The organism is Bradyrhizobium sp. CCBAU 65884 (genome assembly GCF_028128835.1).
GTDB lineage: Bacteria > Pseudomonadota > Alphaproteobacteria > Rhizobiales > Xanthobacteraceae > Bradyrhizobium > Bradyrhizobium ottawaense.
On sequence record NZ_LBJU01000100.1, the window covers coordinates 1 to 57,362 of the forward strand.

Annotated in this window: 51 protein-coding genes and 1 pseudogene (1 of these 52 running past the window's edge); 17 read left to right on the plus strand and 35 right to left on the minus strand. The window is 61.6% G+C overall.

The window, feature by feature from the left end; translation table 11 throughout:
* The first annotated feature begins 255 nt into the window (after window positions 1–255).
* Together XI03_RS09615 and XI03_RS09620 are read left to right on the plus strand one after the other, a co-directional pair.
* A complete protein-coding gene (locus XI03_RS09615; protein ID WP_271591969.1) occupies window positions 256–1,629 on the plus strand; it encodes a cation-efflux pump in 1,374 nt (457 codons plus the stop codon).
* Window positions 1,630–1,854: 225 nt separating this feature from the next.
* Window positions 1,855–4,185 (plus strand): PAS domain-containing sensor histidine kinase, encoded by a 2,331-nt coding sequence (locus XI03_RS09620; protein WP_212429479.1) that lies wholly within the window; start codon window positions 1,855–1,857, stop codon window positions 4,183–4,185.
* Between the two features lie 170 nt (window positions 4,186–4,355).
* On the opposite strand, the gene XI03_RS09625 is transcribed toward XI03_RS09620, so the two are convergent.
* Entirely contained in the window at window positions 4,356–5,249 is an 894-nt protein-coding gene (locus XI03_RS09625) for a LysR family transcriptional regulator (RefSeq protein WP_028143020.1), read from the minus strand.
* A 224-nt stretch (window positions 5,250–5,473) separates the two neighbouring features.
* On the opposite strand from XI03_RS09625, the gene XI03_RS09630 reads away from it, so the two are divergent.
* From XI03_RS09630 to XI03_RS09650, 5 genes are read left to right on the plus strand one after another with little or no spacing between them, the layout of a single operon-like run.
* Window positions 5,474–5,950, plus strand: coding sequence for a formate dehydrogenase subunit gamma (locus tag XI03_RS09630; RefSeq protein ID WP_212429478.1), 477 nt, complete (start codon window positions 5,474–5,476; stop codon window positions 5,948–5,950).
* On the plus strand, window positions 5,947–7,503 hold the full coding sequence (locus tag XI03_RS09635; protein WP_271591970.1) for a formate dehydrogenase beta subunit: 1,557 nt from the start codon (window positions 5,947–5,949) through the stop codon (window positions 7,501–7,503). Before XI03_RS09630 ends, XI03_RS09635 begins: the two co-directional genes overlap by 4 nt.
* A gap of 10 nt (window positions 7,504–7,513) precedes the next feature.
* A complete protein-coding gene (gene fdhF, locus XI03_RS09640; RefSeq protein ID WP_271591971.1) occupies window positions 7,514–10,387 on the plus strand; it encodes a formate dehydrogenase subunit alpha in 2,874 nt (957 codons plus the stop codon).
* A 4-nt stretch (window positions 10,388–10,391) separates the two neighbouring features.
* Complete coding sequence (fdhD, locus tag XI03_RS09645; protein WP_271591972.1) at window positions 10,392–11,219, plus strand: formate dehydrogenase accessory sulfurtransferase FdhD; 828 nt, start codon at window positions 10,392–10,394, stop codon at window positions 11,217–11,219.
* Window positions 11,209–11,439 (plus strand): formate dehydrogenase subunit delta, encoded by a 231-nt coding sequence (locus XI03_RS09650; RefSeq protein ID WP_028143015.1) that lies wholly within the window; start codon window positions 11,209–11,211, stop codon window positions 11,437–11,439. The genes fdhD and XI03_RS09650 overlap by 11 nt, the downstream gene beginning before the upstream one ends.
* On the opposite strand, the gene XI03_RS09655 is transcribed toward XI03_RS09650, so the two are convergent.
* A complete protein-coding gene (locus tag XI03_RS09655; RefSeq protein ID WP_271591973.1) occupies window positions 11,399–14,383 on the minus strand; it encodes a bifunctional [glutamine synthetase] adenylyltransferase/[glutamine synthetase]-adenylyl-L-tyrosine phosphorylase in 2,985 nt (994 codons plus the stop codon). The genes XI03_RS09650 and XI03_RS09655 overlap by 41 nt on opposite strands.
* Window positions 14,380–15,840: a sensor histidine kinase gene (locus XI03_RS09660; protein ID WP_028143013.1), complete on the minus strand. Its 1,461-nt coding sequence runs from the start codon at window positions 15,838–15,840 to the stop codon at window positions 14,380–14,382. Before XI03_RS09660 ends, XI03_RS09655 begins: the two co-directional genes overlap by 4 nt.
* A gap of 163 nt (window positions 15,841–16,003) precedes the next feature.
* Here XI03_RS09660 and XI03_RS09665 point away from each other — a divergent pair, with 163 nt between their 5' ends.
* The gene (locus tag XI03_RS09665; RefSeq protein ID WP_271591974.1) at window positions 16,004–17,377 is read left to right on the plus strand and encodes a tyrosine-type recombinase/integrase; all 1,374 of its coding nucleotides are present in this window, start codon (window positions 16,004–16,006) and stop codon (window positions 17,375–17,377) included.
* A 67-nt stretch (window positions 17,378–17,444) separates the two neighbouring features.
* On the opposite strand, the pseudogene XI03_RS09670 reads toward XI03_RS09665, so the two are convergent.
* Together XI03_RS09670 and XI03_RS09675 are read right to left on the minus strand one after the other, a co-directional pair.
* Window positions 17,445–17,689: pseudogene (locus tag XI03_RS09670) on the minus strand (Ku protein); the annotation flags it as partial.
* 566 nt (window positions 17,690–18,255) lie between these two features.
* A complete protein-coding gene (locus tag XI03_RS09675) occupies window positions 18,256–19,221 on the minus strand; it encodes a DUF2971 domain-containing protein (RefSeq protein ID WP_271591975.1) in 966 nt (321 codons plus the stop codon).
* Window positions 19,222–20,214: 993 nt separating this feature from the next.
* Between XI03_RS09675 and XI03_RS09680 the strand changes: the two genes are divergently transcribed.
* Window positions 20,215–21,030, plus strand: coding sequence for an AraC family transcriptional regulator (locus XI03_RS09680; RefSeq protein WP_271592023.1), 816 nt, complete (start codon window positions 20,215–20,217; stop codon window positions 21,028–21,030).
* 23 nt (window positions 21,031–21,053) lie between these two features.
* Here the strand turns inward: XI03_RS09680 and XI03_RS09685 are convergent, their stop codons facing one another.
* From XI03_RS09685 to XI03_RS09740, 12 genes are all read right to left on the minus strand, one after another.
* Window positions 21,054–21,773, minus strand: a complete 720-nt coding sequence (locus tag XI03_RS09685) for an ABC transporter ATP-binding protein (RefSeq protein WP_271591976.1) — start codon at window positions 21,771–21,773, stop codon at window positions 21,054–21,056.
* Window positions 21,766–22,491 (minus strand): ABC transporter ATP-binding protein, encoded by a 726-nt coding sequence (locus XI03_RS09690; RefSeq protein ID WP_212401836.1) that lies wholly within the window; start codon window positions 22,489–22,491, stop codon window positions 21,766–21,768. Before XI03_RS09690 ends, XI03_RS09685 begins: the two co-directional genes overlap by 8 nt.
* A complete protein-coding gene (locus XI03_RS09695; RefSeq protein ID WP_271591977.1) occupies window positions 22,488–23,519 on the minus strand; it encodes a branched-chain amino acid ABC transporter permease in 1,032 nt (343 codons plus the stop codon). Before XI03_RS09695 ends, XI03_RS09690 begins: the two co-directional genes overlap by 4 nt.
* A complete protein-coding gene (locus XI03_RS09700) occupies window positions 23,503–24,372 on the minus strand; it encodes a branched-chain amino acid ABC transporter permease (RefSeq protein ID WP_212401835.1) in 870 nt (289 codons plus the stop codon). Before XI03_RS09700 ends, XI03_RS09695 begins: the two co-directional genes overlap by 17 nt.
* The gene (locus tag XI03_RS09705; RefSeq protein WP_271591978.1) at window positions 24,373–25,605 is read right to left on the minus strand and encodes an ABC transporter substrate-binding protein; all 1,233 of its coding nucleotides are present in this window, start codon (window positions 25,603–25,605) and stop codon (window positions 24,373–24,375) included.
* Window positions 25,606–25,643: 38 nt separating this feature from the next.
* Window positions 25,644–26,192: a flavin reductase family protein gene (locus tag XI03_RS09710; RefSeq protein WP_271591979.1), complete on the minus strand. Its 549-nt coding sequence runs from the start codon at window positions 26,190–26,192 to the stop codon at window positions 25,644–25,646.
* A gap of 56 nt (window positions 26,193–26,248) precedes the next feature.
* Window positions 26,249–26,599, minus strand: coding sequence for a VOC family protein (locus XI03_RS09715; protein ID WP_271591980.1), 351 nt, complete (start codon window positions 26,597–26,599; stop codon window positions 26,249–26,251).
* Window positions 26,596–28,494, minus strand: coding sequence for an AMP-dependent synthetase/ligase (locus tag XI03_RS09720; protein ID WP_271591981.1), 1,899 nt, complete (start codon window positions 28,492–28,494; stop codon window positions 26,596–26,598). Before XI03_RS09720 ends, XI03_RS09715 begins: the two co-directional genes overlap by 4 nt.
* A gap of 2 nt (window positions 28,495–28,496) precedes the next feature.
* On the minus strand, window positions 28,497–29,276 hold the full coding sequence (locus XI03_RS09725; protein ID WP_271591982.1) for an enoyl-CoA hydratase/isomerase family protein: 780 nt from the start codon (window positions 29,274–29,276) through the stop codon (window positions 28,497–28,499).
* Window positions 29,277–29,286: 10 nt separating this feature from the next.
* Window positions 29,287–30,441: an LLM class flavin-dependent oxidoreductase gene (locus XI03_RS09730; protein ID WP_212401830.1), complete on the minus strand. Its 1,155-nt coding sequence runs from the start codon at window positions 30,439–30,441 to the stop codon at window positions 29,287–29,289.
* 220 nt (window positions 30,442–30,661) lie between these two features.
* The gene (locus XI03_RS09735; RefSeq protein ID WP_212401829.1) at window positions 30,662–31,435 is read right to left on the minus strand and encodes a creatininase family protein; all 774 of its coding nucleotides are present in this window, start codon (window positions 31,433–31,435) and stop codon (window positions 30,662–30,664) included.
* A gap of 7 nt (window positions 31,436–31,442) precedes the next feature.
* A complete protein-coding gene (locus tag XI03_RS09740) occupies window positions 31,443–32,198 on the minus strand; it encodes an enoyl-CoA hydratase/isomerase family protein (RefSeq protein WP_212401828.1) in 756 nt (251 codons plus the stop codon).
* A 390-nt stretch (window positions 32,199–32,588) separates the two neighbouring features.
* Between XI03_RS09740 and XI03_RS09745 the strand changes: the two genes are divergently transcribed.
* The gene (locus XI03_RS09745; RefSeq protein WP_271591983.1) at window positions 32,589–33,143 is read left to right on the plus strand and encodes an Lrp/AsnC family transcriptional regulator; all 555 of its coding nucleotides are present in this window, start codon (window positions 32,589–32,591) and stop codon (window positions 33,141–33,143) included.
* A gap of 538 nt (window positions 33,144–33,681) precedes the next feature.
* Window positions 33,682–34,227 (plus strand): hypothetical protein, encoded by a 546-nt coding sequence (locus XI03_RS09750; RefSeq protein WP_271591984.1) that lies wholly within the window; start codon window positions 33,682–33,684, stop codon window positions 34,225–34,227.
* Window positions 34,228–34,298: 71 nt separating this feature from the next.
* Here the strand turns inward: XI03_RS09750 and XI03_RS09755 are convergent, their stop codons facing one another.
* From XI03_RS09755 to XI03_RS09765, 3 genes are all read right to left on the minus strand, one after another.
* Window positions 34,299–36,986, minus strand: a complete 2,688-nt coding sequence (locus XI03_RS09755; protein ID WP_271591985.1) for an AAA family ATPase — start codon at window positions 36,984–36,986, stop codon at window positions 34,299–34,301.
* Between the two features lie 353 nt (window positions 36,987–37,339).
* A complete protein-coding gene (locus XI03_RS09760; RefSeq protein WP_271591986.1) occupies window positions 37,340–38,749 on the minus strand; it encodes a DUF2130 domain-containing protein in 1,410 nt (469 codons plus the stop codon).
* Between the two features lie 390 nt (window positions 38,750–39,139).
* Complete coding sequence (locus tag XI03_RS09765; protein WP_271591987.1) at window positions 39,140–40,837, minus strand: UvrD-helicase domain-containing protein; 1,698 nt, start codon at window positions 40,835–40,837, stop codon at window positions 39,140–39,142.
* A 538-nt stretch (window positions 40,838–41,375) separates the two neighbouring features.
* Here XI03_RS09765 and XI03_RS09770 point away from each other — a divergent pair.
* Window positions 41,376–41,912, plus strand: coding sequence for a hypothetical protein (locus XI03_RS09770; protein ID WP_271591988.1), 537 nt, complete (start codon window positions 41,376–41,378; stop codon window positions 41,910–41,912).
* Between the two features lie 37 nt (window positions 41,913–41,949).
* Here XI03_RS09770 and XI03_RS09775 read toward each other — a convergent pair whose 3' ends face one another.
* Window positions 41,950–43,329 (minus strand): hypothetical protein, encoded by a 1,380-nt coding sequence (locus XI03_RS09775; RefSeq protein ID WP_271591989.1) that lies wholly within the window; start codon window positions 43,327–43,329, stop codon window positions 41,950–41,952.
* Between the two features lie 57 nt (window positions 43,330–43,386).
* The gene (locus XI03_RS09780; RefSeq protein ID WP_271591990.1) at window positions 43,387–44,589 is read right to left on the minus strand and encodes a toll/interleukin-1 receptor domain-containing protein; all 1,203 of its coding nucleotides are present in this window, start codon (window positions 44,587–44,589) and stop codon (window positions 43,387–43,389) included.
* 431 nt (window positions 44,590–45,020) lie between these two features.
* Between XI03_RS09780 and XI03_RS09785 the strand changes: the two genes are divergently transcribed.
* Together XI03_RS09785 and XI03_RS09790 are read left to right on the plus strand one after the other, a co-directional pair.
* Window positions 45,021–45,461, plus strand: coding sequence for a hypothetical protein (locus XI03_RS09785; RefSeq protein ID WP_271591991.1), 441 nt, complete (start codon window positions 45,021–45,023; stop codon window positions 45,459–45,461).
* A gap of 13 nt (window positions 45,462–45,474) precedes the next feature.
* Complete coding sequence (locus XI03_RS09790) at window positions 45,475–46,530, plus strand: TIR domain-containing protein (protein WP_271591992.1); 1,056 nt, start codon at window positions 45,475–45,477, stop codon at window positions 46,528–46,530.
* Between the two features lie 227 nt (window positions 46,531–46,757).
* On the opposite strand, the gene XI03_RS40490 is transcribed toward XI03_RS09790, so the two are convergent.
* A complete protein-coding gene (locus tag XI03_RS40490) occupies window positions 46,758–46,946 on the minus strand; it encodes a helix-turn-helix domain-containing protein (protein ID WP_442869703.1) in 189 nt (62 codons plus the stop codon).
* Window positions 46,925–47,335 carry a recombinase family protein gene (locus XI03_RS40495; protein ID WP_442869704.1) on the minus strand — a complete coding sequence of 137 codons (411 nt, stop codon included), beginning with the start codon at window positions 47,333–47,335 and terminating at the stop codon, window positions 46,925–46,927. Before XI03_RS40495 ends, XI03_RS40490 begins: the two co-directional genes overlap by 22 nt.
* 170 nt (window positions 47,336–47,505) lie before the next feature.
* On the opposite strand from XI03_RS40495, the gene XI03_RS09805 reads away from it, so the two are divergent.
* Together XI03_RS09805 and XI03_RS09810 are read left to right on the plus strand one after the other, a co-directional pair.
* Window positions 47,506–48,000: a DUF6998 domain-containing protein gene (locus XI03_RS09805; protein ID WP_271591993.1), complete on the plus strand. Its 495-nt coding sequence runs from the start codon at window positions 47,506–47,508 to the stop codon at window positions 47,998–48,000.
* 30 nt (window positions 48,001–48,030) lie between these two features.
* Window positions 48,031–48,822 (plus strand): hypothetical protein, encoded by a 792-nt coding sequence (locus XI03_RS09810; protein WP_271591994.1) that lies wholly within the window; start codon window positions 48,031–48,033, stop codon window positions 48,820–48,822.
* Between the two features lie 56 nt (window positions 48,823–48,878).
* On the opposite strand, the gene XI03_RS09815 is transcribed toward XI03_RS09810, so the two are convergent.
* The 7 genes from XI03_RS09815 to XI03_RS09850 all read right to left on the minus strand — a co-directional run bounded on the left by XI03_RS09815 (window position 48,879) and on the right by XI03_RS09850 (window position 53,609).
* Window positions 48,879–49,856 (minus strand): hypothetical protein, encoded by a 978-nt coding sequence (locus tag XI03_RS09815; RefSeq protein WP_271591995.1) that lies wholly within the window; start codon window positions 49,854–49,856, stop codon window positions 48,879–48,881.
* 122 nt (window positions 49,857–49,978) lie between these two features.
* A complete protein-coding gene (locus XI03_RS09820) occupies window positions 49,979–50,479 on the minus strand; it encodes a hypothetical protein (protein ID WP_271591996.1) in 501 nt (166 codons plus the stop codon).
* A gap of 5 nt (window positions 50,480–50,484) precedes the next feature.
* Window positions 50,485–51,282, minus strand: a complete 798-nt coding sequence (locus XI03_RS09825) for an HNH endonuclease (RefSeq protein ID WP_271591997.1) — start codon at window positions 51,280–51,282, stop codon at window positions 50,485–50,487.
* Window positions 51,279–51,830 carry a thermonuclease family protein gene (locus XI03_RS09830; protein ID WP_271591998.1) on the minus strand — a complete coding sequence of 184 codons (552 nt, stop codon included), beginning with the start codon at window positions 51,828–51,830 and terminating at the stop codon, window positions 51,279–51,281. The genes XI03_RS09825 and XI03_RS09830 overlap by 4 nt, the downstream gene beginning before the upstream one ends.
* 427 nt (window positions 51,831–52,257) lie before the next feature.
* Window positions 52,258–52,470, minus strand: coding sequence for a hypothetical protein (locus XI03_RS09840; protein ID WP_271591999.1), 213 nt, complete (start codon window positions 52,468–52,470; stop codon window positions 52,258–52,260).
* A 29-nt stretch (window positions 52,471–52,499) separates the two neighbouring features.
* On the minus strand, window positions 52,500–52,844 hold the full coding sequence (locus XI03_RS09845) for a hypothetical protein (RefSeq protein ID WP_271592000.1): 345 nt from the start codon (window positions 52,842–52,844) through the stop codon (window positions 52,500–52,502).
* A gap of 543 nt (window positions 52,845–53,387) precedes the next feature.
* The gene (locus tag XI03_RS09850) at window positions 53,388–53,609 is read right to left on the minus strand and encodes a helix-turn-helix domain-containing protein (protein ID WP_312010565.1); all 222 of its coding nucleotides are present in this window, start codon (window positions 53,607–53,609) and stop codon (window positions 53,388–53,390) included.
* A 68-nt stretch (window positions 53,610–53,677) separates the two neighbouring features.
* Between XI03_RS09850 and XI03_RS09855 the strand changes: the two genes are divergently transcribed.
* A complete protein-coding gene (locus tag XI03_RS09855; protein ID WP_271592001.1) occupies window positions 53,678–54,094 on the plus strand; it encodes a hypothetical protein in 417 nt (138 codons plus the stop codon).
* On the opposite strand, the gene XI03_RS09860 is transcribed toward XI03_RS09855, so the two are convergent.
* The 4 genes in view from XI03_RS09860 to trbF are tightly spaced (at most 5 nt apart) and all read right to left on the minus strand, a layout consistent with a single transcriptional unit that may run on beyond the window.
* Entirely contained in the window at window positions 54,081–54,443 is a 363-nt protein-coding gene (locus tag XI03_RS09860) for a DUF2274 domain-containing protein (RefSeq protein WP_271592002.1), read from the minus strand. The two genes, XI03_RS09855 and XI03_RS09860, sit on opposite strands and share 14 nt — an antisense overlap.
* 5 nt (window positions 54,444–54,448) lie before the next feature.
* Window positions 54,449–55,726 (minus strand): TrbI/VirB10 family protein, encoded by a 1,278-nt coding sequence (locus XI03_RS09865; RefSeq protein WP_271592003.1) that lies wholly within the window; start codon window positions 55,724–55,726, stop codon window positions 54,449–54,451.
* The gene (gene trbG / locus XI03_RS09870) at window positions 55,723–56,748 is read right to left on the minus strand and encodes a P-type conjugative transfer protein TrbG (protein WP_271592004.1); all 1,026 of its coding nucleotides are present in this window, start codon (window positions 56,746–56,748) and stop codon (window positions 55,723–55,725) included. Before trbG ends, XI03_RS09865 begins: the two co-directional genes overlap by 4 nt.
* Window positions 56,745–57,362 carry the 3' portion of a conjugal transfer protein TrbF gene (gene trbF, locus XI03_RS09875; protein WP_271592005.1) on the minus strand. 87 nt of this gene lie beyond the right edge of the window, so only the last 618 of its 705 coding nucleotides appear in the window; its start codon lies off the right edge, out of view; the stop codon is at window positions 56,745–56,747. Before trbF ends, trbG begins: the two co-directional genes overlap by 4 nt.

The window sequence follows — 57,362 nt, forward strand, 5'->3', positions numbered from 1 at the left end:
TGGGCCATTCCTCACGGAACCAGGCCATTCTAATCCGGCGCGCTAATACAAGGGTGGGCAAAGGCGCGCTCTTCGCGCGCCGTGCCCACGATCTGTTTGTGATGGATGGAAGTGGTGGGCACGGCGCTACGCGCCTTTGCCCACCCTACAGGGCTACGAGACTAGGCACGACGCGGATTGCTCCTGCAAATCACTAGCGACTACTCCTGTGGATCATCACTTGATGTCCCGCGCTAGGCTGCTAAATCCCCCGCCATGACCTCCCAGCACAGCAAAACCTCGGTCGCCGCGATCTCCATCTTCGCCAGCGGCGGCATGGCGGCGGCCAAGTTCGCGGTCGGCATCGCGATCGGCTCGCTCGCGCTGATCTCCGAGGCCCTGCACTCCTCGATCGACCTGGTCGCAACCATCATCACCTGGGCTGTGGTGCGGGTGTCCGACAAGCCGGCCGACGAGGAGCACCATTACGGCCACGGCAAGCTGGAGAGCGTCTCGGCGCTCGGTGTGACCGCCCTGCTCTACGTGCTCGCCGGCGGCATCCTGGTCGAGGCCTACAGCCGGCTGCGCGAGGGAACCCCGCCGCCGACCATTTCGGCCGTGCCGTTCGTCGTGCTGGTGATCGACATCGTCGTCAATCTCTGGCGCGCCCGCGCCCTGCACCGCGCCGCGCGCGAGACCAGGAGCCAGGCGCTCGCCGCCGACGCGCTGCATTTCGCCTCCGACGTGATGGGCTCGTTCGCCGTGATCATCGGCCTGATCCTCGCCGCCCTCGGCTTCTGGTGGGGCGACGCGGCCGCTGCCGCCGCGGTTGCCGTGATGATCGCCCTGCTCGGCCTGCGCATGGCCGGCTCGACCGTGCAGACGCTGGTCGACCGCGCCCCGCAGGGTGCGCAGGAGAAGGCCACGGCCGCGATCCGCAGCGTCCCGGGCGTGATCGACGTCGAGCGGCTGCGCGTGCGCATGGTCGGCGCGACCACGTTCATCGACACCATCGCCAAGGTGCCGCGGACCTATCCGATCGACCGCGTCGAGGAGATCAAGCGCAGCGCGCAGGCCGCCGTGGACAAGGTATTCGGCGATGCCGACCTCACCTTCACCGCCGTCCCCGTCGCCCGCGACAACGAGACCGTGCGCGACCGCATCATGGTGATCGCGCATAATTCGGGCCTCGCCGTCCACCACGTCACGGTGCACGATCTCGGCGCCAAGCTGATCGTCAGCATCGACCTCGAGGTCGACGCCGGCATGCAGTTGGAGGCAGCCCATGACGTCGCCAACACGCTGGAGCGGAACATCCAGGAGGAGTTCGGCGCCGACGTCGAGGTCGACGTCCATATCGAGCCGCTGGAGCCGGAACTGCCGTTCGGGGTCGATGCCACGCCGGAACGCGTCCAGGCCATCGCCGCCGCGCTGACTGAATACGCCGCCGGCAGCGAGATCCACGACATCCATAATGTGCGCGTCCGCAACACCGACGCCGGCGAGATCGTCAATTTCCACTGCCGCGCCGCGCCGTCGATGAGCGTGATCAAGGTGCACGAGCACGTCGACGCCATCGAGCGCGCGCTGCGGCGCGCGTTCCCGAGCGTGAAGCGCGTGATCAGCCACGCCGAACCGCCGCGTGCGTGACGGGAGCGCGCAAGGAGTCGCACGTTCTCGTTTCGGACTCCTCGCGCCCGTGCGTTTGCGGACGCGCGCTACGCAAACTGCGCATTGGATAAGAATAATTACGCGTTAACGATTCATTGACTCTCGACACCCCGCGAAAACTGGATTCAAATCGCTGTGATTCGGAAGCGATGTGGGGCTGCCTCCGAACTTCAGTTGCAAGCAGGTTTTTAGGGGGCCGAAGGCATGTCGCGTGCAGACGCCGCGAACGCGTGCGTCCAATCCGATTCGATCAAGGGATTGGCGCAATCGATCGCGAAACCTGCCTATCATCGGCTCTTGATTGCAGAGCCGGCGCTTCGTCGCGCCGTGCCGACGCTCATCATCGCGTTCCTGATCACGATCTGCCTCGGCGCGTTCGTGCAGGTCGTCGATCAGACGCGTCAGAAGCGGCTGGTGATCCGGCACGACATCTCGGCGCTGGCCGACCTGCTCGCCGAACGCATCGACCGCCTCACCTCGGCGCGACAGGAGCGGCTCAAGAACATCGAGAGCCTGCCGGCGCTGTTGCCGGATATGATCCCGTCCTGGGGCACGGCCTCGGGCCGCCACGTCATCGTCACCTCGGCCGGCGTCGATCGCCGTCTCCTCGCCCGCGTCCCGGTCGACAGCGACCCTTCCGGCAACGACCGCCTGCTCGATGCCATCACGACCGCACAATTGCTCGCGGCGCCGACGCGCGACGGCAACGTCTCCGACATGACGCTGCCGAGCGGCAACGCCGCGATGGCGACCTCGCGGCAGATCAAGTCGCTGCCCGGCTTCGTCACCGTGATCCAGGAGCGCAACGAGCCGATCTGGGGCTCGGACGCCGCGCTCTCGGTGACGTTGTCGGCGACGACAGGATTCGTCGTCCTGATCCTGGGCTTCGCCTTCCACTGGCAGTCCACCCGCGCCCGCGAAGGCGACCTCATCAACGACGCCGTGCGCGGCCGGATCGACACCGCCCTCAACCGCGGCCGTTGTGGGCTGTGGGACTGGGACCTGTCGCGCGGCCGGATATTCTGGTCGCAATCGATGTTCTCGATGCTGGGCCTCGACGGCCGCAACGAGCTCCTCACCTTCGGCGAGGTCAACGCGCTGGTGAAGTCCGACGACATCGACCTGTTCGCGATCGCCGACCAGCTCATCTCCGAGAAGATCGACCACATCGACCAGACCTTCCGCATGCAGCATGTCGACGGCCATTGGATCTGGCTCCGCGTCCGCTGCGAGAAGACGCGCGGGGCGACCGATTCCAGCGTGCACCTGATCGGGATCGCCGTCGACATCACCGAGCAGAAGAGCCTCGCCGAGAGGACGGTGGAAGCCGACCTCCGCCTGCGCGACGCGATCGAGACAATTCCGGAGGCCTTCGTGCTGTGGGACGCGAGCGACCGCCTCGTGCTCTGCAACTCGCACTTCCAGCGCCTGCACAAGCTGCCCGACACCGCCGTGATCCCCGGCACCTCCTACGAGACCGTGCTCGAGGTCGGCCGCATGCCGGAGGTGCGCACCCGCCACAACGAGACCGCCGCCCAAGGCCCCGGCGCGCGCACCTTCGAAGCGCAGCTCGACGACGGCAGCTGGCTGCACATCAGCGAGCGCCGCACCAAGGACGGCGGCTACGTCTCGGTCGGCACCGACATCACCCGCATCAAGGAGCACGAGCAGAAGCTGGTCGACAACGATCTGCGCCTGCGCGCCACCGTCATCGACCTGAAGCGCTCGCAGGCCGCGCTGGAGCGCCAGGCGGTCGAGCTTGCCGACCTCGCCGAGAAGTACCAGCGCGAGAAGACCCGCGCCGAGGAAGCCAACCAGACCAAGTCGAAATTCCTCGCCAATATGAGCCATGAGCTGCGCACGCCGCTGAATGCCATCATCGGCTTCTCCGAGATCATGGGCTCCGGCATGTTCGGCGAGCTCGGCAGCGAGAAGTACCAGGAATATTGCCAGGACATCCTGACCAGCGGCCACTATCTGCTCGAGGTCATCAACGACATCCTCGACATGTCCAAGATCGAGGCAGGCCGCATGAAGCTCGACATGGAAGAGCTCGACCTGGCGCAGACGCTGGCGGAATCCTTGCGGGTCGTCACCGGCCGGGCCCAGGACAAGCACCTGACGCTCGACGCCGACATCGCAAAATCCATCTCCGTCGTTGCCGACCGCCGCGCCACCAAGCAGATCATCGTCAACCTGCTCTCCAACGCGGTGAAGTTCACGCCGGACGGCGGACGCATCGTGGTGCGCAGCCGGCAGCTCGACGACCGGATCGTGCTGATGATCGCCGACACCGGCATCGGTATCGCGCCGCATTCGCTGGCGCGGCTCGGCCGCCCGTTCGAGCAGGTGGAGAGCCAGCTCACCAAGACCTATCACGGCTCGGGCCTCGGCCTCGCGATCGCCCGCTCGCTGGCGCAGCTCCATGGCGGCTCGATGCGGCTGCGCTCCAAGCTCGAGGTCGGCACCGTCGTGCGCGTGACCCTGCCACGCGACGCGATCAAGGCGGCGTCCGGGATATCGGCCGCGGCTTAGCGCGCGGCGGGAAACGCGCCTGCGGCCATCTTCGAGACCCGCCTGCGGCCGGCCCTCAGGATGAGGGCGGAGTACGCGGCAGCAGTTCCAAGGGAGCGCGACGGGGGTAGAGCCTCATCCTGAGGAGACCGCGAAGCGGTCGTCTCGAAGGACGAGGCGCTTGCTCGAATCTACAATTGCAGCGACGGCGCGACTTCCCTCGCGACATTGACCAGCGCCGCGATCAGCGGCGTCATCGGATCGCGCTGCGGGATCACCATGCCGATGCTGTAATTGACGTCGGGATCGGTGATCGGGATCGAGCGCACCGTGTCGGACAGACCGAGCGTCTCGGCAAGCTTGGCCGGCATCACGCTCGCCCAGCGTCCCGTCTTCACATGCGTGAACAGCACCAGCAGCGAGTTCGAGGTCAGTGTCGGCGTCGCCTCCGCACCGACCGAACGCAGCGCGCGGTCGATGATGCGGCGGTTCTGCATGTCGGGCGTCAGCAGGCACAGCGGCACCTGCCCGACCTCGGTCCAAGTCACCGTCTCGCGGTCGCCGAACATGCCGTCCGGCGCGGTGAGAAGACGGTAGCTCTCATTGTAGAGCGGAATGGTGCGCACCTTGCCGATCGGCTCGTTCTCGATATAGGTCAGCCCCGCATCGACCTCGAGATTTTCGAGCAGCCCCAGCACCTCGGACGAGGTGGTGGACTGGATACGGAAGCGCACCTCGGGATGCCGGGCGCGAAACGGCGTCGTCAGCGCCGCGACCATGCCGAGCACGGTCGGAATCGCCGCGATGCGGATCTCGCCGGAGAGCTGATGCTTCAGCCCGTTGATCTCGTCACGCATCGCGCGGGCATCGCCGACGATCCGCCGCGCCCAGTCGAGCGCCCGCTCACCTTCGGGAGTGAACCCCTGGAAGCGGGAGCCGCGCTGCACCAGCATCACGCCGAGGATCTCCTCGAGCTGCTTGAGCCCGGTCGACATCGTCGGTTGCGTCACGCCGCAGACCTCCGCCGCGCGTCCGAAATGCCGCTCCTTCGCCAGCGCCAGCAATAGTTCAAGCTTGTCGATCAACCGGTCGTCCCCTCGGATTCCATCGTGGCATGCAAGCTAGCACGCCGGGCCTGCAGCAACACGCAAAAACCGGCAACCGATACAACTTTCATTACCAATTCGCATCGGTCGATTGCGGTTGCAAATCGATCCGAATTCGCAATCGCAGCACGGGACAGCTTTATTGATCTGCGAATGATTCCAACTAGTTTGCACCGAGGAAACGCTCAGGTTGAGAACGAAGAATGACAGCGGTCTTTGAGCCTTGGAACGAGACGCGCGGCGCCGAAATCATCGCCGAACACGCCAACCGGGAGGGTGCGACGCTGGTCATCCTGCACGCGCTGCAAGAGGCGTTCGGCTACGTGCCGGAGGCGGCCATTCCCATGGTGGCGCAAGCGCTCAATCTGTCGCGCGCCGAGGTCCACGGCGTCTTCACGTTCTATCATGATTTCCGCCACAAGCCGGCCGGCCGCCATGTGCTGAAGCTCTGCCGCGCGGAAGCCTGCCAGGCCGCGGGCGGCGATGCATTGGCGGCGCGGGCCGAGGCAAAGCTCGGCGTGTCACTCGGCAGCACCACGGCCGACGATCGCGTCACGCTGGAGCCGATCTACTGCCTCGGCCTGTGTGCGACCGCACCGTCCGCCATGCTCGACGGCCGCCTCATCGGCAGGCTCGATCAGAAGCGCCTCGATGCGTTGATTGTGGAGGCACAGCGATGAGCTTGCGTCTGTTCGTCTCACGCGACGCCGGCGCGATTGCCGTCGGTGCCGACGAAGTTGCTCTGGCGCTGGAGCAGGCTGCAGCCAAGCGCGGCGTGGCGATCGAGATCGTCAGGACCGGCTCGCGCGGTATGTACTGGCTGGAGCCGCTGGTCGAGGTAGCGACGCCGCAAGGCCGCATCGCGTTCGGCCCGGTCACTAAAGCCGATGTGCCGTCCCTGCTCGACGCGCTCGCGAGCAACACGCCGCATCTGTTGCGGCTGGGGGCGACCGAAGAGCTCCCCTGGCTGAAGCGTCAGACCCGCCTCACCTTCGCCCGCTGCGGCGTGATCGATCCGCGCTCGCTCGACGACTACCGCGCCCATGGCGGCTACAAGGGGCTGGAGCGGGCACTGTCGCTCGGCTCGGATGCGATCCTCAACGAAGTCACGGCCTCGGGCTTGCGCGGCCGCGGCGGCGCCGGCTTTCCGACCGGCATCAAGTGGAAGACGGTCGCGCAGGCCAAGGCCGACCGCAAGTTCATCGTCTGCAATGCCGACGAAGGCGACAGCGGCACCTTCGCCGACCGCATGATCATGGAAGGTGATCCCTTCCTGGTGATCGAGGGCATGACCATCGCCGGCATCACCGTCGGCGCGACCAAGGGCTACATCTACATCCGCAGCGAATATCCGCATGCGGTGGAAGCGATGAACGCTGCGATCCGGACTGCCAAGCGAGGCGGTTATCTCGGCGACAAGATCGGCGGATCCATCCACAGCTTCGACCTCGAAGTGCGGGTCGGCGCTGGCGCCTATGTCTGCGGCGAGGAAACTTCGCTGCTGGAGAGCCTCGAAGGCCGCCGCGGCATCGTGCGTGCAAAACCTCCGCTGCCGGCGCATCACGGCCTGTTCGGCAAGCCGACCGTCATCAACAACGTGTTGTCGTTCGCGGCCGTCCCCTTCATCCTCGCCGAAGGCGCCAAGGCCTACGCGGATTACGGCATGGGCCGTTCGCGCGGCACGATGCCGATCCAGCTTGCCGGCAACATCCGCCAGGGCGGGCTGTTCGAGACCGCCTTCGGCGTGACGCTCGGCGAGCTCGTCGACGACATCGGCGGCGGCACGTTCACGGGCCGGCCGGTCCGCGCCGTGCAGGTCGGCGGTCCGCTCGGCGCCTATTTCCCTCGTGCCCTGTTCGACACGCCATTCGACTACGAGGCCTTCGCCGCGCGCGATGGCCTGATCGGCCATGGCGGCATCGTCGTGTTCGACGACAGCGTCGACATGCGCAAGCAAGCGCGCTTCGCGATGGAGTTCTGCGCCGTCGAATCCTGCGGCAAGTGCACGCCGTGCCGGATCGGCTCGACCCGCGGCGTCGAGACCATCGAGAAGATCATCAACGGCGAGCGCGTCAACGAAAACCTCGCGCTGGTCGAAGACCTCTGCAACACCATGAAATTCGGCTCGCTCTGCGCGCTCGGCGGCTTCACGCCCTACCCCGTGCTCAGCGCATTGAAGCACTTCCGGGAAGATTTCGCACCCGCACCGACCACGCTTCAAGCCGCGGAATAGGAGAACGACAATGTCTCTGATCGAAGAAATCGACTTCGGCACGCCGGCTTCCAAATCGGAAACGATGGTGACGCTGACCATCGACGGCAATGAGGTCACGGTGCCCGAGGGCACCTCGATCATGCGGGCCGCGATGGACGCGGGCCACCAGATCCCAAAGCTCTGTGCCACCGACATGGTCGACGCGTTCGGCTCCTGCCGTCTCTGTCTCGTCGAGATCGAGGGCCGCGCCGGAACGCCGGCCTCCTGCACCACGCCGGTGATGCCCGGCCTCGTCGTGCACACCCAGAGCGAGCGGCTGAAGAAGCTGCGCAAGGGTGTGATGGAGCTCTACATCTCCGACCATCCGCTCGACTGCCTCACCTGCGGCGCCAACGGCGACTGCGAGTTGCAGGATATGGCGGGCGCCGTGGGCCTGCGCGACGTGCGCTACGGCTATGACGGCGAGAACCACGTCTTCGCCAAATCGGGCGGCTGCTCCAACGACAATTGGATGCCCAAGGACGAGTCCAACCCCTATTTCACCTACGATCCCTCCAAGTGCATCGTCTGCTCGCGCTGCGTCCGCGCCTGCGAGGAGGTGCAAGGCACCTTCGCACTGACTATCTCCGGCCGCGGCTTCGACAGCCGCGTCTCGCCGGGCATGAGCGAGAGCTTCCTCGGCTCCGAATGCGTCTCCTGCGGCGCCTGCGTGCAGGCCTGCCCGACTGCAACGCTGACCGAAAAGTCGGTGATCGAGATCGGCCAGCCCGAGCACTCCGTCGTCACCACCTGCGCCTATTGCGGCGTCGGCTGCACCTTCAAGGCCGAGATGCGCGGCGAGGAAGTCGTGCGCATGGTGCCCTACAAGGACGGCAAGGCCAATCGCGGCCATTCCTGCGTCAAGGGCCGCTTCGCCTGGGGCTACACCAACCACGGCGAACGCATCCTCAATCCGATGATCCGCGAACGGATCGAGGATCCCTGGCGCGAAGTGTCCTGGGACGAGGCGTTCTCGTTCGCGGCCGCCAAGATGCGCGGCATCCAGAAGACATACGGCCGCGATGCCATCGGCGGGATCACCTCGTCCCGCTGCACCAACGAAGAGACCTATCTGGTGCAGAAGCTGATCCGCGCCGGCTTCGGCAACAACAATGTCGACACCTGCGCCCGCGTCTGCCACTCGCCGACCGGCTACGGCCTCGCCACCACCTTCGGCACCTCCGCCGGCACGCAGGATTTCGACTCGGTCGAGGACACCGACGTCGTCCTCGTGATCGGTGCCAATCCGGCCTCCGCTCATCCCGTGTTCGCGTCCCGCCTGAAGAAGCGGTTGCGCCAGGGTGCCAAGCTGATCGTGATCGATCCGCGCCGCACCGAGATGGTGGAATCGCCGCATGTGAAGGCGCTGCACCTGCCCCTGATGCCGGGCACCAACGTCGCGGTCATGACCGCGCTGGCGCATGTCATCGTCACCGAAGGCCTCGTCAACGAAGCCTTCGTGCGCGAACGTTGCGACTGGAGCGAGTTCGAGGAGTGGGCGGCGTTCGTCGCGCAGCCCAAGAACAGCCCGGAAGCCACCGCGATCCTTACCGGCGTCAACCCGAAGGATCTGCGCGAAGCCGCGCGCACCTACGCCACCGGCGGCAACGGAGCGATCTATTACGGCCTCGGCGTCACCGAGCACAGCCAAGGCTCGACCACCGTGATCGCGATCGCGAACCTTGCGATGGTCACTGGCAATATCGGCCGTCCCGGCGTCGGCGTGAACCCGCTGCGCGGCCAGAACAACGTGCAGGGCTCCTGCGACATGGGCTCGTTCCCGCACGAGCTGCCCGGCTACCGCCACATCTCCGGTGACGCGGTGCGCGACCAGTTCGAGGCGCTGTGGAACGTCAAGCTCAACCCCGAGCCGGGCCTGCGCATTCCCAACATGTTCGATGCCGCGGTCGAAGGCACGTTCATGGGGATCTACGTGCAGGGCGAGGACATCCTCCAGTCCGATCCCAACACCAAGCACGTTGTGGCTGCACTGTCCGCAATGGAGTGCGTCATCGTCCACGACCTCTTCCTCAACGAGACCGCGAACTACGCCCACGTCTTCCTGCCCGGCTCGAGCTTCCTCGAGAAGGACGGCACCTTCACCAACGCCGAACGCCGCATCCAGCGCGTGCGCAAGGTGATGACGCCGAAGAACGGCATGGCCGACTGGGAGGTCACCATCGGCCTTGCCAAGGCGATGGGCTTCGAGATGAACTACAGCCACCCATCCGAGATCATGGACGAGATCGCGGCGCTGACGCCGACCTTCGCTGGCGTCTCCTACGCCAAGCTCGACGAGCTTGGTTCGGTGCAGTGGCCTTGCAACGAGAAGGCGCCGGAGGGTACGCCGGTGATGCATATCGACGGCTTCGTTCGCGGCAAGGGCAAGTTCGTGGTCACCGAATATGTGGCCACCGACGAGCGTACCGGCCCACGCTATCCGCTGCTGCTCACCACGGGCCGCATCCTCAGCCAGTACAATGTCGGCGCGCAGACGCGGCGCACCGAGAACGTGGTCTGGCACGCCGAGGATCGTCTCGAGATCCATCCGCACGATGCCGAGCAGCGCGGCGTGCGCGACGGCGACTGGGTGCGGCTGAAGAGCCGTGCCGGCGAGACCACGCTGCGTGCGGAGATCACCGACCGCGTCGCGCCCGGCGTCGTCTACACCACCTTCCATCACCCGGACACGCAGGCCAACGTCATCACGACCGACTATTCGGACTGGGCCACCAACTGCCCCGAATACAAGGTGACGGCGGTCGATGTCTCGCCCTCGAACGGCCCGTCCGACTGGCAGAAGGCCTATGACGCGCAGGCGCGGCAGTCCCGCCGCATCGCGCCAGCCGAGGCAGCGGAGTAACCGCATGCATGTAGCTGTCCAGGCGATTGATCGCGGAATCTGGCGCAACGGCGTCGCGTCCGAAGGAACGCGGTTCATTCCGGAGGAGACGCCGCTGGCGCTGACCTATAATGGCGGCACCTATGCCGTCATGATGGGGACGCCGCAGAACCTGGAAGATTTTGCCGTCGGCTTCAGCTTGAGCGAAGGCATCATCAAGTCGGTCGATGACATCAAATCGCTCGACGTCGTTCGCCTCGACGACGGCATCGAGCTCAGGATGTGGCTAACGTCTGAAGATGCGGCACTCATCAGCGAGCGCCGCCGCCACATCGCGGGGCCCACCGGCTGCGGCATCTGCGGTATCGAGTCCATCGCTGAAGCCGTGCGCCCCGCGGCGGTCGTGCCGCAGGGGCAGACCTTCACGCCGGAAGAGATCATGGCGGCGATGCAGGCGATCGCGCCGCTGCAATCGATCAATCTGCAGACCCGCGCCGTTCACGCCGCCGCGTTCTGGTCTACTACCGGCCACATCGTCGCGCTGCGCGAGGATGTCGGCCGCCACAATGCGCTGGACAAGCTCGCGGGCGCGCTGGCGCGCAGCCGCACGGATACGCGCGGCGGCATGGTGCTGCTTACGAGCCGCGTTTCGGTGGAGATGGTGCAGAAGGCCGCCGCGATCGGCGCGCCGGTGATGGTCGCGGTGTCCGCGCCCACCGCACTCGCAGTACGCACTGCGGAGGCCGCCGGCATCACGCTGATCGCCATTGCCCGCCAGGACGGGTTCGAAGTGTTTTCGCATGGTGACCGGGTCGCCGCTCGCCATGCCACGGAGGTTGCCGATGTCGCCTGACCGCCTGATCTACATGGCCAACCAGATCGGCAAGTTCTTCGAGAGCCAGGGCCACGGCAAGGCTGTGCCGGGGATTGCCGAGCACATCAAGAAGTTCTGGGATCCTCGGATGAAGCGCGCGATCTTCGCCCATCTCGACGCCGGCGGCGCGGGCCTGGAGCCTGACGTCCGCCAGGCGCTCAGCTCGTTGAAGGCGACGTCCCTTCCAGCAGCGCCCTGAACACGCGCCGCACCTCGCTCTGGGTCTCCTTCACACGCGCCTCCAGCGACGAGAAATCCGGCGCGTCGCCGGCGCGCGCCATCACACGCTGCAGATCGGTGCCGGCGGTTTCGGGCTTGAAGCGGTCGCTGACGCAAAGCCGCAGGATCTGCGTCAGGTCGTGATAGAGCCGCGCCGCGGCGCGCAAGATCTCGGTCTCCGATTGCGGAAGGACGCCGAGCCTGCATGCATTGTCCAGCACCTGCATCGTGCTGACGTCGAGGATCTCCGGCTTGTCGTGAGCGTGCACGAGCTGCAGATATTGCGCGATGAAGTCGATGTCGACCATGCCGCCGGCGGCATGTTTGAGGTCCCAGCAATCGGCCTCGCCCTTCTCCTGGGCGATGGCGCGCCGCATGTCGGCGACGTCGTTGGCGGTGATGGCGGAATCGCGGCGACGGGTCAGGACGTCGCGAATGACGCGCTCGATCCGTTCCCGGAATTCGGGCGAAGCCGACACCACGCGCGCCCGCGTCAGCGCCATATGCTCCCAGGTCCAGGCCTCGTTGGCCTGGTAATCCGCGAATGAGACCAGGCTCGAGGCGACGGGACCGGCGCGGCCTGAAGGACGCAGCCGCATGTCGATCTCGTAGAGCACGCCGTAGTTGGTGCGCGTCGTGAACGCGCTGATCAGCCGCTGCGTGAAGCGCGCGAAGTAGTGCGCGCCCTGCAGCGATTTCGGTCCGTCCGAGTCCGGATTGTCGCTGTCGAAATCGTAGAGCAGGATCAGGTCGAGATCGGACGAGGCCGTCATCTCGCGGCTGCCGAGCCGGCCCATCGCGATGATCGCGGTCTCCTGTCCCTTGATCCGGCCATGCTGGGCCGCGAAGCGGTCGGCAACGAGGCCGTGCACGGTGTGGACGATGCCTTCGGCGACATCGGCAAAGGCCGTGCTGGCCTGCTGCGCCGACACGGTGCCGGAGAGGATGCGCGTGCCGATCAGGAACAGGCTCTCCTGCCCGAACAGGCGCAGGCGATCGAGGAACTCTTCGTATGAGCCAGCATCCTGCACGGTCGCAGCTAACCGTCCCGACAATTCCTGCCTGTCCGGCATGGCGCCGAAGAAGCGCGGATCGATCAGGCCATCCATGAGCTGCGGCTGCCGCGCCAGCATCTCGCCGAGCCGCGGCGCAGCGCCGAGCACCAGCGCCACCAGCGCGACGAGCTCGCGGTTCTGGCCGAGCAGCGTGATCAGCCGGCCGCCGCGCTGGAGCGCCCCAAGGAATTGATCGAACGCCACGACGGCGCGATCCGGCTCCTCGGCATGGGCGAGACCGTCGATCAGGGCCGGCACGAACTCGACGAAGGCGCTGCGCGTCGCCTCATTGCGGAACACGTGGTAGTCGCCGGTGATCCAGTCGCGCACCGTCTGCGCGACGGCGGCCGGTTTCTTGAACCCGAGCGTCGCCAGGTGCTGGAGCAGGCGCGGATCGTCGGGGCCTGCGCTGTAGTCGAGCGCGGGCAGCCTGGCCGTGCCGGTCGGATCGTCGCCTTCGAACAGCTTTTCGTAGTGCCCCTGCACGATCTTGAGCTGCCGCAGCAGCTCGCCCGCGAAGGCCTCGCGATCCGTATAGCCGAAGAAGCGCGCAAAACGCTCGACCGCGTCCTTGTCTTCGGGCAGCGCGTGGGTCTGCTCGTCGGCGATCATCTGGAGGCGATGCTCGACCCGGCGCAGGAATTCATACGCAATGGTCAGCTCGTCGCGCGCAGCAGGGGTGATCCAGTTCCTGGACGCGAGAATGTCGAGCGCCCTGAGCGTCGGCCGCACCCGCAATTCCGGATGGCGGCCGCCGGCGATCAATTGCTGGGTCTGCGCGAAGAACTCGATCTCGCGGATGCCGCCGCGACCGACCTTGACATTGTGCCCTTCCACCGCGACCTCGCTCTGGCCGCGATAGGTCTGCATCTGCCGCTTCATGTCGTGGACGTCGGCGAGCGCGGCGAAGTCGAGATGCTTGCGCCAGACGAAAGGCGCGATCTCGGCCAGCAAGGCTTCACCCGCTTTGGCATCGCCGGCGCAGGCGCGCGCCTTGATCATCGCGGCGCGCTCCCAGGTGCGCCCTTCCCGCTCATAATAGTCCAGCGCGGCGTCCCTGGAGATCGCGACCTGCGTCGAGGATGGATCGGGACGCAGGCGCAGATCGACGCGGAACACATAGCCGTCATAGGTGCGCTGCTGCAGGATGCGCGCCATCCCCTGCGTGACCCGGACGAAGAACGGCTGCGGCTCGATATCGGGCGCGAGCGTCGTGGCATCAGGATCGAAGAACACGATGAGATCGATGTCGCTGGAATAGTTCAGCTCGCCCGCGCCCATCTTGCCCATGGCGAGCACGATCAGCCCGCAGCCTTCCTCGGGCGCCTCGGGATTGGGCGGCGTGAGCTTGCCACGTGCGGCTTCCTGCCGCAGCAGGTACTGGAGCGCCGCTTGCACCGAGGACACCGCGACGTCCGTGAGCGCTGCCGTCACCCGCATCACCGGCCAGACCCCGCCGATGTCGCACAAGGCGGTCAGGAGCGCGGCCTCGGCCTTCATGCGGCGAAGCAGCCGCATCACCTCGGCCTCGTCAGAGGCCGCGAGCACCGCCCCCCTCGCCTCCGCGATCAGTGCCGTCAGATGCGCATCCGGATCGCATTCGAGCAACCGGATCAGGCGCAAGGCATCGGCGCGCACCAGATCGAACAGATAGGGCGAGAATTCCGCGATACCTGCCAGGATATCCTGCGCAAAGGGATGCGCCAGCAGCGTTTCGAGACGCGCCGATTGGGCCGGCTCGAGCTCGGACAGCCAGCTTTCAAGACGTCGTTCGTCGGTTGTGGAAGCGGCAATATGGGGAGCCTCCGCGAACCGCGCGGCCAGCCTCTCACCATGCTTGTCCGCGTTTCCCGGCGCGGAGTGGTTCATGCCACCTTCTGTGGCACATCCGGTATTGGCGGAGCAACCCTGTCGCCGGCCCCGGCGCGCGCGGGCAGCACCAGCGTGGCGACGAGACCGGGCTGGGCATCGCCCAATTTCAACTCACCGCCGTGCAATGTCGCAACAGCAGAGGCGAGGCTGAGACCAAGGCCCGAGCCCGGCAGCGTGCGGCTCGCTTCCAGGCGAACGAATCGTTCGACAGCATGCGCGCGGTCGGCTTCGGGGATGCCGGGACCGCGATCGGTGACGCTGAGCAGCACCTTGTCGCCGTCGCGTTTGGCCTCGATCGTGATCGGCCTCGCATCCATGCTGACCACGGTTCCACCGGTCTGTGCGACCGGCTTGCCGTATTTGATCGCATTCTCGACAAGATTGGCGAGCGCCTGGCTGATCAACTCGCGATTGGCGTGAACCGGTGTCGGCTCGCACCTGACCTTCAGGGTCATGCCGTCGTCCTCGGCCAGTGGCTCGTAGAGCTCGTGGATGCCGTTTGCGACATCGGCCGCATCGAAATCATCCATGTTGCCGCGCGCCTGCCCGGACTCCGCGCGCGCGATCATCAGCAGCGCGTTGAAGGTGCGGATCAGACCGTCGGATTCCTCGATGGTCCGCTCCAGCGCGGCGCGGTAATCGGCTTCGCAGCCCGATTTCGCCAGCGCCTCCTCGGCGCGGTTGCGCAAGCGCGTCAGCGGCGTCTTGAGGTCGTGGGCGATGTTGTCGGAGACCTCCTTCAAGCCAGCCATCAGCGCCTCGATCCGCTCCAGCATGGCATTGAGGTTTTCCGCGAGGCGGTCGAGCTCGTCGCCGCTACGCCCCACCGGTAGACGCCCGCTGAGATCGCCGGTCATGATGCGCTGCGCGGTCCCGGTCATCGCGTCGATGCGCCTCAGCACGCGGCGCGCGACGAAGATGCCGCCGCCGAGACCGAGCACGACGACGATCAGGATCGACCATTGCGCCGCCTTGGCGACGATGCCGAACAGGCGACGCCGCTCGGCGAGGTCGCGGCCGATCAGAAGCCGGAAGCCGTTTTCCAGTTCGGTGACGCGCACGAGCGCACGATGGTCGCGGTCATCGGCGTCCTCGATCCGCCGGTAGGCGGTCTCCGACCAGCCGCGTGTCGCCATCACGCCCGGCGCCAGCGAGCCGACATTGCCGGCGATCGCCTGCCCTGTGGGCGTCGTCACGAGATAGAGGTTGGCGCCCGGGCGTAGCGCCCGATATTCGATCGCGAGCACGAGGCCGCGCAGGCCGCGGCGGCCGTAGATCTCGGAGATCTCCGAGGTCTCGGCATTGACCGTCTGCGTGATTTCCTCGGTGATCAGCCGCCGCGTATTCCAGGCGAAATAGGCCAGCAGCGAGGCCGCGAACATCGCGAACAGCAGCAGATAGACCAGCGTCAGCCGGAACGCCGTGGTGCGGACGAGTTTACCGAATGCCGTCACGGATCATGTATCCAATTTCAGTGCTGTGTCTGCTATCACCGAGCATCGTCACCCTTCGCATTCTCTTTTATTTACAGTATCTTGGGCTTACAAGCTATCGTCTGTCTTCGCCTAAAACCGCCGAACGCCAGCCGGCCCAGGTAAAAAAGTGGTAAGGTGGCGCATGGCTCCTTTTGAAAGTATCCGTGATGGTCACACATCCGCACCGGTTCCCGTGGAATTACTGACGGTGACGGCCAAAGCATCCGTGCCGGTAAGTGGTAAGCGAAAGGGGAACGTTAAAGTGGCGCTCAATTCGAACCAAGTTAAATCCCTGCAAGCTGGCGTTCATGCGGACACCGGGGGTCTCTATCTGGTCGTGCGCGCGAGCGGTGATCGGGTGTGGGCCTTCCGCTTCACGGACCTCGAGGGCAAGCGGGCGCAGATGGAGTTCGCCAAGGCTGGCGACCGCGACAGCGCAGGGGGTGACGTTCTGACCCTAAGCCGCGCGCGCGAGAAGGCCCGCGAATATAAAGTCGCATTGAAGCGCGAGGGTATCGATCCGCGCGTCAAGAAGCGGGCGACCGCTCAAGGCAGCAAAACATTCAAGGAATTTGCGGAAGAGCAGTACCCTGATTGGTGCCGGGGCTTGTCCAAAGAGGAGTTATCCCAATGGCAGCGCTCCATCCGCGACGTGCCGAGCTTGCACGAGAAGAAAGTCCACGAGATTACCACCGAGCACGTGTTGGAGGCACTCAAGCCGACCTGGACCGTCAAGCCTGTCACAGCGTCGCGGACGCGCCAGCGAATTGAGCGGTTGATGGACGCTGCCAAAGCCTTGAAGCTTCGCTCAGGTGAGAATCCGGCCGCATGGCGCGGCAACCTCAAACACCTACTGCCGTCACCCCGCAAGCTGAATCGCAAAAAGGGACATCGGTCCGCGCCATACACGAAGATGCCGCAAATGATGACAGGGCTGCGCTCTGATCCCGGCAATGCCGCGCGCTGCGCAGAAGTGGGCATCCTCACCGTGTCGCGCAGCCAAGAAATCCGGCTCATGGAATGGACCGAACTCGACTTCGAGGCGAAGACATGGATGGTTCCGGCTGAGAAGATGAAGATAAAGGGGGACCTAGAGCCCAAACCGCATCTCGTTCCGCTGTCGCATCAGGCCATCGAGATCATCCAATCGATGCGGCGCACAGATAAGTATGTATTCCCCTCGGACCACGCTGAGGAACATCAGCCGTTCCGGGCGAACGCCCTTGTTGGAGCTATCGAGCGCACCGCCGTCAAATCTTCCATGCATGGCTGCCGCACGAGCTTCAGAAACTGGGGCGCAGACAACAAAGAGCACAATTTTCGCCGCGAAGTCCTTGAGTTCTGCTTGTCGCATCGAGTCGGCGACGAGGCCGAGCTGTCGTATTGGGACAGCGAGATGATCCAGCGGCGACGCGAGGTGCTCCAGGCGTGGGCTGACTTCATCAAGTCGCGCGAGAATGCGTCAGGGAAGCAGCAGGCCGAAAGAAAGCGACAGAAGCTCAGACTGGTCGCCTAACGAGGAAGCGACTCGGCCGGGTCCCGGCCGAGTCCGTCGGTGCTGCCGGTGATAAATACGATAGCACTTAGGCCGACTTTTGCTGCGGCAGCGGCGCCGACTTCTTCGCCCCTGCCTCCTTTGGCTTCTTGCATTCGATTGGCATCAGCATTTCTTCTGTCCGACGGAGGCCTTCTTCGGCTTCTTGGCCGCCTTTGCCGGTGCCGCCTCCTGCCCCACAGACCGCCGCAGCGCCTCCATTAAGTCGACGACGTTGCTCGGTACCGGCTTTGACTTGGGGGTGATCGGCTTTACGGCTCGCTTTTGGTTGATTCGGCGAGATGCGCCAAGCTGCGCCTTAGCCGGTCTCAACCCTCCTCGCTCGAAAAAGAACGGCCAGCGCGGAAGCGGCGGCCCAGTCTCACAATCTGCCTGGGCCGCAGGCCCGATCAGGCGTGCGCTAGGGGAGCATCGCCTCAACGGAAAATGGCACCCGGAGAGCGTGAGCATAGAGCGACCCGAAGGGGCACGCGGGTCCGAGTGTAGCGACGAGACCGGTTCAATAGCGGCACCCGGGAACGGGGCAGTGATAGCGATCGCCGCAGGCGAGTCCCTTTTCCGAGTGTCCCCGGCGAGGAGCACCAAAGCTCTAACGCGAGGAATCGAAGCAGCAAGGTCGAGACGCTGCGCGGCTCGGTTCACGAGCCCCCCGCCCCCTGGGCTTGTATACGCTCGATGATCGCACTCGCCATTGAATTCAGCAGCATGGAGAGCGTGAGAGCCGTAGTCGACAACGCCCTATCCGCAGCTGGGCTTCCGACTGCCACAACCGCCAGACAGGCCAGCTCTCATCAGCGGATACGGGAGTCGTGAGCATCCTTCTATGCGAGGCAAATCCATCACGACGATTGCCCCTCCGCGTAGGAAGCGGCGGCGGATTGGAATGCTTCGTGGATGTCACGAGATCGCCTCGGAAAAAAGGCCCTCATTTCTCCGTCGTCCAGCGGATATTTCTTCAAATTGAAGGTCCCGTGGAGTTCGCGCATTTCATAGAAACGAACGGGGCGTCGCCTGCCATCCAGCGCCGTGACGATAGCGTACTTCACGGCTTCCTTGCAGCGCATTCCGAAAATCACCTCTTCGAGCTCCAGTAGGGAACGCTGCACCCCGCGCGGTCCAATCAAACGCCATTCCTGCTCGTATCGCCAGCTCGCCGCCTTTCGCAACAGAACGGCCTCGTCGACCTGACGACGAGCGTCCTTGTCGCCGTCGAGCATCGCTAGGACCTTGCTGGCATCGACGAGCCGCGTGCCGCCGTACTTTACCTTATGGAGATCATCGTGCGCATCAGACGGCACCGAGTAGCCGATGCAGACACCGTGATGCTGATCGCCATAGTGGCTCCACATCAACGGGCAGGTGGCGCGCTGCCCCATAGACACAATGCCCTTGTCATATTGCAGCAGCAGTTCCTTCTCCAGATAGCTACCAAGCAAAAACTGAAGAGGGTCATCTATTTCATAGCTTGGGTCGGTAGCGTTGTAGCTGATTTCCGAAATGATCCGATCGGCCTGTAGGCGGCTAAGTCGATCGATATGATCCAGGGTTTTCGGACCTTTGTACCTGATTGTCTTAGCCGCGGCTTTCATCTCCGCGCTGACGCGCCGCTCGACGAGTTGGCGTAACGCGCGCTCGAGGTCTGTGGCGGGAAGATCGGTGTTGAGCGACGGCCGCGTGTCGAGCGGATCATTGAATGTGCTCGGATCGGCATAAAAGAGATTGTCCGCAATGATCATATCGAGTGTGAGATTATTGAACGCGCGGTACTTGAACAGCCGCCTCGGAACGTTTCGTTTTTCTGCCATGGCTCCTCCTGACCAGCGATTCGGGTTCGGGGGTTTGGGTTACGAATGGGGCGGGTGGCAACACGGTGGGTGTTACAGTGGATTTCGACCTAGCGCTGCGCCTACTATGGCCGGATTTGGTTAGCTCGGATCTACGGATTGTGGTTCACACGGGAGAGGTCCAAGGTTCGATCCCTTTTGCGCCCACCATCCTGCCTCAGGCTTGTAACCCATCTTTACCAGCAATGGTGCGGCGGTGCTTATGGTGCACCCTAAGCTCTTTCCAAAGCTTTCTTGAATCTCTGCTGGTCATTCTGGTGTGACAGTAGCGATGCTCCTGGCGAGTCTATTTGTCACTCGGCAACGACGTCAAAGGCGCGAAGAATTTTCTCGTTGAATATGGCAAGGTTGGAGATGAGCCCCGGAACTTGCTCTAGCGGAATCGCCCGTTGCCCGATTGCCTTATTAAAAACTCGCAAGAGGCGTGTAAGGCCATAATGCAGAAAGGCTCGCCTGGTTTTCCCAGAATCAGGGACGGCGATGGCATCACCCTCGATGATAATTTGATTCCCTGCGCGCGGGTCCATTTCGAGAACGAATGTCTTGCACGCGAACGCGAACTCGATTTCCTGAACAGTCAGTATAACGCGCCTCGAGCTTGGCTTCCCCATCGTTTCCCAACACCATGGCACCCCCGCTGCGGAGGTCCGACGGAACGATGAATACCATCACCGCCGCAAGCAGTTCCTGCCGAAATCGGCTCACTACTTTCTAGCGCCGCCTTCTCTGCCGCGGATTACGCCAGCCACGGCAGATCATGCTGCGATTCCATGAAGAGCGGCGATTTGCCATTGGCGTGTCCAAGCAGGATTCGATATGCTCGGTGACAATCTCGCGGCAGCAACGATCAATGCGCCGAGGTTGCTGAGCAGCCGCACTTATTGGAGCAAGGTCGTGTACCGCCCATCTGAAATGCAGGCAAAAGCATCACGGGATGAAGCCGGCTTTCGCATGATGCAACTGCCGGACTTACGAATCAACTACGAGCCGCTCGATCCCGACTTTCTCGATCGTCCGGTTGTCTCCATCGCCATCGAGACACGACAAAATGACGATGAACTTCCGATGCACACGCATCGGAAGGGGCAGCTGGTGGTCGCCTCGCGCGGCTCAGTCATGTGCCGGGCGCCCGACGGGCTGTGGATCGTTCCGCCGCAAGGGGCCGTCTGGATCCCCGGTGGCGTGCAGCACAGCAATTGCGTCTCGTCATTCGGCAAGATCTATTGCGTCTTCATCGATCCCCGAGCGATGAAGCTGCCGTCCGAATGCTGCACATTCACGATCTCACCCCTTGTGCGTGAGCTGATCGACAGGCTTGCCTCTTTCCCCCCTCTATATTCCGTAGGCGGGCCGACCAGCCGGCTCGCGCAGGTCCTCCTCGACGAACTGGTGCAGATGGATTCCGAGCAGATGTATCTGCCAATCTCGCGCGACATTCGTCTGCAACAGCTGGCGACCGCTCTACTGCGAGATCCTGGCGACCGCAGCACGCTCGACGAATGGGCGGAGCGCTATGCGATGAGCGAACGGACGCTGGCGCGCCTCATCCAAAAGCAGACGGGCCTGACGTTCGGCCGCTGGCGCCAGCGTCTGCATATCCTGGTTGCGCTCCAGCGGCTGTCGGTGGGAATATCGGTTCAGACGGTGTCGCAGGATCTCGGCTACGAGACGCCGAGCGCCTTCATCACCATGTTCAAGAAGGCGTTGGGCAAGAGTCCTCGCCGATACCTGGCCGATCGAAAGATGAGCGGCACCTCGACCACGCCTTGACCAGCGAGGGCACAGGTTCGCCGTCAAAGCCCGAGATAGGCGCGCCGGACATCCTGATTGGTGAGCAGAGCGGCGGCGGTGCCTTCAAGAACAACACTTCCGTTCTCGAGCACATAGCCGCGATCTCCGATCGAAAGCGAGTCCGCGACGTTCTGCTCGACCAGCAGGATGGTAGTCTTCTTGGCATGCAGCATCTTTACGATATCGAACATTGCGCTGGTCAGTGCCGGTGAAAGCCCGATCGAGGGTTCATCGAGCATGATGAGCTCGGGTTCGGCCATGATGGCACGGCCGATCGCGAGCATCTGCTGCTCACCGCCGGACAGCGTGCCCGCGGCCTGCAGCCGCCTCTCCAGCAATCGCGGGAAGAGCCCATAGACCTGCTGCATGTTGCCCGACCTGCGAGCCCTAGCGCGCTTGAGCGAGCCTCCAATGAGCAAATTCTCCTCGACCGACAGGTTTCGAAACAGCTCGCGCCCTTCGGGCACTTGCGCGATGCCGAGCTCGCAGATCTCCCACGGTGGAAGGCCCGCAATATTGATGCCGCGCCACCGTATCTCGCCATCCAGGGGCCGGACGACGCCGGCGATCGACCGAATAAGAGATGTCTTGCCGGCACCATTTGCGCCGACGACGCTCAGCAGCTCTTCCGGATAGATGCTGAGCGACACACCATTGAGCGCGATGGATCCGCCATAACCGACCGTCAGATATTGCACCGTGAGAAGCGGCTCGCTAGGCACGGAACCCCTCCCCGAGATAGCCGGCAATAACCTCCGGATGACTGACGATGTATTGCGGCGTGCCTTCCGCGATCTTCGCGCCATGATGGAGGACGATGACGTGTTCGGCGGCTTCCATCACAATACGCATGACGTGCTCGACGAGCAGGATCGACAAGCCCTTCTCGGCAAGGCGCCTAAGCACCGCGACCACCGCCGCAGCTTCGGGGGGCCGCAACCCTGCCATGACCTCGTCGAGCAGCAGCAGGCGTGGCCGGGTCGACAGAGCCTTGGCAGTTTCGAGCATCTTGCGATCGGGGAGTGTTAGCTTGCTAATGGCGGCGTCGGCCTTCGGACCGAGTCCCACCAAGTCGAGAGCCTCGCGGGCAGCGTCCCTCGCCTCGCTTACTTTTCGTGTCCAGCTGAACGCGCCGACCATGGCATTCTCGATCACTGTCATGTCGCGCATAGGCCGGACCACCTGGAATGTACGGCCAATACCGAGCCGGCAGATGTTCTCGGCCGGAAAGCCGGAGATCAGCTTGCCGCGGAATCTGATCGATCCCTGGGTGGGCGGAAAGGCACCGGCAATCAGATTGAAGCATGTCGTCTTGCCCGCGCCGTTCGGCCCCACGAGCGCGGTGATCCCTTCGCCCTTGAGCCGAAAGCTGACATTGTCGACTGCGAGCAACCCGCCGAACCGGCGCGAGACACCGTCGAGTTCGAGAAGATCGCTCACTTCTTTACCTGCTCCATCTGGAGGTAACCGAACCAGGAAAATCGGGTGACTGATTTGGCCAGATTGACCATGGCCGGTACGATGCCATCCGGCAGCAGCCAGACGGCGGCGATCAAGGCGAAGCCGTAGGCGACATTGTTAAGCCCGGGAATCCCGAACTTGTTGCCGATGGCACTCGCGAGATGATCCAGGGGCAGCGTGATAAGCGTGCCGACCAGCGGCCCGAAGGCCGTTCCTAATCCGCCGACCACCGGGCCGACCAGAATGTCGACCGAGATTCCCATGCCCATGATCGAATCCGGGAATACCGAGCCTTGAACAAGCGCGAGCAATCCTCCGCCAACCGCCGCCCAAGCCCCGGAGAACGAAACGATGACGATCTTATGCAGGAATGTACGTACACCCAGCGCGCGCGAGGCTTCTTCGTCGTCCCGCATTGCGCGCCAAACATAGCCCAGGAAGGATTGGCGAATGAGAGCCGTGACGCTGATGCCGAGAAAGACCGCGGCAAGCGCCACGAAATAATAAAAGCGCGCATCGCCGCGTAACATCCAGAGCGAGTTCGGCCCGGATTGTGCCGGGAAGAAGAGCCCCTGCATGGCGCCGACGAATTCCCAGCCGCTTAAGACGACCCGAGCAAACTCGGCTGCGGCGATCGTCAGTAGCGCGAAATAGATGCCCCGGACCTCGAAACGAAAGCTCAGCCAGGCCAGTGCTGCGCCGACCGTGGCTGCCAGCGCCATCCCGACGACCAAACCGAACCAAGGGCTCAGGCCGTAGCGGATGTTGAGAACCGCGACGGAGTAGGCACCGATGCCGACGAACAGCGCGTGACCGATCGAGAGCTGGCCCCCGAGGCCCAGCATGATGCTCCATGACTGCCCGATAAAAGTGAACAGGAAGACGATCGTCAGCAGCGAGATCAGGTAGGGGTTCAGCACGCCGCCAAGTCCGGAAAGGACGCTGAAGGCCGCAAGACTGGCGAGAACCGCGCCACGGTCCGGCAAGACGTCACGTTTCTTTTGCACCGAAGAACCCTCTTGGACGCGCGATCAGGACGATCATCAGCAAGCCGTAGGACAGCGCGGACTTCAGGGACGGCGCAAACAGGAGTGCTGCGACCGCTTCCGTGAGCCCGATGGTCAACCCTCCGACGAGGGCGCCCACGAAACTTCCGAGACCACCGACGATGACCGTGACGAACGCCAGCAGGGTGAAGTCGACGGCGAGGAAAGGTTGGGCATCGAACAACGGCGATATCAGCGCACCGGCGACGCCGGCGCAGGCCGCTCCGATGCCGAACGTGATGGCGTAGATCTTCGGGATCGGCAGCCCGACCATCAGGCCGCCCAGCCGGTTGTCGGCGGCGGCGCGGATGAAGCGACCGAATGTCGAGTATTTGAGGAATCCGGCGAGCGCCAGGATCATCACGGCCGCGACGATGGCCGCCTGCAGCCTGGCAAGGTCAAGCCGGATCGGTCCAAGAGCGATGGTCTCGAAGGACAGATGCGAGATCGAAGGGCGCGGGTCGGGTCCAAACGCGATCAGTTGCGCTCCGCTGAGGACCAGCGAGATGCCAATGAAGAGAATGAACTGGATGTGGTGTGGCCGCGTGACGAACCGCTTTACCACCGACGTCTCCAGCGAGTGGCCGAAAACGAACAGCAGTGCGCCGGCGCTGACGGCCGCAACGATGGTCGGAATGCCCCACCAAGCTCCGGCGAAATAGCCGACATAGAGGCCTAAAACGACCATCGCACCGTGCGCAAAATTGACGATGCGGATAACGCCGAAGATGATCGTCAGCCCCAGCGCAATCATGCCGTAAACGAGACCCATGAGGATCCCGCTTACGAGAACGTTGCCCCATAATATCAGCATCTAGCGCTTCCCGAACGGTGCAAGGGGATATTGCGGCTTGTACTCGGCGATGCCGTCGGGGCCGACGACGTGGGGCTTCGATTCCTTCGCTTGAAGAACCGCCACGGCCGCGCCGGTGTTCTGCCCGGTCGCATCAAATCTGATCGGGCCGCTGTACATGAGGATGGGCTTCAGGTCCGTCGCCTTGAGCGCCGCGTGGATCTCGGACGAGACCGCCGACTTGGCACGCGCGACCGCATCGGCCACGATATGGACCGCCTCGAACGCGCACCCAGAATTCGCGTCCATCCATTCGTTGGGATAGGTAGACTGAAATCTGTCCACGATCGTGCGGGTATCTTCGCCTTTCGGATTGTACCAGAGGTTCGACGACATCGCGCCATCGGCATACTTTCCAAGCGCGTCGTAAAACGCCTTGTCGGGCACGCCGTTGCCATTCGGCGAGAACATCAACTTCGGGTTCCATCCCTGCTTGATGCATTCCCGAACGATCATGATGGCGTCGTTGACGCGCGTAACCGACACCAGGGCATCGGCACCGGATGCCTTCGCCTTCGCCACCTCGACCGAAAGATCGCGCGCCTTCTCGTCGTAGGGGATGTATTCGAGCAGCTTGACCGGAACGTCGAGTTCTTTCCAAGCGGCATCGAGGCTGGTCGCGGTGGACGTTCCCATCGTATTGCTGAGATGCAGCACGACTGCGCCCTTGGGAGGATCCTTCACGCTTGTGACCAGCGCCTTCATTTCAGCAAGCGACTGACGCACGATCGTGGCAGCAGGCGGATAGAACCGGAACACCTGCGTGAAACCCTGCGAGGTAACCTGGTTGGCGCTCGCGACATGCACCACCATGGGCACCTTTGCCGCTTCGGCGGCCTGAAGCGCCGAGATGGTTGCGCCGGAGTCCCACGCGCCGATCAGGACGTTGCAACCCTGTTGAATCAGAGAGTCGGCCGCAATCCGGCCGTTCTCCGGCTTGCTCTGCGTGTCAGCGTGCACGACGGTCATGTCGACGCCGTAGCGCTCCTTGGCAAATTTGGCGCCGAGATCAATGCCGCGCACGCAGGCCTGACCGGGAAATGCAAGTATGCCGCTACTCGGCATGATCGCACCGACCTTGACGGGCGGCGGCGCTGCCGCGCGAACCCAGGGAACCATCGTCGCAGCTGCGAATCCTGCAGCGCCCTTCATCGCCGTGCGTCGGTTAATCGTTGGTCCCTTCAGGTTGATCATCGAAGTCTCCGTTCATGAAGAAGTGATGCGTGCATAAATCAGACGGACTTTTCAGGTCCGGCACGATCGAGGTTTGCAGGTACGGCAAATCGTCCCTGCCCGTAGACGAGGGGCTCGAGGTCCTCGCGGTGCATCTCGGCGAGTACCGCACCGACAAACACGGTATGCGTGCCGGTCGGATGTACGCCGATGACCCGACAGTCGAAGCTGCTAAGGGCATCGATCAGAATCGGTGCTCCCGTTCTGAGCGAATGCCACTCTTTCTCGGCGAAACGAACGTCGCCCTTGCTGCCGTCCTGGCCGGAGAACTTCTGAGCCAGCGGCACATGAGATGACGACAACACATTCCAGCCGAACGAACGGGTCTTGACGATCGTGTCGTGCGCACCTGCCGATTTGTTGACGCAGACGAGAACCGTCGACGGCTCGATGCACAGCGAACAGGCGGCGGTGACGGTCAAGCCGTGGCGCGCGGGGTAGGATCCAGACGTCACGATCGACACCGCACCGGTCACGCCTCTGAGTGCCCTCTTGAACGAAATGCTGTCGACGAGATCGTTTGGATCGAATTGAGCTTCGGCAGTCATGGCTTCTCTTCCTGCGTTGGCAGATCGTTCTGGGCGAGCAACAAACGGCTCCCCGCTCATGCTTTGGCTCGCTCGAAAAACTGGATCAGGTTGTTCTGGGGATCGCGGATCTGGGCGGTGCGGCCGTGGCTGCCCATGTCGCGGATGCCCGAGATATTGGTCCCGCCGGCATCGACGGCTTTCGCCAGCGCGGCTTCGAGCCCCTCGACTTCGAGAACCACGACGGCATTCGACGAGGGTTGCACCGCCGATTCCTCGAGGCCGGCGATGCAGAATGCGGCACCGTCCGTTGCAAATTGGATCCACCGCTCGCCATCGGCGAAGCGAACCGGCATGCCGATCTCGCGATAGAAGTGCGCCAGGGCTTCGGGGTCCGACGCCGTCAGGTACGCGTGTTTGATCTTCATGGGCTGACCCCGTGCGATCTCGATGTCGGCGACAATTGCTCCTTGATGAGCTGCTCTTCGGAATCGTCATAGAGCGTGTCGATCAGCGACTTGTAGCGTTCCATCAGCGGCTTGCGTCGCTTCTTGCGCGTCGGCGTCATGACGCCGGTGTCGGGTGAAAGCTCCTCGGGTAGGATGCGGAACGACTTGATCTGCTCCACGCGCGCAAGACGCATGTTGGCCTTCGCTACCTCGCCTTCGATCAGGCGGATCACGATCTCGGACTTGGCGAGATCCTTGTATTCCCTCACCTGGTCGTCACGCGACCTCGCCCAGTCCATGCCGGCGGTGGCGTCGACCTCGATCAACGCCGTTAGGTACTTCCTGCCCTCGCCGATCACGGCGGCTTCAGAGATGTAGGGGCTCTGGCGCAGCTCGTTCTCGATCTGGGTTGGGCTGACCGATTTGCCGCCCGAGGTGTTGATGATCTCCTTCTTGCGATCGACGAGCTTGTAGGATCCATCCGGCTGAACCTGGACGATATCGCCGGTATAGAGCCATCCATCCTTGAGGGCGGACTGCGTCTCGGCAGGCTTGTTCCAATAGCCGGTGAATAGCCCCGGGCCCCGAACGATCATCTCGCCGTCTTCGAGAACCCGGGTTTCCCACGCCGGGTCCTGGACCGGGATGCCGACCGTACCGGCCTTCGACCAATCCGCCATCTGGCCGAGATTGCCGCCGACCATCTCGGTCTGGCCGTAGCACTCCTTGAGGTTTAGTCCCCAGAGCTGCCACAGGGTCATCACCTCCGATGGCATGGGGGCCGAGGCAGTATAGGGATAGGTGAGTTGATCAAAGCCGACTTCGGCAAGAAGGGGACGAAACACCTGCTCGCGGCAGACTTCGAACAGACCATCGAGGAAGGGATTCGCCTCGCGGCCGGCCTGGCGGTGCGCCAGCACTGTCTTAGCGATCCGCATCGCGTGCTTGTAGTTCTGGCGGAACCGCCCGGAGCCGGACTGGACCTTGCTCAGGATCAGCGCGGCATTGCGCTGATAGAACCGCGGCGGCGCCATGTAGAAGGTCGGCTTAACTTCGCGGATCGTCGCAGCGAACTCGGCCGTGGTTTCACCGAAATGCGGTACGACCCGCGTGATCAGCGGCTTCGTCGTTGCTTGCGCGCGCGCGACGGTGTGCGACATCGGCAGGTGCACAGCGACGCGCTGCGGCTCGGTGGCGAGTGGCGGGCAGAACGTGATGTTTGTATGGGCCCCGGCAAGCAGCGCCGTGTGGCTGAGAATGGCGCCCTTGGGATAACCCGTCGTTCCCGAAGTATAGCCGATCGTCGCGATGTCGGAGGCTTTCGCAATGGCGGCCTCTTCAGCGAGGGCCGCGGCAGCATCGACCGTCACCGCGCCGATGAAGTCTACCAACGTCGTGACGTTGTTTGCCGGCGACGCCCCGCTCCAGCCGGGATCCATAATGACGATCTTATCGAGCGCGGCCGCCTGGCTGCCGGCGAGAAACGCGCGAAGCTGCGGCTCTCCGCCGACGAAGCCGATCCGCGCCCCCGAGTCCCGCAGGTAATAGTCGACCTCCTCGGGCGAGGACGTGAAGTAGATGCCGACCGTCACGGCGCCGGAGCAGATCGTGGCCATGTCGGCCAGCAGCCACTCCTGCGACACGTCGCCCATGATCGCGACTCGATCGCCGCGATTGAGCCCGACGGCCTTCATCGCAGCTGAGATGCGGCAAACCAGCGAGGCGTACTCCTGCCAGGTGGTGCAAAGCCATTGGCCGTTCCGCTTCTGACGGAAGGCGACCTCCCCGGCCCGTTCGACGCTTCTGGCCTGCAGCAGGCTCGGGATTGTCACGTTGGCATATTGGGCGCCGGACGCTGGCGACGGCACGGTCATCGTCATTTCTCCGCGAAGCGCTTGCGCTTTTCGGCAAAGGCCGCGACGGCTTCGCGGCGCTCGGGACTTGCAAAGGTCAGCGTTTCCAGCGCAGTCGACGTATCGAGCAGCAGGTGAGTGTATTCCTTGATGATCTTGTTGACGGAATACTTGGTCCAAACGATCGCGTCCCGCGGGCCACTCGCCAGCATTTCGGCATATTCGATCGCGTGATCGCGGACATCACGCCCGGTCACCACTTCGTTGATCAGCCCGATCGCAGCTGCCTTCTCTGCGGAGATGAAATCGCCCGTCATCAGATAGTGCTTGGCGCGCGCCGGCCCAATCAGGAGCGGCCACATGACCGCGCCGCCGTCACCGGCAACGACGCCGGCCGTCACGTGCGTATCGGCGAATCGGGCGCTGGAATGCGCGAAGACGATGTCGCACATCAGGGCGAGCGTCGCGCCGAGACCAACGGCGGCGCCGTTGACCGCGGCAATGATCGGCGCTTCGACCTCGAGAATGTTGCGGATCAGATGACGCCCGCCGCGGGTCGCCGACGGAATCGTGCTCTTGTCGAGCGTCTTCTGGTCGCCGCCCGAGCAGAAGCCCCGGCCGGCGCCGGTCAAAACGATGGCGCGGACGTCTTTGTCGGAATCGAGGTCGATGAAGACGCGCTCTAGCTCGTCGTGCATCTCCCAGTTCACAGCGTTAAGAATCTCCGGGCGGTTCATCGTCACGACGGCGACGCCGCTGGGACGCTTTTCAACCAGCAGATAGGTGTAGCTATGGGGTGTCATGACTCTCTCCTCAGGCCGACTTGGCCGCCGGCGCTTCATTTTGCGGACGCATTGCCCTGATCCTGTCGAGGATCTCGTCGGTCGGGCGAACGACGTTGTTGCGGTCGTTGAAGTGGGGGATGACATAGCGGCCGACCATCTCGATCCCCTCCATGATCTTCTCGTGAGTGACGGAGTCGAGATGCAGCAGCACCTCCTGGATGCCCATCGCCTGGAATTTCTCGATCTGGCGGATGACGGTGTCGGGGCTGCCGCAAACCGTCGTACCTGAGTGATTGAGCAGATAGTCCCAATCGCGGCCTGCACGCTCCATCGCGGGCACGCTCTCGCTCATGTAGGAATAGTCGTCGGCGAGCTTGGCGAGACGCGGATAGGCGTCAGTCGAGATGCGCGCGTAGTGCATCAGCGCTTCGGCGTAGTCCTCCTTGGCGGCCTGATCGGTCTTGCCGATGCCGAAGAACAGCGGCACGCCGACGCGCGGGCGATCGAGAGGACCGGTCTCGTCACGCTTCCACGCCTTGTGATAGGCATCGATCAGCTTCTGCTGATTCTCGAAGCCCTGGTAGATCGTCGCGCTCATGAGAGCGAGGCCTTCGGCACCGGCCCAGGCGTGGCTGCGCTCGCTCGTCGCAGCGATGCCGATGACCGGATACGGCTTCTGCACCGGCTTCGGCACCAGCATGCGCGGGGGAACCTGGTAGTATTCGCCCTCGAAGGTAAAGATGTCCTCGCGCATCGCCTTACGCAACAGGGCCATGCCTTCTTCCATCTGCGGCAGGGTTTCTTTGGGGTCGACGTTGAAAGCGCGCATGGCGATCGTCGTATTGGCGCGCCCGCAATACATCTCCATGCGCCCGTGGGACAGAATGTCGCTGACGGCGAGCCGTTCGGCGGAACGCAGCGCGTGGTTGATACGCTGGGGCATCAGAGTCACTGCGGTGCGAAGGCGAATCCGCTCGGTGACGGCGGCGAGGTAACCGAACACGACTTCGGGTGCGGAGCTCGAGATGCCGCCGAGTGCGACATGCTGCTCCGACAGCGCGACGAAGTCGAAACCCATCTTCTCGGCCAGCCTGGCCTCGTCGACAAGTTCGTGCAGTCTGCGAGCATAGCTGTGTCCGACTTGCGTTTCCTGCTCCGACCACAATCCAAACTTGAGTGACATTCAGCGCTCCCTTGGCGTCGCTTTTGATGCGAGGAGAGAGTGTCACAGCTCGCGCAACATTTTCTCCCGAAGGTGACCCTGCGAGATGCGACCTTCCCTATTTTATGCTGCGCGACAAACGTGCGCTGTCGTATGCGGCTCTCGCAACCCTGGCAAAGAAAAAAGCCCCGCAATGGAAGTTGCGGGGCTGAATCCTTGCCGACGGGAGGACGTCGTCGCGTCAATCGACCGCGCGAAAGAACTTCGTCAGGAGGCCAGCGACGTCATGCAGGCATCGTTCACCGATTGCGACCGTCGAGCCATGCGGATCGCCGACGATACCGTTTTTGGACACGGATACGATGCCGTTCTTCCACATTAGATCCAGTTGATCGGGAGTCAGCGCACCGAGATGGCCGCGCGCGAAGCGATCGACGCGGACGCTCTCCGGCCGAAGCTTGAGCATCAGCGACGTCTCGGCGATATCGGCGTGCCCACCGACATGGTCCGGATCACCGCCTGCCTCCTGCACGCAGTGCTTCCAGCATCCGATCCAGGCCTGGGAGTCCGTATAGGCGGCTATGCGAACCTTGCCGTTCGTTGCCTGCCGCAACCGCGGCAGCATGTCCGCCAAAACCGGAAAATTCCCGATATGGCCGGAGAACAGCAGGATGTGCTTGAAGCCGTGAAGGACGAGGCTTGTGCAATAATCCTGGCACACCGCTTCGAATGTCTCCTTGCGCAACGAGATCGTCCCCGACAGCGCCAGATGATGCGCGGAGCAACCGACCTTGATAGTCGGCGCGATCAGCGTCCTGCCGAGCTCTTGCGCGATCAGCACCGCCAGATGTTCGGCGTGATCGGCATCCATGCACAGCGGCAGATGGGGACCATGCTGCTCGATCGCACCGCAGGGGATGAGCACAGTATCGAAGCCGTCACTCAACGCGTTCGACACGTCTTCGAACGTCATGAGTTCGAGCTTCAAAGCGCCTGTGGGTGTGTTCTTGACCATTTTTCTTTCATTTCCGGGCGAGGAACCGTGCGCGGGCATCTGCAGACTGGTCGTTGTCGAGATATTGGCTGAGGTCGCTGACCGTCATCTGTTCAAGCTCGTCGTCGCTTATCTGGCCCGTCAAATTCAACGATCGCTTGATGGCCGCAAAGAGTTTTGGGTCCTTGCTTCGGAAGTCCCGGCAGACATCGATCGCGCGATCCAGTACGGCGTCGGTGTTAACCACTTCGTCGAAGGCACCGATCTGAATCGCTTTCGCCGCATCGACGAGGACTCCTGAGTAGAGCAAGATCTGCGCCGCCCGCTTTCCCAGCCGCAGCGCGGCCTGGCGCATGCCTTTGGCAACCGGCAGAAGACCGTGATTGATCTCGGGAAAGCCGATCTGGGCCTTGTGGTCGGCAATCACGTGATCGGAATGCAGGAGGAATTCGAGGGCGCCGCCGACCGCGTAACCGCGCACAGCACAGACCACGGGACCCGGATAGCGTTCGAAAGCGCACAACACTGCATGGAAAAATCGAATGCGCTGCGCGGCGACTTGCAGCCCGGTGACTTCGCGAATATCGCCGCCAGCACTGAAGAAGCGATCTCCCTCGCCGGTCAGAACGATGCCGGGTGGTTCCCGCTCGGATTCCAGGCGCCTGATCTCTTCGAGCAATCGCGCAATCAATGCATAATTAAGGGCGTTTGCGGGAGGCCGGTTCATCGTGAGGACGACGAGGTCCGGCTCACGCCTGATCTTGAGAATGTCTGCATCCATCATGCCCGATAAACTAACGGGCTCCGCGTTGAATGAGCTACCGTATTGTGAGAGGCTTGACCCGATCGACGGCAGAAACGATTGCTCGGAGCGCTCCGTGCCGACTTTTCTGCTGCACCGCGTTTCCGGGTCCTTCGACCCAACCCGGCGAGAACGTAGCACTCTGATTGAGCAATTTGATCCAATCCTGATCAGGCGATTGGATCGATATTGGTCAGTTCGAAGGGCGGCTTATGACATAAATTTCAAAGTTGTCTGTTTTTCGATATAAGATGACAATTTAGCGAAATACAGACCTCCAGAGCCGCCTTAGCTTCCTGGAATACCCGAAGCTGCGGCTCTTACCCAGAAAAACTCGCCCGCGGGTATTTGGGGAAAGTTAAGGAGGTCTCGATGAGCTTTGACACGCTCGACAAAATCGATCTGCGGATCCTGCAAGAACTTCAGAATGACGCCAGTCTCACCAATGTCGAGCTGGCCTCGCGCGTCAACCTCTCCCCGTCCCCTTGTCTTGCCCGAGTCAAGAATCTGGAGCGGCTCGGCGTGATCAATCGGCGCGTCGCCGTGGTCGATCCGCAGATTGTTGGCCTGCGCGTCATGGCGTTCATCCAGGTGACGTTGGAAAAACACGTGCAGAGTGTCCGCGACGGCTTTGCGACTGAAGTCGGCCGCATCGCCGAAATCATGGACTGCTATCTCATGGTCGGAGATCAGGATTATCTGTTGCGTGCCATTGTATCCGACGTATCCGACCTCGAAAATCTGATTGCACGCATATCCCGGATCGCCGGCGTCGCGAGCATCCGCTCTGGTCTCGCGGTGCGCAACGTCTCCAGCCGGCGAGCACTGCCGCTCGATGTATCCAGGCCGATCCAGGTAAAGTCGGCGCCAGCCGACTCGGAACGACATCGCCCATCGCTACATCGCCACCTACAAGCTCTCGCCTGACAAGCAACCAAAATCTTCGTACAATACGGCCCTGACGCCCCTGTTCAACGGCGGCACGTTTGCCGGTCTACCAATTGTCGACTGAAGCTGGGCCGAAAGCCCCACCGCCGAGGGACGCGGCCTGGGTGCCAACAAGCTAGGGGGCGATACGCGAGTAGACGAAGCTCCGCGCCGTCCGTACCTGCGAGCGTTGTGGGTTTATGGCGCTCTCGGAGGGCGGAGTGGTTTGCTGTAATTTCAATAGGTTACAACGTTGGGAAAAGGTTTAAGGTGCATTTCCCGCCTATAAGTCGTTTTCCGTTACGCCATCGAGATGAGGCTGCGGATTGTGATGCTGTCGGTCATGTGAGGTTCTCCCTTTGGTTATCGGCTGCGCCGTCGCGGCCGGTCGGGAGAATTCAAGGCACGCGCTGCGGGCCTATTCACCCCGACCCTACCGGCCGGGTGGTGCGGGCGCCCAACCGCGAGGCCTCCGAACGGCACAAGAGAAGCCGAGCAAACCTTGAAGCCTCTCGGCTCCTTGGACTATGAATGGAGCATGAACGCTAGAGTAACGCAGTTGGCAATTCACGAGGCGCTGTGCGGCCTGTTTGGCCCCGATCTGGTGAAGTCTGAGTGGAGCGTTCGCACCGATGCGACCGATAAAGTATTTGATCGCTCAACCTACGCGCCGCGCCTAGACATCGCGGTAGGGCCGTTCAATGTCACGCGCGAGCGAAAGCACGATGATCTGGCCAGCATTGATGATTATGGGCGTCATCCCTTCATTCGCTGGTTGCGCACCGAAGTCGAGCGGCAGAACCACGGCGGCTTTTACTTGAATCCAAACCCGCGCTGTTTGTTGGCGATCGAGCTGGAATATAGCACTTCATCCAAACACATCCTCGGCGGCATCACAAACGCGAGCCTACTCGGGGCTATCGGCGTCATCGTTGGGCCAGCAGCCTACATCGCGAAGATCCAGCGAATTGCTCAATACGCCGCCCGGCTGCGCCAAATCGAGAAGGCGCATGATGATATGTTTGCGAACATCGCCTGCTTTCCGGAGGACGAATTTCTGCGGCTCCTGGCACCGCGGCGATAACGACGCGTTTCGGATGCGCGTTTCGGTGCATAGATCCAAGGGCGACGCCTGTAGAGTCCGCTTTCTGACGCCTAGTCGAGGACCTCAGCCGCCACAGGCCCCGCCTCATAGAGTTGACCTTCTTTTTCAAGTGTTTTCCGACGAGTATTCGCGGCCGTGACAAAGGCGCTGAGCTTGTCGAGGTCGGCTTTAATTTCCGTAAATTTCGGAAGATCACCCGGCACCCCCGCTGATTGGTCGTGGCCGGAATACTTCGAACACCGCGTCATGCCGGCGTGCACCGCCTCGTAGTCCGCTTGCTCGACGCGGGCGGCCCTCAATTTGAGGGTCGCGACATTGGGCCGGAAACGGCCGACAACGCCCGCGAAAAGAATCTCTTCGATGGCGTGCTCCCAGGTTTCGCGCATCTTGCTGTACACATCCGTGACAAACGAGCGCTCGGTCTCATCGGTTTCCGAATAGGTCGGCTTCTTCTTTTGCAGCAAGCCGTCGATGATTGAGATTCGCTTCGTGACACCCATGGAAATCCAGGGCTCCTGACCGGCGTCGATGATGCCGAATCGTCCATCGGCGTGCTTGGCGATCCATTCCTCTCGCAGAGGCACCTTCATGTCCCGCGCGGCTTCGAAAACGGCATGGTGAAAGAAGAGATTGTGCGTGAAGATAATGACCTGCCGTCCGGCGGCAGCCTCTTTGACTAGGCGTTTCGCCACGGCCTCCATTCGGGCATGATCCAGCGACGATACCGGATCATCGACCACGATTCCATGCCTGGCGCCGACCTCCTTCAATTCCGCAAGGAAGCCTGCCAGGGCGAGCGCCCGTTTCTCTCCTTCGCTCAGGATGTCACTGTTCTTCCCGACCTTCTGCTGGGCCTCCAGTCCGATATGCACCTTGCTTTTGCCCACCTCGCCCCGGTCGGCAAGTTTCAGCGGTAGATGCTGGAGGTCGAGGGCTTTGATCTCGTCTTCGAGGCTGGTTTGCAAGGAAGCGGTCAGAACCTTCCTTCTGATGCGGGTGATATGTGAGGTAATCCCGGCGACAGAACAGGCGGAGACGCACGCCTTGGTCTTCAGGAGCAGAGCGAGCGAATTCCGCCGCGCCACGAAGGTCTCGATGTCGGCCGCGAACTTCTTCCGCGCTTCCGGCTCGTCGAACTCTTGCTGACGCTTCAGTCGCTTGGCTGTCTCGTCCGCCCTTGGTTTAAGCCCGTTGATTTCGTTGGCAAGGGCGGTGACTTCAGCTATCAATTCGTCGATGGTCGACCGGTCGAGATCCACGAGACCCTCAAGACCCGCGTACTCGACTGTCTTGATGGCTGCTAAAACCAGAGCGTGACGTTCCTGGCAGATGCCGTAGAACCGCTCAAGCTTGTCCGCCAACGCCTGGCGGGGCGGCGAGCCCTCGACGAAGTTGACGAGGCGGCTCTTGACCTCCTGACTGCTGAGGATTTTGAGTTCAAGGATTGCGCGCGCGGCATCCGCGAACTCCTTCTTTGCCTTTTCGGCGTCCGCGTTAGCTCGGCCCTCGATATACTCGTCAAAAGCGGTGAGTCGCGTGCGGGCCGGCCCATCGAGAGGTTGATGGCAGAGCACACAGGTGTCAGCCGTAGCCAGTTGAGGAGGATGAAGGTCCGGGTACGCTTCGGTGGCGAAGTCGCGCGCGTACCTCAGCATCTGGCGCCAGGTCTCATTGCCCAGCTGCGGAACCGCCGAACCCTCCGCCAAGGCGGAAGCGGCTGCCTTCGCCGCCTCGCGCGTGGCCGCTGCTTTCTCTCGCGCCTCCTTCAATTTCGCAAGCCCGGCATTGCCGATCGCATCGACGATGGTGTTTGCATCGGCAACCAACGTCTCGATGGTCGACTTGGTGGCCTCCTTCACTTTGGACAGAAGAACCGGGTCTTTGCTCAGTTCGAGCGTGAGCGCCTGAAAGGCAGACTCGTCCTTTTCAGTCCAGGCTGCCAACGCGCGCATCGCCTGTTCGCTCGGAAGGTTCTGGTCCGCCTTCAGGGTCGCAATCAGCGCCGCTACTTTGGTACGCTTCTCGTATCCGAGCGGCAGGGGCGCCTGGTGCGCCTTATTCAAGTTTGTTTCCTCAGCCTTAAAGCGGGCGTCCAGGATGCGAAGAACCTCGGCGAGGTTGGTCAGGAGAGCGAGCTCGAAGGGCAAAAACTCGATGTTGCGCTCGGCGTCGACGTACAGGCCGGCGGCGTCACTGTCGAATACGGAGATTCGGCCCAGTTCCGGTGGTGCCGCGCTTCGGTCATCCCAAAGTACGCTGCGGGTTTTGTCGCCATCGACGCGGAAGGTGAGGCTCACCTCCCGGGGATCGCATGAGGCCGGCTCGAACACGTTACCCCGTAGGGTTACGTCGTGCAGGCAATGGCAAATCTTCTTGGCAATACGGCAATACCCGCTCTTCCCCGAACCGTTCGGACCGTAAATCAGCGTCACGCCGTTGATGGCAAACTTGAGTGGCGGCTGCACCGCAGCCAACCGGTCGATATTGCGCAGCGGCCCGATCGAGCCCAGAACGGTGACCGGCGCGAATTGATTGCCCGCCTTCAAGTGGGTTTTCGTCAGCGCAGGCCAGGCTGGTGGCTTTCCGGCGGTAATCCCTGCTTCCGCCCTTACCGCGTCCTCAAGCTGTTTGAGTTCATCCGCGTCGAGGGCCGGTTTGGTGGTAAGGAGCCGTATGGCTTCCTGTTGCCAGCGCGGACGTGCAGCGCACCAATCGAACAACTCATTATCGCTTGCCATATGCGTTCCGGCGGCAATTGTATATCGGGAAATGCAAAATCATGGATTGCATCAATGGAGAGCGCTTGACTTCGGTTGTCAAGACACCACCCCACACCTGGATAGGAAACGGTTGGGCTGGACGGATCACGTTTATTCCGGCCCTAGAAACAGACCGGAAGCAGGCAGGGTTTACGACCTTTAGGGCGACTGCAGCGCAATTCGCGTATAAACCTGCTCTCAGCGCCCGAACTGCGGTTGTGATATTCCGGGTAAAGGCCGCCCCTTCCAGGGACGAATCTTAAAATTGTGAATGCGATGCACGATTTCACGCCCCTGACTTGGCCGCTTCCTAAATTGGCTGAGGAACGAGCCTATTCAGCCGCTTCCGCTGGCGGGCTCTTAAGCTCCGCAAATTTCGAAGCCATCGTCGGATTGCCCCGGGTCAGCTTCTTGATCGTCACATCCTGTGCCTTGTCGTTAGCGAGCCTGAGATTGCGGTCCGCGCCGATCAATGCGTCCTTGGTCTTCTGCAGGTGATCTATGGACTTGTCGATTTCGGCGATCGCGGTCTGGAAGTGCCGGGACGCAAGATCGTAGTTCTTCGAGAATGCGGTCTTGAACGTTTCGAGCTGGCTCTCAAACTGCGTGATGTCGATATTCTGCGCCTTCACGAGCGCCAGCTCGGTCTTGTACTTGAGCGAGTTGATAGCCGCATTCCGCAACAGCGTGATCATCGGCAGGAAGAACTGCGGCCGGATGACATACATCTTCGGGAAGCGGTGGAAGACATCGACGATGCCGGTATTGTAGAGTTCATTGTCCGGTTCAAGCAATGAAACCAGGATGGCATATTCGCAGCCCTTTTCGGTGCGATCCCGGTCAAGCTCCTTGAGGAAGTCCTCGTTCTTGCTTTTCGACGCGGTTTTGTCGCTCTCGTTCTTCATCTCGAACATAATCGAGATGATCTCCGTGCCGCCCTCGTCCAAGTCGCGGAAGATGTAATCGCCCTTGCTGCCGGTCCGCGCGTCATTGTCCTTTTCGAAATAGGCTCGCGGAAATGCCATCGAACGCACCCGATTGAACTCGGTCTCGCAGTGCTGTTCAAGGGTCTCGCCGACCATCTTGGTCGACAGGCGGGCCTTCATATCCTTAAGGCGCTCGATCGCGTCATCACGATCCTTGATCTGCGTTTCGTACTTGTCCTTGAGCGACTGCTCGGAGAGCTGCTTTTCAAGCTGGACCTGCTTGATGCCGTTCTTCAGCTCATCGCGCTCTTTTTCGAGCGTCCCGACCGCTTCCGTGACGGCGAGCTTCTTCTCAAGCTCGACAGCCTGGAGCTTGGCCTTAAGCTCCTGGATTTCTTTTTCCTTGGCAGCAGTGATTTTATGCTGCTCGCTGGCCAAAAGCGCTTCAGCAAGCTCCGAGGCCGCTTTCTTTTCGCGCTCGGCCTCGGCTAGCGCGTTCGCGAGCCTGTCCCGCTCCTTTTCGACGGCGCTGAGCGCTTCAGTGACCGCGAGCTTCTGGGCGACTTCACTCCCCTGAAGCCTGGACTTTAACTCCTGGATTTCGGCGTCCTTAGCAGCCGCGGTCTTCTGCAGATCGCTACTTACCTTGGCCCGGGCCAATTCAACAGCGCTCTGCTTGTCGCGCTCGGCCAATTCCAACCGTTCGTGGAGTTGCTGTGCGAAATCGGCGTCACGGACCTGCTTTAGAATCTCGGCATAACCGGACTCGTCGACCTTGAAGGCCTTGTCACAGTGTGGACAGATGATCTCGTGCATTTTTCCCGTCCGAAAGTTCGTCGCAGCAAGTGATGTCATTCGGAAAAATTCTGGCGAACCGAACTAAAGGCTGCCAACGTCCTTTCTGGGCTATGGGCGGGCAGCAGACTGTCATGAGAACAAAGTTAGAACGCTCCGAGTGAGAGGGTCAAGCCAAAAGCGGCGGCGCGGCGCATATCCAGGTGGGAATCCCCGACTTTCCAATGAGGAGGACTCGGGCAGCGAGAAGGGCCCGAGAAAGCTGTTCCCTAACAACGGGCTACCGCGGACCTAAGGAAAGGAACAGCCATTATCCATTCCTTGCGTGATTCGTAAGGAGGATCGCTTCCGTGGCTGCCGCCTCAGGAGAGCGACGGTATCTAGGAGCTAGACTAGTAAGCTAGGGCATAATCATCTGATCTGCGACAACATGGCCGGCGGCACCTCTACCGCTTCCTTTGCGCGAGTCAGGGCAACGTAGAAAAGTCGCACTTCAGCGGGATCAGGACCGTTGCTCGACTTTCCTGGTTGACTGCGCAGAAAATCATCCATGAGCCGGACGGTACTCCACTCGCGGCCTTTCGCCTTGTGGGCGGTCGAGATAATCAAGTCGCTTCGCTCTTCGTCGACGGTGCGGTTGAGAGCCCACATCAATTGGCGTTCTCCTCGCCCCTCGACGAGGTTCACAAACGACATCAGGTGATCGCCCTCGCCGCTTCTGGCGAATTCGACAACCTCCGCCCATTTGTCGAAGCCGAAAAAGTCCGGCACGGTGCTCTGCCTACCGTCCTTCAGATCCTGCACGCCGCGCAGCATGTCCATCAACTCATCGGTGCCGCCGACAAGATGAGGCTTCTTGCCGTCATCCAGGCACTCGATGATAGCGGCAATGGTGGTCGCGTTAGTGCGCGCCAGGATGGTCCGCGGCTCAACGCTCCCGACCCGGCTCTTGACTGCTGCATTGCCTTTGAGTGGCCGTCTCTCGCCGAGAAGAAGCAAGAGCTTCGAGGCCCATTCCGCGATGGCCGGGCCAAAGCGGAACGAGGTGGTGAGGTAGGTCTCCCCCTGAGTAGCGATTTTTTCCATCGCATTCATCGCGCCGCGCCACTCGTAGATTTGCTGGTACTTGTCCCCCACGTAGATCATTTGGGCCGGCTGCTTCCGTAGTACGTCAAGGACGACCGGATTGGTGTCCTGCGCCTCATCGAGAAGAATGAAATCGGCGGCAATCGCTGGATTACTCAGAGCCCACAGTTTCAGATAGCCATCGTGGCCGAGCGGCATCGGGTCCGATGCGCTGCTCATGCGGCTCCACACATACCTTGCACCATGAAGGGCGAACTCCGTCACGGCGCGCATTGTGGCTTCTGGGGCGGCCAGCAGTGAGCCGTGGCGAGGAACGTGAAGTGCTGCCAGTTCGGTATCGGCGCTCTGCATGTAGCGCCGCAAAGTATCAAGGATGAGATAGCCTTGCGACCGCGGTTGCAGAACGTGCCGCCCGTCGACGTTCCACCGTTTCAGGCTCAGCATCTCGGCAAGCTGATTGGCGTTGACCTTCCCTGTCATCTTCTCGGAGTTGTTTCGATAGGCTGACGACGTCGCCTTGAAGGCGAGGCTGTGACTCGTCGCGCAGTTCACCGTATTGGGGAATTTTTCCTCGGCATCGCGGACAATGCTCCGGTTAAACGCGATGTATTGCCCGCGCCGCGATGTGCTGTGCGCGAGGAATTCGAGCGTCGAGGTCTTGCCGGTGCCAGCATAGGCGTTGATCTTCACCGAGCCACCGCGCTGAAACTGATCGATGGCTTGCTGCTGCTCAGCTGTCGGTTTACGCGACGGCTTACGATTCCCGGCGGGACGCCGGTTTGGCGCTGGGTCCGCCTTCGCCTTCGGCGGCGGTTTCGGCGCGCCCCGAGGCTCGTTGCGCGCCTCCTCGGTAAGACCCAGGAATCTCTCTGCAGCCTGGAGCAACGAACGGGCCTTCGCGGTGGTGCGGAAGCCGAGTTCGCCGACGACTTTCTCTACCGCCGATCTGTCGCCGTTGTCCTGGGCGCGTTCAAATTCTTCTTCGAGTTGCGCGATCGACCAACTCGCATATTGGCGCGACACCTAAATATGCCTCCCTGCAGCCAGCCCCGCATATTATCACAAAAGCTTGAAGCGTTGCTACCATCGGTGGTACTTCCGGCTGAGCAGGGGGGCGATGTCCAGCTACACCAGACCGTGCAAGCATTGCGGGCGCAGGATCAACCTGCGGCAGATGCCGCATGGTCAGTGGGTAGCCTTCGAGGGCGACAAGCAGCATGTCTGTGACGAGCCGGCTCCGCCACAAAAGGCGCCACCTCCCCCGAGGCCCCGGACGCCGCCGCCCGCAGCTATGCCGGTCCCCTTCGAGCCGCTTTATCCCAAGGTCCCGCAGGACCCACCTCCAAGCCCACAACCGGCGCCTCCCCGCCCTGTCTCTCCACCTGCGCCCGCACCAGCTCCACGTCCGGCGCCGGCACCGCAGCAGCCCCGTCTCACCACGCCGACACCGCTGCCCGTCACGCCACGGCCAGCGCCGGCACCTCAACCTGTGCCAACACAGGAGGCCTCACGCTACCCCGCGCCAACGAAGCGGCGGGGTACCGTCGAGGCGATTCTCGGTGTGATTACCAGCCTGCTCGGCTCGGCGTTCGGCCTGATGATCAGCGCCTTCATGCTCTTCTCGCTGCCGCTGAACGTCATCGCATTAATGCATCTTTGGGGATGGTCTTGGCTTGGTGCCCTTGTCGGAGCGATCCTATTTGCCTGCGTCCCCGTCATCGGCCAGCTCGGCTTTCTAGTCCTTGCAGCGATGGGCGTGTACTATGTGTGGGATGCAAACTTCGATTGGCACAAGGCGGCGATTCCATCGACGAAGACGTTCAGCATCTCAACGCTTTCAGAGCCCGAGCTGGAACGTTTCAAAACCGAGGTGGTCCGCCCCGGCTTCGAACAGGCCTGCAAAGCGGAAGCCCTCAAGACCGTCGGATTCGACGGAAAGCTGCCGGCACGCGCCGCGAGTCAGTGCGAATGCTTTGCGACCAATTTTGCGGCCAAGCTCACGCGCGCCGACATGATCGCCTTTGAGAAGGACGGCCGATATCCCGACGACCTGCAGCTGCGGATAGGGAGCGAAGTTCGTCGCGCGTGTCAGAACTGAAGCAATCTGTCTACCGCGCGGTCTTACACTCCATCAGCTAAGCCCATGGAACATCTTCGACCTCGCCAACCCAGCGCGCCTGCAGACGGTTGGAATACTGGCCGCTATAGCCAGAAAGCCTCAAGATCAGAAGCTCGATATACCATTGAGCCAGGCTCCAGGCGTTCGGAACGACGGCTCCCAATTTGATCGGCAGCTTCCGCTTAGGATGCACAAGCTCATTCCGGATGCGGGTGATCGCCTCGGGCCCGTCCTGCCAGCAATTTTGCCGCTGCCCTTCCTGCAAGCCGGCCAACGCATCCGGAATCGCAACAGGAATGCCGAGCCGGCTCAGCACCTCCCGCAGTTGGTCGGCCGCCCTGCTCCGGGCAGGCATCTTGATGTTCTGTGCCTCCAGATAGGCCGATGCCAATAGTTCTAGTGCGGCCTGGCTGAGGATGATCCCGCTATCGATGCCCGATCCATCTCCGCCTCGATTGCTCCGCAAGTACCAATAGACCGTGCGATTTACTGCCCGCCCCATCGTAGGCTCACGCAATAGAGCGCAGAAACCGGGATAGACAGCGCCCAGGGCTTGCCCTCGGTTGCGATCAAACCAGCCGCGGCAGGATTCCCAAGGCGTACCGATCCGCACACCCCAGTTTTCGTAGACACGGTTGCCTGTCGTATCGAATCCCACATTGAGAACGACGGGTGCCCAAGCCCCTCGCGCGAAAGAGAGGAAGAGATAGACCCTCTGCAGCATGTTCTCAGCATCGTCGGCCGCAAAGGTTTGGCCATCTGCGCGCGTCAATTGGGCGATGTGGGTTATTCCGTAGCCACCGCTTCTACTAAGCTTTTCGACCGTCTTGTCGGTTTCCATCATTGACTGCAGCTGGATAGTCCAAGGCGGGTCGGTAAGAACGGCATTGGCCATCCGCTTCCGACCGCCTGCAGACGTAGGAAGAATAAAGTCTCCTGAAGGACCAGCGGTGCCCAAGAAGTTCGGAAAGTTGGCGACATGAAAGACCAGTCGCGAGATCAACTCGTTTGGCTGACCTCGCCGCATCCTCTGCGGATTCGGGATTAGCTCGGCGAGCACTGTGGACGAACTCTCATCCGCATTGAAGGCGAGAGACGCGGCAATTGCCTTGGTGCTTTGAAAGCCGTCGCCAAACCGAAATTCAACATGGTCCGGCCTATCGAATGCAGCAAAAGCCGTGAGCGCGGACTGCAGAAACTCTGCGCGAACCATAAGGGTGAGCTTGGGCTGTAACTGCAGCGCAGCCCGGCCTCTACCTTGGACCGCTTCAGAGCCGGCCAGCAGCTGAACTTCGGCTTCACCAAGGTTTACGCTATCCGCCTCAGGGGCAATTTCAAATCCGGAGTCTAGTGGCGCTTGAACTTGAAGGCGCGGCGCAGTGCCGTCATCACTCATCTGGATTCCAATCGCTGACTGCTCCCCTCCTCGCGTGAGAGTGTACCGAAGCGTAGGCTACGAGCGGCTCTTCACAAAACGCCTCATATTTTGGTTGCCGACAATTCTGAAAACGGCCCACGGCGCGGTGCCGATGCCTTGGTAGTCGACGATGAGAGACCTCTCCAAAAGATAATAGGCGGTCGAGTTTAAGCGTCGCGGCTGCCACTGGTACAGCTTTGCGATTTCTTCGCTGGGATCAGGAAACTTAGGATCGCTCATAATGTCGGCCGCCAGCCGAAGTGCATCATCGGCTGTATTCCATGGCATCCAGTAACGGTCGAACTCCGCAAACAGGGCCCCTTCTACCAAAACGTGATCGTTCGAAAGTCGGAGGAAGCCCGAGAGCTCATGAATGGCATCTTCCGTGTCCTCGACGCTTAGGCCGACAGCCTTGGCAAGTTCATCGACATCGAGCATCGGGTCGCCGAACAAGGCGTCTTGGGTGCCCTCGACGAAGTAGCGGGCAATCGCGTTGGCGGCAGGCGAGTAGCCCGTCTTGACTGCTTGACCGGATTGCACGGTCGCAAGCGCCGGACCGCGTGGCGGCCTTCGTGTCACCCCGTAAATGTCGTTGATTAATTGGTGGATGTCAGTATCTGCCGCAATAGAGGCCGATGCGATGCCCGACAACAGGGGTGGCAGTTCGGATGCTGGCAGTTCGTGCCGGATCGGAAGGAAACGGCATTGGTCGTTGAGCTTGCGGACCAAGCCGGCGTCCATTTCCTGATTGACCCATGGCTTATTGATCGAGCGTGGCGTCAGCAAAACCAGGAAATGCTTGCAACCGCCGATCCCCTCGTCGATTTTTCGGCGAAGGCTGTCACCAGCTGCGATACACCACTTGTCCCACCATACCTCGATGCCAGCACGTTCCAGCGCCTCAGCGACACGACGCGCGATTTCCTCGTCGTCGGATGTGTAACTCAGGAATACACGCGGATTTGGGTTTGTGGCTCCTTCGGGTTCACCCATCGTCTCTCCCCCAAGCCTTTCGTTCACCAGCGCAACAAGCGCGGGAGAGCCCTCAACCTGAATTTTAAGATCATCGAAGCTGTCGCCACGAATGACGATGGTCGGGAATTCCCCAGTGTCCGGATCGCGAATGTTGCCGAGCTTATCGCGTATTTGCTCGCGAACGCCCTCCAGCACCGATGCCATCACGGCATCCTTGAGATCGCGGGGATCTAGCGCTTTGCCCCCCATTGAAAATTTAATCACGGGCAAACCTCTTTGCGAAGAATCGCCGTTTCATCAAACAGCGGAAGAGTTCACCGCGATAGTCCCTTTTTGCCTTTGGTCATCTGGGGATTGACGGATCATATCACCGGCAGGAATTGCAGCACGCCGTTGGAAACCGGCGACTGCTTCGTGGCCGGGTCGACAATGAGAATTGGGACGCCTGGATATAACGCGTTCCACTTCGACGCTGCGATGGCCCAGGCCGCGGCGCTGGGAGAGAGCCAACCGGTCAAGGTAATGATGTCGGCGTATCGCTGGGCCAGCGGCAGCCCCAGGATCGGCTCGTAATAGGCGACACGGTTTCGTAAGGCGCGAAAATGCTCGAGCCGGAGCCCTTTCTAGTTGAAATTCTGAGGGATAGCGCCGGGAACCGCCTTGTTGATGTTCTCAATCCGTTCTAACCTGCCGTCATGCCTTTGTCGCCCGAAAAGATCGCCGATCTGAGGTTGAAGCAGCTGGAGATGCTCCAGGGGGTCGTGACCCGCATGGCGGCGCAGTGCGCGACCCTGAAGAATTACTGCGTCACCATCTCGGTCGCCATCGCCGGCTTCGCCATCACCTTGCAGCGCCCCATCGTCGCCTTGCTGACGCTGGTGCCGATCCTGGCCTTTGCCTTCCTGGATGCGCGCTATCTCCAGGTCGAGCGCCGATTCCGGAAGCGATTCGAAGCGGTCGCCGCAGAAGGGTGGGACGGCCCGCCGACCTTCAACGTGGGCAACAAGGAGAACCCGGAATCGCCATATTGGCCTGCCTTCTTCAGCTGGTCGGTCGCGGGATTCTATCTGCCGCTGGTCGTTGTGGCGGTCTTAGCCGTGGTCATTGCAAGGCAGGTCTATGACAAGCTCCTATGACAGGAATGCACTGGTGAATGCGCTGCTCGGCAAGTCCACGCCGCCAACCACGGAATCGCCGTTCGGCTCGGCCCTGCGGAACGCTGAATTCGGCTCACTGTTCGTCCCTACGCCTGCCCCGGCACCGCCAGCGCAAAACGCCCTGGCGGGATTGCTCGGCCTAATCGGACAGCCCTCTTCGTCTTTACCGAAGCCCTTTTCTGGGCTGTTTTCGCCACCTTCCATCAATGCGGTATCGGGCCTGCTCGACGCCTTCGGGCCGGCGCCGCCATCGACCACGCAGAATCTGTTCGCGCCTTTTCTCACGCCTGCCCCGGTCGCCCCACCCGTGGCGCCTGGCCGCCCCCTGTCTCGGCTCGCCGGCCTCGTTGCACCGCCTGTGGCGCCTGCAAGGCCGGCGCCGATGTACGCGCCGGCCACGGTGAAGCGGAAGGGCTTCTTCTCGTTCCACTATGCAGACATCTGGCGCGTCAACAACGTGCGCCAGTCCTGGAAGATCAACTGCCCCGGCCGCGAGGACAAGCGCCAGTTCTTCGACCGCAGCCTATGGGAATCCGTGCAGCGCAAGAATCCGGAAGGCCTCAAGAGCCTGATTCGCGGAGGCATGACCCACGCCTCTGTCGTCTGCGTGCTGGTCGGTACCGAAACCTGGGAGCGGCCGTGGGTGAGGTACGAAATCGCCCGGTCCGTCATCGACAAGAAGGGCCTGCTGGCGGTTCACCTCAACAGGCTGCGGCACCATCAGCGTCAAGCTCCCGATATGCACGGAGAAAACCCGCTCGACTTCATGGCCGTCGGCTCCCCGAAGCAGGGCCTCTATTACCTTTACGAGCGCGTGTGGCGTCAGGTCGTGCAGAACGGACAGTTGACCTGGGGTTGGCAGTGGGAGAAGTACAGCAAGTACAGCTCGCCCGTGCCGCTGCCGAAATACATGCAAGCCAACCCGCCGAAGGTAGGTTTCGTGGTGCCGCTTTCCGATGTCACAGCCATCTACGATTACGTTGCCGAGGAAGGCCACAAGAACATCGGTGCCTGGATCGATACGGCGGCTCTGCGCGCCGGCCGGTAGGCGCCCTAGCGATAACCGCGCCTGCGTTTCCTGGCCCAGTGCGCGATCAGCGCCCTGTCGGCGAGCCCACGGGTCGCGTGCAATTCGGTTCTCAGTGTGCCACCGCGACCGATGCGCCCCCATTTCCCTGACCAGCGAGCACTCGCCGAACAACGTCAGTTGGATATCCAGCTTGTAGAACCGCGCCATATTGCGGTGATTGTCGATGCGGGTGAGCATGATCGCTGTCATGCGATTTCCTCCTCTTGTTGTGATTGGACGGCCGACGTGGCTGTCTTGGCAGCGCGCAAATGGCGGTGGACGGTCTCGCGGCTGACTCCGAACTGCCGCGCCAGCGCGGCTTTCTTCTCATCCGCCTTGACCCGCGCGAGCAGTTCTTCGACCTGGGCCGACGTCAACACGCGCCGACGGCCCATGTAGAAACCTTTGGATTTCGCGACGGTGATACCTTCCCGCTGCCGCTCGCGGATCGGCGCCCGCTCGAACTCAGCAAACGAGCCATGACGTTGAGCAGCAGCTGCGACATCGGCGACGCCTCAGCCGTGAACGTAAGGCCCGCTTTCAAAAATTGAATTCGGACGCCCTTCCCGGTCAGCTCCCGGACCAGACGGCGGAGATCTTCGAACTTGCGGGCCAGACGGTCCATTGAATTGACCACGACGGTGTCCCCTTCCCGCACATAGGCCACCATCTGCGCCAGCTCTGGCCGGTCGGTATCCTTACCCGAGGCGTAGTCGGTGAAGGTGCGGTGAAGTTGTATGCCGAGTGTGCTGACCCGTACGTAACCGACAACCTGTCCCGTCAACTCCTATACTTTCATTCTGTGGCAGGAAGTCTGAGACTCGATGACTTGTCTGTTACGAAATTCCGAAATCGACTCTAGTGACACATGTTCTTTGAGGCTAAGCAGTGTGGCATCTGGGTGCCCCCCAAAAGCACGCTTGAAATCGCTCCGAAGACACGCATAGTTCGAACATGATCAGCAAAGAACAGCGAATCGAAGCCATGAGGGGCGTGTTGGCCTCGCTCTTTGCGTCGCAGCGGACTCTGAAGTCGCTTGCGCCTCAATTCAAATGGGCTGGTCTAGGCAATTTGCTGGGCGACTACGGTGAGTTTATTGCAACCGAGGTATATGGGCTTCGGCAAGCCTCGCGTGGCGCGAACGGTTACGACGCCGTAACGCCGGACGGCAAAAAAGTGCAGGTGAAGGCTAACTTCGCGGCATCCCAAATCGGCTTTCGTGGCGAAGCGGATATGCTGCTTTGCTTGAAAATCGACTTAACCGGCGACTGGACGGAAATTTACTACGGTGACTTTGGGCTGGTTAGGAACGCGGCGCGCTACTCCGCGCGCGACAATAAGCATATGGTGGCGATCTCCGCGTTGCAAAAGATTGCTAAAGCCGGATACGTCCTGAACGAGCCTCTGCCCGCAGCGACTGAGCCCCTTGGCACGGAGGAGCCAATCTAATCACCGCTGCTGGCTTGTCGGGACTAGACAATGACACCAACCGACCCGATGTTGAAAATCGCGCGCGCCAGCTGTGACCCTCTATGGATTCAGCACCGCTTTCTTGCGACTGGTCACGACGAGACGCTTGAGAATGGCACCGCCACTTTCATCAAATTCAAGGACCATCACTTCATCTGCACGTGCCGCCATGTTGCCGAGGCGGCAAAGGGCGATTTCGTGCCGGCCCTAATGGCCGGCCAGCTCATACTGAACATCGCCAGTATGCATCCGGACAGAGTCTATCGGCATAATTTCCGTTCTCCGGAGAACTACGACATCGCAATAGCGCCGATGACGGGTTTTCACTTTGAACTCATGCAGAGCCGCAAGGGGAAGGCTGCCATCGATCTCGATGCATGGGAAACTCCTGAATGGTCGACAGAAGGCACATTGGCAGCTGCCGGTTATCTAAACGAGCACAAGTACAGCCTGGCGGACAAAGTCGCGACGCCCATGAATTTCGCCGTCGCTGAGCTGGCTTCGTCGATCGGGCCACAACTCCCAACGTTTACGCTCTCTTCCGTCGTGGACGAAGCCCATGGTCTTTTCTTCAGCGGCATGAGCGGAGGACCGGTTTTCATCTCGCCTGCCGAGAACAAGCTGATTCCGGTGGGGATAATCTTCGAAGGTGGTCCGAGTTCGGGACGGTTTAAAAACCTGCAAACGTCTATCGGGGCGGCCGACATTCTCATTCGGGCCCACACACTAACGCCCACGATCTTCGAGAGCTGGCTCGCGGCCGTCGATCTACTCCCGAGCGAGCGCCCCATCGCCGAGTAGAGCCGGTTGAACATCCAGCTTGTAAAAGCGCAAGTCACGAGCTGGATCGCGTAGCCTCATTCATCGCAGGACAGCAGCTTCTCCCGATGCATCACAAAAAAGGACCGGAGCACTTCGCATGAAGTAAGGCCCTCAATGATCGCCTGATGCTGGTCCTCGGGGGCCCGAGCAAAGTCCACGATGGGTACTATGATCCGAATACTCGAGGACTTGGCAGCCGGTTCTACCTTCATAGAAGGCTGCAAGATGCCCTCAGACCGCTGCGAAAGCTGGGCGACGGAAGTGGCGCCAAACTGTAAGTCTGCTTGGCCGCGTTCGGCTTTGTAAACCACAACGACACGTGACCAATCCAAATCGGAAAGGCCTTCCGCATCTCTAAAATGAAACCAGGTGGATAAGCGCGGCTTCAGGCCGGGTCGGTTGAAATTGAGTTTCGGCGCGACTTGGCGAGATATTTCCCAGCACGCCTGCCACATCCCCGACACGGCATCATCCGGCGTCATGACGTAGCCACGACGTAGCGCTTCAACGCCGGCCTCCAAGGCTTCCGCCAGGAATATCGACCTGGCATCATTTTCTCCCCGAAGCGCTGCAGACAGCTCTTCATAAGGAATCCGAACCTCAAAGGCCTCCGCGCCAGTCCTTGACATGTACCCATCCGGGGCGATCAACACCGTAACGACGCGCGATATGCCTTCCGTGGCGGACCATCGTTGCGCTCGCGCGACGTAGCGCAGTCCCTGCTCGGGCTGAAACTGCGCGGCGATCTTGTTCTCAACGAGCGCCAGGACTAATCCGCCTTCTGCCTCGAACGCCACAACAAGATCACTCTCGCCATCGTTCTCGGTATGCGATACCCATGCGCCCGAGAACACCGAGCCGGGATACCCCGCGCGGCGCGCAAGGAGATTAGCGAAGCCGCCGCAGGCATGCAGCTCGGCACAGAGTAACAGATCTATATCGCGCTCTCGCAATCCGGAAAAAGGGGATCTTGCTTCTAGAGCTTCTATCGACACTTGCAGTCGCGGCGTCATCCTAGATGTCTGCCTCTCCCAGCTTCGGGACCATCCTGTAATTTGCTCGCCAGCGAAGTGGCGGGCTTATTTTGAGTTCTGCAACGCTCAGTTAGGCTGGAGTCCTCATTGCGACGCTCCCTTTAGCTCCCGCTGAGCCGTATTTCCTCAAGTCGCAACTGAATGCGACGCGACAGGCCCGATGTCATCGCAAGGAACAGCCTTAACTCGGCCGGAGAGAAGCAAAGATCCCGCAGCGACTGGATGCTGGTGATAAGGTTACCTTTGAGCGGCCGCACCGAAATCGTTGAGGCATCCGTGTGAGCGTACTCCTGATTTCTCAGCTTGAGCAGCCGTTCATGGAAAGCGGTTTCCTTATCGTCGTACTGCAGCAACCTCTCAGGAAAATTGATGCTCTTTCCCCGCCCTCCGGCAAATGGGCGGGCATAAGCAACAATCATCGTCGTGGTGAATGCGGTCTGCTGAATGGGAATGCTTCCTCGACGCAGGAATGAAAGGGTATGCCACCCCTTCTTGAGGATGTATTGGGCGCACAAGCTAGCTATGGTTATGTCGCCATGTGAGGCGTGCAATTTCTCGTAAAGCGTACGTTCTCTCAGTGAAAGATCGGCGTCTTCGATCATGGCAGCTAACCAGCGGGCCTGGTCGCGCGGAGCGCTTCAGCGGCTTTAACCTTCGCGATCATCTCCGTCTCGATGACGGATCGTCGCTTGCCGAAATGGACCTCCCGGTGTTCACCGGGGCAGATGGCAATGACGTTGGTCATGCGGTCGGCGCCGTCATCCGCCAGGGCAAGTATGTGGTGACACTCCAGATACCGCGAGCCATTAGCGCATTCGAAGCCCAACTCGCCGCAGTACTCGCATCTGCCGCCAGCACGCCGAATGACGGCCGCCCGTACCTGCGGGTCCCGGGCGTACCGCTTGCCAACAAATGTCGTCACGCCAGGGCTATCGGTCCCCAGGTCGTCGATCGCGTCTGAATAGGCGGCCGTGCCCACGCCAGCCAGACGCAGCCGCCGCTCCCCCGATGGCATTAGCGTTGCCAGATAAGGCCAGGCAGTGCGGTTGCTGTAGCCCTTCAACCGGTCAAGGGCTGCATCAATGGCTTTGATCTCGGCGTTCGTGAACTTATGGGCCTTCGAGCGATTAATAATCGCGTTGCGTATCTCCGGCTCGGTATCCGCCCAAGCTGCGGGATTGACGCGCAGGCCGACGGTAAGCACCGTAGTCAGCGCCAGAAGCGGCACGTCCGCGAGCGCAGCCGCGGCATCGAGCAAATCACAGACCTGTGCGACCGTGCGGGCGTTGTTCTTGGGGCGTCCCAGCTTTTCGGCGGCGATCTGGTAGGTCAGGTGCTGGCCGGCTCTGGCGGCTGTGGCGATAATCGGAAGGAGCCTCTTGGCTTCGTCGTACTGCGCGGTCATTGCGGGCTCCACGAAGGGAATTGCGATTCAATGATCTTCGGCCAGTTCGGCATCGCCGGGCATTCGGTTTCCCCGCATACGAATGGGACGGCCAATTCCTCTGCGATCAGCGTCTCGCCGATGTTCTTGCCGTTGAGCAGCAGGATGCCGCAATTCCGGCCACCGTTGCATTTTTCGGTGCCGATGGTGCTGGCAGGACAGGAGCACGCGACCTCGGTCAGGTCCAACGCCCCACTTCGAAGCAGCTCGCCAAACCGCTCCTTTGCGACGGTCGCCAACGCCCGCTCATCTGGTGACACCTTGCGCCGGGGTGTCTTGATTTCCGGGGTATCGTAACCCACCAGGCGATAGCGATGCGGCCCAACGCGGATGGTATCGCCATCCACCACCAGAATAGAGTTGGCGTCGATCGGCGCCGCATGAATGCCAGGAAACAACAGCCCGCATGCCGCGGCAGTGAGGAGTGCGAGACAAGCTATATTCTGGGCGACCCGGAGCAGCCGGCGAATCGGGTTCTGGCTGTTAGTCATCAAAATTAGGTTGCTCATTGACCGACCTGTGGGGTCTGGAAACCGATTCCTACCGCAAATTCTAGTGGCGTTGCAGGCCACCACAAGTCCAGCTGTAGTGCCTGCCATGGGCACGAAATCACGGGAGGTTATCTGGGGCGGCCAGATCGGCGCAAGCCTGGTCAGTGCGGATGGAAGGGTACGGCGGGCCCTCCCAGCCCTCTCCGACGACGGCGCAATGCATCAACGGCGGAATGGGGTGGCTGGGCCATCGCTGCAAGAGCCGCGCCAGCCTGCCGCTTGACGCGATCCGCCGACCGCGCGACACGCCAATCTGGAAGCTCGAAGCGTCCCTTAAGTGCCGCTCCTGCCGCAGGGGCCGTTACGCGCCACCGGTCCACATGATCAAGCTGACCGAAGCCCAAAGCATCACACCGTACAAATGGGTGCATCCAACTGTAGAACGCTAGGGCCGGCACATCTGCATCTGCTGGGTGACGGGGTTGGCGCGGAAGGTGTACCAGTGGGCCGCGTCGCAAGGCTCGCTGCCGGTGTTATTGAGCGCCAGCGTGCCGCTCACGCGCACCGCACCAGACGATAAGTCGGCAACCGCGTTGATGCTGCCGCTGACGATACGGTCTGACGTCGTGCCGCTGCCGGTGATGCTGACGCCGTTCACCACCAGATTGGTGGCGCTTATAGTGCCATTTACCTCGAGCTTTGCGCTCGGTGCTCTGGTGCCGATGCCGACGAAAACACTCTGACGATGCGTATCGCCTCGGTACCGGAGGTGGTGAAGCGGATGTAGTGGTTCACGCCATCACCGTGAATGCTGTCATTCGTCACAGCTCCCCAAGTCAGGCGTCCACCATTCGCATTCAACACGAAATTGCCATCGCTGCTGACATTACCGCTGAAGTAGCCGCTGGTGGCGCTGACGGGGCCGGTGGAGGAGACGCCAATGGTGACGAGGCCCCTTGCCGGGTCGAACCAGCCAGTGTTGGCCCCGGCCTGGGCGAGGCTGATGTAACCGGTGCTAGAAATCGCCAGCATGCTAGTCGTACCGCTGATGATGCGACCAGTCGTTGCGGCCGAAGCAATGCCTGTCAAGCCTGAGCCGTCACCCACAAAATGCGTTGCGCTGATGGTGCCGGAGACTTCAAGTTCGGTGGTCGGGCCAGCAGGGAGGCCGATACTAAGCTTTGTTTTGGCCGGATTTATTGTTAGCAGTGCCGTCGAAGAGGTACCAATGGTGCCGTCAAAAAACGTACCGTCAGCTTCTGTTACATTCCTAGCAAAGGTCGTGGCAAGTCCGCCACCCGCTTATCTAAGTCAATCTACTAGTCTCGTGGTCGTAACAATTCTCGCTTCTGCCCGATCAAAACATCGAGCCAAACAGGAACTGATAAGCTTTCTCTCAAAACGTTATCAGTCCCGAAACCGACTACCTTCATCGGCGGCGGGTGTGATCGAAATCGTCTCCGGAAACTGTCTGCGCGAAACGGGAGTATTCCCCGGCAAGTTCGGAGACTTCTTAATGCGTGCCAGCTCTGTGGAACCGCTTCAGCGCCGCAGGCTCGGGTATGCGGCTCAATGTTATCGCTTCAGTAGGTCGCCCGCGTCCACGCCCAGCGCCTTTGCAAGCTTGCCAAGCATGGTAACCGAAGCACTGTAGGTGCTGGTCTCCAGCTGGCTGATATAACTTCGATCTACCTTCGCTCGAAATGAGAGTTCTTCCTGACTCCATCCCTTTTCATGCCGAAGCCGGCGAAGGTTCTTCGCAACAATGTCTCGCATTCCGTCCATGAAAGACGGCATGCTGCTTGTTGAGCATACTCATCAATTGAGTATACTCAACAAAACGGATTGGGGAGGCGATATTCCATATGAATGGTCCTGAAACAGTACAGCTATTTCCGTTCGCGGAAGTTGCGGGGGACACCTATCGATTTGGCTACCGCGCTATCGGCGTCCGCGAATACGTTTCTGCAGTCGAAATGCCTGCCCAACTCGTAGAACAAGCGGTACGGACAAGAGCTTCATCAACCGTAGAAATTAGTCCGGACGGAATGGTAATTGCGCATGTGCTGTGGTCACATGCTTCAGACACCATGCCAGATTCATCGACCGACCTCGAAGCGCTAGACGTCCTGGTTCGACGAGCCGTAACTTTCGAAAATCTTCGGATGGAGGAAGCAACTGTTTCAGACCTAAATAGACTCCTGCAGCGACTTGAGCGTTCTATCAGTCTGGTCAAGGATGCCATCAGTCAGATGTCAAGCGAACCGATTACTCCGGTCTAGATTGCGGAAATCTCTGGTTCGCTTCCTCCGTGTGAGCGGGCCGGTAGGATGATTCCTTGCTCTTGCTGGAGCCCTCCGACGGCTCTTTCTGGGTAGACGGATTATTGAGACGTCGGGACGTACCAACCGCCGGGTCCTTCGCGCCGCCTCCCCGGCTGGTTCGCCTGAAATCCGCATCGCCATCTAGAAACGCTTCCAGCATAAACGGTACGAGATCGGCCACCTCCTCCCGTGTACCGTAGGTCTCTGCGTAGAAATCGGCATAGTCGCGAAGCCGCGCCGCAAGGGTTGGCGTTAGCATCGTGCTGAGTTTGACAGGGGTACGGTCGGGCAGCTTCGATAGCTTCATCGGCACTATCTCGCCTTGACCGCCGTCTTAACGTCTTGATACGGCTTCAGCACCAGATCCTTCGAAACAATCACCCGCAGCGGCCATCCCGGCCGTACCGTGATCGTCGGCTGCACGTCGAGCTCGCGTTCGACGAGGCGCTGGCCAGCACGATTGGTCGTTTGCTGCGTGCTCTCCCGCAACGCCTTCACGAGATCGCTCTCGTCGTTGCCGATCGATAGCTGGGTCCCCACCCCGATCAGGGTCGCCAAAGCCACGCCCTTGAGCAATTGCCAGGTATGGAAGTCCACCTGGTCCTCGAGCCCGGCATAGCCAGCAACGTCCGTCGCCGGCAGGTTCTCGATTACGATCGAATTGCCGTTCGGCAGGATGAGCCGGCTCCAGACGACCAGGGCCCGCTTCTGGCCAAACGCGACGACACTATCGTACTTGCCCACGATCCTTGTCCCTTGCGGGATCAAGAGATGCTCGCCCGTTACCGTGTCGTAAACGTTCTCGGTGACCTGGCCGATGGTCGTGCCTGGCAAGTCCGAATTGAGCCCCGTGACGAGGCTCGCCGGGATGATCGCCCCTGCCATCACCGCATAGGTGGATGGTGCTGGTTTGAGCGCATGGGGATTGGTGGTCTCCGTGTCAGCCTTCGCGCCAGCGAAGGCCAGTTTTCGCGCCTGCGACGAGGGAATGATTTCGCTGGAGCGGTCGATCATCGCCTGCGCCGTTCTTGCGAGCTCCGCCGCAGATGGTCCTGTGTCGGGTGTTGAAGGCCGGAATGCCGAAGGGGCAGCAGCAGCCGTGGCTTCGGTCGTGCTTGTCTGCTTCCGCCTTTCCTGTTTCTCCGACAGGCGGACGAACAAGCCCGACTCCTTTGCCTGTTGAGCGACCCGTGTCTGGCGGATCCGCTCAGCCCGCTCGGCGTCTTCCTCTGGGTTGGTGCGGAAGCCCGTGTTCGATGCCACGCCGGCCTTCTTCTCGTTTTCGGCAAAGGCCCGGCCAATGTCCCCAGGTGACGGCGGCCCAAGCCGGGGCGTCGACGGCGGCAGCTCCTCATAGGATTTTGGCAGTTTGCTGAGCCCCTCGGCGGTCTGTTTGCGGTCAGTGTTGTAGAGCTCTGTTCGCTCCGCCTGCTTGAACGAGTGAGGCCGGAGCGCAATGAGTATCGCTCCGCCAACAAACAGCGCCGCGACAGCGCAGCCGATCATGAGGGCCCGCCTATTGAGGCGCCGAACGGGCCGCGGCCGCGACCGCAGCTCCAGCGGCTCCGGATCCTGGTCCAGGCTCGTCATGAAGCGCTCCCGCTGCTGAAGGCTCGCGACACGGGTCGCGCGTCGATCCGGACGATCCGGACGATGCGCTGGGGATCTTCGCCAAGGCGAAGCTCGGCGGCACCGAACATCCGATCGACGATGTAGTAGGAGCCGCGAACCCGGTAGTTGACGAGGTTCGGCCGGCCGTCGGCTCCGGCGACGAACAAGGGTGGCGCCTCGCCTTGCGACAGGCCGGTCGGCATCTGGATGTAGACCTTGCGGCCGTCGTCGAAGGCGCGCACTGGCCGCCAGGGCGGATCGTCGCCTTCGATGCGATAGCGGAAGTTCAAGCTGTCGAGCCGCACGCCGCGATCGGCGATCCGCTCTTCGCTTTCCTGGGCCGCGACGTTCTGCTTGTGGAGAGCAACGAGCGTGTCAGTGGGATACGTCCACGAGATGGACGCCATATAGGTTTGCTTGGTCGAGACGACCTCGAGGTGATAGGCGCGCCGGTCGGTCAGAACCACGAGATTAGTCTGGATATCCGGCAACGTCGGCTTGACCAGGATGTGCACTCGCCGGGCGCTTCCCTGACCGCTCGATGTATCGCCGACGACCCAGCGAACCGTATCCCCGGTGGAGACGTCGATTAGTTCCTCGCCGGGTTGAAGCGCGATCGTCGAAACCTTCTCCGGACTGGCATAGAGCCGGTAGAGTGCGCCCTCCGTCCAGGGATACACTTGGATGGCGTTGATATATCCGGCGCGCGTGGGCTCCATCCGCGCGGCCTTGTTCGCCTTCGCGATCGCCTGCTCGGGCGGCAGTTTTTCTTCCTTGGCACCTTTTGTGGGAAACGGCTTCAACTGACCCGGCAACGGCAGGACCTTGGGCGTTTCGACGACTTGCACGGGCGCCGGCGGATCACTCTCTGGCAGCGCCTTCTCAAACGTCATCTCATCATAGGGCGCTTCAAGATTGAACTTGGTGGCGCATCCGGCAAGCCCAATCGACAAGGCAAGGACACTGGCCGACGCGAGCTTGGTAAGGGCTGTGGAATTCATTTGGCGTCTCCGATGAGGTCGCGCGACCAGTTGAGGGAATGGACGTAGAGGCCGAGGGGGTTCTTCCGCAGCGTTTCGGCGTCTGCGGGCGGCTTGAGAACGGTGGTGACGAGACCGGTGAAGCGCTCGGTCTTCGCGATCGCGCCGTTCTCGTAGGTGTTTTCTTTCCAGCGGATCTCGAAACTGTCGCCAGACGCGCGCACCACGGATGTGACCTCGGTGGTCACGGTCTTCGAGCCGATCTTCGTGAACGGATCGGCTTCGCGCGCGTAGTCGTTCAAGGCTTGCGCGCCCCGGTCGGTGACGAAGTCGTAGGCACGCAGCCAGTTCGCCCGGACGATGACGGGATCGATTGACAGCGAGCGGACGTTCTCGATGAACCGCGCAAGGAAATGTGCGATCTGCGCGTCGGACGGCTGGTAGGTCTCAAGCGCCGGTCCGACCGCTCGGACTTCACCGAGCCGATCGACCTCGACCACGTAGGGAACGACACCCGAGCGAGCGATCTGGGTGAGGATCGTCAATCCGAGGATGCTGGACAGGCCGATTGCTGCCAGGGCTGCCAGCCGCCAGTTGCTGGCCTGAACACGGGCGGACCCGAGCCGCTCGTCCCA

What these genes read in the sequence shown, in the direction of transcription:
- XI03_RS09865 (WP_271592003.1), bottom strand. Translation starts at nt 55,726, where the DNA reads ATGACGAGCCTGGACCAGGATCCGGAGCCGCTGGAGCTGCGGTCGCGG.
- fdhF (WP_271591971.1), top strand. Translation starts at nt 7,514, where the DNA reads ATGTCTCTGATCGAAGAAATCGACTTCGGCACGCCGGCTTCCAAATCG.
- XI03_RS09755 (WP_271591985.1), bottom strand. Translation starts at nt 36,986, where the DNA reads ATGGCAAGCGATAATGAGTTGTTCGATTGGTGCGCTGCACGTCCGCGC.
- XI03_RS09845 (WP_271592000.1), bottom strand. Translation starts at nt 52,844, where the DNA reads ATGCTGGCGATTTCTAGCACCGGTTACATCAGCCTCGCCCAGGCCGGG.
- XI03_RS09655 (WP_271591973.1), bottom strand. Translation starts at nt 14,383, where the DNA reads ATGAACCACTCCGCGCCGGGAAACGCGGACAAGCATGGTGAGAGGCTG.
- XI03_RS09635 (WP_271591970.1), top strand. Translation starts at nt 5,947, where the DNA reads ATGAGCTTGCGTCTGTTCGTCTCACGCGACGCCGGCGCGATTGCCGTC.
- XI03_RS09720 (WP_271591981.1), bottom strand. Translation starts at nt 28,494, where the DNA reads ATGACCGTGCCGTCGCCAGCGTCCGGCGCCCAATATGCCAACGTGACA.
- XI03_RS09705 (WP_271591978.1), bottom strand. Translation starts at nt 25,605, where the DNA reads ATGATCAACCTGAAGGGACCAACGATTAACCGACGCACGGCGATGAAG.
- XI03_RS09740 (WP_212401828.1), bottom strand. Translation starts at nt 32,198, where the DNA reads ATGATGGATGCAGACATTCTCAAGATCAGGCGTGAGCCGGACCTCGTC.
- fdhD (WP_271591972.1), top strand. Translation starts at nt 10,392, where the DNA reads ATGCATGTAGCTGTCCAGGCGATTGATCGCGGAATCTGGCGCAACGGC.
- XI03_RS09735 (WP_212401829.1), bottom strand. Translation starts at nt 31,435, where the DNA reads ATGGTCAAGAACACACCCACAGGCGCTTTGAAGCTCGAACTCATGACG.
- XI03_RS09760 (WP_271591986.1), bottom strand. Translation starts at nt 38,749, where the DNA reads ATGCACGAGATCATCTGTCCACACTGTGACAAGGCCTTCAAGGTCGAC.
- XI03_RS09725 (WP_271591982.1), bottom strand. Translation starts at nt 29,276, where the DNA reads ATGACACCCCATAGCTACACCTATCTGCTGGTTGAAAAGCGTCCCAGC.
- trbG (WP_271592004.1), bottom strand. Translation starts at nt 56,748, where the DNA reads ATGAATTCCACAGCCCTTACCAAGCTCGCGTCGGCCAGTGTCCTTGCC.
- XI03_RS09665 (WP_271591974.1), top strand. Translation starts at nt 16,004, where the DNA reads ATGGCTCCTTTTGAAAGTATCCGTGATGGTCACACATCCGCACCGGTT.
- XI03_RS09820 (WP_271591996.1), bottom strand. Translation starts at nt 50,479, where the DNA reads ATGATCGAAGACGCCGATCTTTCACTGAGAGAACGTACGCTTTACGAG.
- XI03_RS09825 (WP_271591997.1), bottom strand. Translation starts at nt 51,282, where the DNA reads ATGACCGCGCAGTACGACGAAGCCAAGAGGCTCCTTCCGATTATCGCC.
- XI03_RS09830 (WP_271591998.1), bottom strand. Translation starts at nt 51,830, where the DNA reads ATGAGCAACCTAATTTTGATGACTAACAGCCAGAACCCGATTCGCCGG.
- XI03_RS09805 (WP_271591993.1), top strand. Translation starts at nt 47,506, where the DNA reads ATGATCAGCAAAGAACAGCGAATCGAAGCCATGAGGGGCGTGTTGGCC.
- XI03_RS09680 (WP_271592023.1), top strand. Translation starts at nt 20,215, where the DNA reads ATGCAACTGCCGGACTTACGAATCAACTACGAGCCGCTCGATCCCGAC.
- XI03_RS09785 (WP_271591991.1), top strand. Translation starts at nt 45,021, where the DNA reads ATGCCTTTGTCGCCCGAAAAGATCGCCGATCTGAGGTTGAAGCAGCTG.
- XI03_RS09810 (WP_271591994.1), top strand. Translation starts at nt 48,031, where the DNA reads ATGACACCAACCGACCCGATGTTGAAAATCGCGCGCGCCAGCTGTGAC.
- XI03_RS09745 (WP_271591983.1), top strand. Translation starts at nt 32,589, where the DNA reads ATGAGCTTTGACACGCTCGACAAAATCGATCTGCGGATCCTGCAAGAA.
- XI03_RS09815 (WP_271591995.1), bottom strand. Translation starts at nt 49,856, where the DNA reads ATGACGCCGCGACTGCAAGTGTCGATAGAAGCTCTAGAAGCAAGATCC.
- XI03_RS09710 (WP_271591979.1), bottom strand. Translation starts at nt 26,192, where the DNA reads ATGACTGCCGAAGCTCAATTCGATCCAAACGATCTCGTCGACAGCATT.
- XI03_RS09860 (WP_271592002.1), bottom strand. Translation starts at nt 54,443, where the DNA reads ATGAAGCTATCGAAGCTGCCCGACCGTACCCCTGTCAAACTCAGCACG.
- XI03_RS09630 (WP_212429478.1), top strand. Translation starts at nt 5,474, where the DNA reads ATGACAGCGGTCTTTGAGCCTTGGAACGAGACGCGCGGCGCCGAAATC.
- XI03_RS09775 (WP_271591989.1), bottom strand. Translation starts at nt 43,329, where the DNA reads ATGAGTGATGACGGCACTGCGCCGCGCCTTCAAGTTCAAGCGCCACTA.
- XI03_RS09615 (WP_271591969.1), top strand. Translation starts at nt 256, where the DNA reads ATGACCTCCCAGCACAGCAAAACCTCGGTCGCCGCGATCTCCATCTTC.
- XI03_RS09715 (WP_271591980.1), bottom strand. Translation starts at nt 26,599, where the DNA reads ATGAAGATCAAACACGCGTACCTGACGGCGTCGGACCCCGAAGCCCTG.
- XI03_RS09855 (WP_271592001.1), top strand. Translation starts at nt 53,678, where the DNA reads ATGAATGGTCCTGAAACAGTACAGCTATTTCCGTTCGCGGAAGTTGCG.
- XI03_RS09650 (WP_028143015.1), top strand. Translation starts at nt 11,209, where the DNA reads ATGTCGCCTGACCGCCTGATCTACATGGCCAACCAGATCGGCAAGTTC.
- XI03_RS09675 (WP_271591975.1), bottom strand. Translation starts at nt 19,221, where the DNA reads ATGGCAGAAAAACGAAACGTTCCGAGGCGGCTGTTCAAGTACCGCGCG.
- XI03_RS09850 (WP_312010565.1), bottom strand. Translation starts at nt 53,609, where the DNA reads ATGCCGTCTTTCATGGACGGAATGCGAGACATTGTTGCGAAGAACCTT.
- XI03_RS09750 (WP_271591984.1), top strand. Translation starts at nt 33,682, where the DNA reads ATGAACGCTAGAGTAACGCAGTTGGCAATTCACGAGGCGCTGTGCGGC.
- XI03_RS40490 (WP_442869703.1), bottom strand. Translation starts at nt 46,946, where the DNA reads ATGGGCCGTCGGCGCGTGTTGACGTCGGCCCAGGTCGAAGAACTGCTC.
- XI03_RS09700 (WP_212401835.1), bottom strand. Translation starts at nt 24,372, where the DNA reads ATGCTGATATTATGGGGCAACGTTCTCGTAAGCGGGATCCTCATGGGT.
- XI03_RS09730 (WP_212401830.1), bottom strand. Translation starts at nt 30,441, where the DNA reads ATGTCACTCAAGTTTGGATTGTGGTCGGAGCAGGAAACGCAAGTCGGA.
- XI03_RS09620 (WP_212429479.1), top strand. Translation starts at nt 1,855, where the DNA reads ATGTCGCGTGCAGACGCCGCGAACGCGTGCGTCCAATCCGATTCGATC.